At 44.6% G+C, this 57,671-nt stretch carries 40 protein-coding genes (2 of these 40 cut by a window edge); 23 read left to right on the top strand and 17 right to left on the bottom strand.

Going from position 1 to position 57,671, the window contains the following annotated elements; all coding sequences use genetic code 11:
* Window positions 1–419: the start of a M28 family metallopeptidase gene (locus M1L62_RS27070; RefSeq protein WP_254562790.1), read on the bottom strand. It extends 1,222 nt beyond the left edge of the window; only the first 419 of its 1,641 coding nucleotides appear in the window; its start codon is at window positions 417–419; its stop codon lies off the left edge, out of view.
* A gap of 168 nt (window positions 420–587) precedes the next feature.
* On the opposite strand from M1L62_RS27070, the gene M1L62_RS27065 reads away from it, so the two are divergent.
* Window positions 588–2,633, top strand: coding sequence for a M13 family metallopeptidase (locus tag M1L62_RS27065; protein ID WP_254562789.1), 2,046 nt, complete (start codon window positions 588–590; stop codon window positions 2,631–2,633).
* Window positions 2,634–2,731: 98 nt separating this feature from the next.
* Here M1L62_RS27065 and M1L62_RS27060 read toward each other — a convergent pair whose 3' ends face one another.
* The 4 genes from M1L62_RS27060 to M1L62_RS27045 all read right to left on the bottom strand — a co-directional run bounded on the left by M1L62_RS27060 (window position 2,732) and on the right by M1L62_RS27045 (window position 8,802).
* Entirely contained in the window at window positions 2,732–3,895 is a 1,164-nt protein-coding gene (locus tag M1L62_RS27060; protein ID WP_254562788.1) for an AraC family transcriptional regulator, read from the bottom strand.
* A gap of 56 nt (window positions 3,896–3,951) precedes the next feature.
* Window positions 3,952–5,202, bottom strand: a complete 1,251-nt coding sequence (locus tag M1L62_RS27055; RefSeq protein ID WP_254562787.1) for a sugar MFS transporter — start codon at window positions 5,200–5,202, stop codon at window positions 3,952–3,954.
* 116 nt (window positions 5,203–5,318) lie between these two features.
* A complete protein-coding gene (locus M1L62_RS27050; RefSeq protein WP_254562786.1) occupies window positions 5,319–6,149 on the bottom strand; it encodes an ROK family protein in 831 nt (276 codons plus the stop codon).
* A 58-nt stretch (window positions 6,150–6,207) separates the two neighbouring features.
* Window positions 6,208–8,802, bottom strand: a complete 2,595-nt coding sequence (locus tag M1L62_RS27045; protein ID WP_254562785.1) for a family 20 glycosylhydrolase — start codon at window positions 8,800–8,802, stop codon at window positions 6,208–6,210.
* 205 nt (window positions 8,803–9,007) lie between these two features.
* Between M1L62_RS27045 and M1L62_RS27040 the strand changes: the two genes are divergently transcribed.
* The 3 genes from M1L62_RS27040 to M1L62_RS27030 are packed head-to-tail and all read left to right on the top strand — an operon-like array spanning window position 9,008 to window position 13,410.
* Complete coding sequence (locus tag M1L62_RS27040) at window positions 9,008–10,114, top strand: acyltransferase family protein (protein ID WP_254562784.1); 1,107 nt, start codon at window positions 9,008–9,010, stop codon at window positions 10,112–10,114.
* A gap of 39 nt (window positions 10,115–10,153) precedes the next feature.
* Window positions 10,154–12,580 carry a hypothetical protein gene (locus M1L62_RS27035; RefSeq protein ID WP_254562783.1) on the top strand — a complete coding sequence of 809 codons (2,427 nt, stop codon included), beginning with the start codon at window positions 10,154–10,156 and terminating at the stop codon, window positions 12,578–12,580.
* A 23-nt stretch (window positions 12,581–12,603) separates the two neighbouring features.
* The gene (locus M1L62_RS27030; RefSeq protein WP_254562782.1) at window positions 12,604–13,410 is read left to right on the top strand and encodes an HpcH/HpaI aldolase family protein; all 807 of its coding nucleotides are present in this window, start codon (window positions 12,604–12,606) and stop codon (window positions 13,408–13,410) included.
* A 25-nt stretch (window positions 13,411–13,435) separates the two neighbouring features.
* On the opposite strand, the gene M1L62_RS27025 is transcribed toward M1L62_RS27030, so the two are convergent.
* Window positions 13,436–14,419 carry a nucleoside hydrolase gene (locus M1L62_RS27025; RefSeq protein ID WP_254562781.1) on the bottom strand — a complete coding sequence of 328 codons (984 nt, stop codon included), beginning with the start codon at window positions 14,417–14,419 and terminating at the stop codon, window positions 13,436–13,438.
* 247 nt (window positions 14,420–14,666) lie between these two features.
* On the opposite strand from M1L62_RS27025, the gene M1L62_RS27020 reads away from it, so the two are divergent.
* Complete coding sequence (locus tag M1L62_RS27020) at window positions 14,667–16,265, top strand: amidase (protein WP_254562780.1); 1,599 nt, start codon at window positions 14,667–14,669, stop codon at window positions 16,263–16,265.
* A gap of 74 nt (window positions 16,266–16,339) precedes the next feature.
* On the opposite strand, the gene M1L62_RS27015 is transcribed toward M1L62_RS27020, so the two are convergent.
* Window positions 16,340–21,718 (bottom strand): S8 family serine peptidase, encoded by a 5,379-nt coding sequence (locus tag M1L62_RS27015; RefSeq protein ID WP_254562779.1) that lies wholly within the window; start codon window positions 21,716–21,718, stop codon window positions 16,340–16,342.
* A gap of 326 nt (window positions 21,719–22,044) precedes the next feature.
* Here M1L62_RS27015 and M1L62_RS27010 point away from each other — a divergent pair, with 326 nt between their 5' ends.
* Window positions 22,045–22,818: a shikimate dehydrogenase family protein gene (locus M1L62_RS27010; RefSeq protein ID WP_254562778.1), complete on the top strand. Its 774-nt coding sequence runs from the start codon at window positions 22,045–22,047 to the stop codon at window positions 22,816–22,818.
* Here the strand turns inward: M1L62_RS27010 and ribD are convergent.
* Window positions 22,815–23,882: a bifunctional diaminohydroxyphosphoribosylaminopyrimidine deaminase/5-amino-6-(5-phosphoribosylamino)uracil reductase RibD gene (ribD, locus tag M1L62_RS27005; RefSeq protein WP_254562777.1), complete on the bottom strand. Its 1,068-nt coding sequence runs from the start codon at window positions 23,880–23,882 to the stop codon at window positions 22,815–22,817. The two genes, M1L62_RS27010 and ribD, sit on opposite strands and share 4 nt — an antisense overlap.
* Window positions 23,883–23,976: 94 nt before the next feature.
* Here ribD and prmC point away from each other — a divergent pair, with 94 nt between their 5' ends.
* Together prmC and M1L62_RS26995 are read left to right on the top strand one after the other, a co-directional pair.
* A complete protein-coding gene (prmC, locus tag M1L62_RS27000; protein ID WP_254562776.1) occupies window positions 23,977–24,840 on the top strand; it encodes a peptide chain release factor N(5)-glutamine methyltransferase in 864 nt (287 codons plus the stop codon).
* A 107-nt stretch (window positions 24,841–24,947) separates the two neighbouring features.
* A complete protein-coding gene (locus M1L62_RS26995) occupies window positions 24,948–25,901 on the top strand; it encodes an AAA family ATPase (protein ID WP_254562775.1) in 954 nt (317 codons plus the stop codon).
* A gap of 6 nt (window positions 25,902–25,907) precedes the next feature.
* Here M1L62_RS26995 and yidD read toward each other — a convergent pair whose 3' ends face one another.
* Entirely contained in the window at window positions 25,908–26,117 is a 210-nt protein-coding gene (yidD, locus tag M1L62_RS26990) for a membrane protein insertion efficiency factor YidD (protein ID WP_254562774.1), read from the bottom strand.
* A gap of 50 nt (window positions 26,118–26,167) precedes the next feature.
* Here yidD and lgt point away from each other — a divergent pair, with 50 nt between their 5' ends.
* Window positions 26,168–26,998, top strand: coding sequence for a prolipoprotein diacylglyceryl transferase (gene lgt / locus M1L62_RS26985; RefSeq protein ID WP_254562773.1), 831 nt, complete (start codon window positions 26,168–26,170; stop codon window positions 26,996–26,998).
* Window positions 26,999–27,215: 217 nt separating this feature from the next.
* A complete protein-coding gene (locus M1L62_RS26980; RefSeq protein ID WP_254562772.1) occupies window positions 27,216–27,827 on the top strand; it encodes a hypothetical protein in 612 nt (203 codons plus the stop codon).
* Between the two features lie 110 nt (window positions 27,828–27,937).
* Here the strand turns inward: M1L62_RS26980 and M1L62_RS26975 are convergent, their stop codons facing one another.
* A complete protein-coding gene (locus tag M1L62_RS26975; protein ID WP_254562771.1) occupies window positions 27,938–28,477 on the bottom strand; it encodes an RNA polymerase sigma factor in 540 nt (179 codons plus the stop codon).
* Window positions 28,478–29,081: 604 nt separating this feature from the next.
* Here M1L62_RS26975 and M1L62_RS26970 point away from each other — a divergent pair.
* From M1L62_RS26970 to M1L62_RS26950, 5 genes are all read left to right on the top strand, one after another.
* Complete coding sequence (locus M1L62_RS26970) at window positions 29,082–31,004, top strand: PfkB family carbohydrate kinase (protein WP_254562770.1); 1,923 nt, start codon at window positions 29,082–29,084, stop codon at window positions 31,002–31,004.
* 262 nt (window positions 31,005–31,266) lie between these two features.
* Entirely contained in the window at window positions 31,267–32,268 is a 1,002-nt protein-coding gene (locus M1L62_RS26965; protein WP_254562769.1) for a polysaccharide deacetylase family protein, read from the top strand.
* A 28-nt stretch (window positions 32,269–32,296) separates the two neighbouring features.
* Entirely contained in the window at window positions 32,297–33,475 is a 1,179-nt protein-coding gene (locus tag M1L62_RS26960) for a sialidase family protein (RefSeq protein WP_254562768.1), read from the top strand.
* Window positions 33,476–33,522: 47 nt separating this feature from the next.
* On the top strand, window positions 33,523–35,772 hold the full coding sequence (locus M1L62_RS26955) for a hypothetical protein (protein WP_254562767.1): 2,250 nt from the start codon (window positions 33,523–33,525) through the stop codon (window positions 35,770–35,772).
* Window positions 35,773–35,824: 52 nt separating this feature from the next.
* Window positions 35,825–37,165, top strand: a complete 1,341-nt coding sequence (locus M1L62_RS26950) for a DUF3748 domain-containing protein (RefSeq protein ID WP_254562766.1) — start codon at window positions 35,825–35,827, stop codon at window positions 37,163–37,165.
* On the opposite strand, the gene M1L62_RS26945 is transcribed toward M1L62_RS26950, so the two are convergent.
* Both M1L62_RS26945 and M1L62_RS26940 read right to left on the bottom strand, forming a co-directional pair.
* Window positions 37,162–37,728, bottom strand: a complete 567-nt coding sequence (locus M1L62_RS26945) for a Uma2 family endonuclease (protein WP_254562765.1) — start codon at window positions 37,726–37,728, stop codon at window positions 37,162–37,164. The two genes, M1L62_RS26950 and M1L62_RS26945, sit on opposite strands and share 4 nt — an antisense overlap.
* Before the next feature lie 153 nt (window positions 37,729–37,881).
* On the bottom strand, window positions 37,882–38,925 hold the full coding sequence (locus M1L62_RS26940) for a LacI family DNA-binding transcriptional regulator (RefSeq protein ID WP_254562764.1): 1,044 nt from the start codon (window positions 38,923–38,925) through the stop codon (window positions 37,882–37,884).
* 196 nt (window positions 38,926–39,121) lie between these two features.
* Here M1L62_RS26940 and uxuA point away from each other — a divergent pair, with 196 nt between their 5' ends.
* From uxuA to M1L62_RS26920, 4 genes are all read left to right on the top strand, one after another.
* Window positions 39,122–40,417: a mannonate dehydratase gene (gene uxuA, locus M1L62_RS26935; RefSeq protein ID WP_254562763.1), complete on the top strand. Its 1,296-nt coding sequence runs from the start codon at window positions 39,122–39,124 to the stop codon at window positions 40,415–40,417.
* A 55-nt stretch (window positions 40,418–40,472) separates the two neighbouring features.
* A complete protein-coding gene (locus M1L62_RS26930; RefSeq protein WP_254562762.1) occupies window positions 40,473–41,261 on the top strand; it encodes an SDR family NAD(P)-dependent oxidoreductase in 789 nt (262 codons plus the stop codon).
* A gap of 43 nt (window positions 41,262–41,304) precedes the next feature.
* Entirely contained in the window at window positions 41,305–42,144 is an 840-nt protein-coding gene (locus M1L62_RS26925) for a ThuA domain-containing protein (protein WP_254562761.1), read from the top strand.
* 68 nt (window positions 42,145–42,212) lie between these two features.
* The gene (locus M1L62_RS26920) at window positions 42,213–43,649 is read left to right on the top strand and encodes a Gfo/Idh/MocA family oxidoreductase (protein ID WP_254562760.1); all 1,437 of its coding nucleotides are present in this window, start codon (window positions 42,213–42,215) and stop codon (window positions 43,647–43,649) included.
* 67 nt (window positions 43,650–43,716) lie between these two features.
* Here M1L62_RS26920 and M1L62_RS26915 read toward each other — a convergent pair whose 3' ends face one another.
* Window positions 43,717–44,727, bottom strand: a complete 1,011-nt coding sequence (locus M1L62_RS26915; RefSeq protein WP_254562759.1) for a PDDEXK nuclease domain-containing protein — start codon at window positions 44,725–44,727, stop codon at window positions 43,717–43,719.
* A 103-nt stretch (window positions 44,728–44,830) separates the two neighbouring features.
* Complete coding sequence (locus M1L62_RS26910; protein WP_254562758.1) at window positions 44,831–45,694, bottom strand: AraC family transcriptional regulator; 864 nt, start codon at window positions 45,692–45,694, stop codon at window positions 44,831–44,833.
* A gap of 141 nt (window positions 45,695–45,835) precedes the next feature.
* Here M1L62_RS26910 and M1L62_RS26905 point away from each other — a divergent pair, with 141 nt between their 5' ends.
* Window positions 45,836–46,693, top strand: a complete 858-nt coding sequence (locus tag M1L62_RS26905; RefSeq protein WP_254562757.1) for a sugar phosphate isomerase/epimerase family protein — start codon at window positions 45,836–45,838, stop codon at window positions 46,691–46,693.
* 84 nt (window positions 46,694–46,777) lie between these two features.
* Here the strand turns inward: M1L62_RS26905 and M1L62_RS26900 are convergent, their stop codons facing one another.
* The 3 genes from M1L62_RS26900 to M1L62_RS26890 all read right to left on the bottom strand — a co-directional run bounded on the left by M1L62_RS26900 (window position 46,778) and on the right by M1L62_RS26890 (window position 50,211).
* Complete coding sequence (locus tag M1L62_RS26900; protein WP_254562756.1) at window positions 46,778–48,208, bottom strand: glycoside hydrolase family 125 protein; 1,431 nt, start codon at window positions 48,206–48,208, stop codon at window positions 46,778–46,780.
* A 76-nt stretch (window positions 48,209–48,284) separates the two neighbouring features.
* A complete protein-coding gene (locus M1L62_RS26895) occupies window positions 48,285–49,556 on the bottom strand; it encodes an acyltransferase family protein (RefSeq protein WP_254562755.1) in 1,272 nt (423 codons plus the stop codon).
* A 100-nt stretch (window positions 49,557–49,656) separates the two neighbouring features.
* A complete protein-coding gene (locus M1L62_RS26890; protein ID WP_254562754.1) occupies window positions 49,657–50,211 on the bottom strand; it encodes a GNAT family N-acetyltransferase in 555 nt (184 codons plus the stop codon).
* Between the two features lie 299 nt (window positions 50,212–50,510).
* On the opposite strand from M1L62_RS26890, the gene M1L62_RS26885 reads away from it, so the two are divergent.
* From M1L62_RS26885 to M1L62_RS26875, 3 genes are all read left to right on the top strand, one after another.
* Entirely contained in the window at window positions 50,511–51,635 is a 1,125-nt protein-coding gene (locus M1L62_RS26885) for a Gfo/Idh/MocA family protein (protein ID WP_254562753.1), read from the top strand.
* A 103-nt stretch (window positions 51,636–51,738) separates the two neighbouring features.
* Complete coding sequence (locus tag M1L62_RS26880; protein WP_254562752.1) at window positions 51,739–55,464, top strand: PVC-type heme-binding CxxCH protein; 3,726 nt, start codon at window positions 51,739–51,741, stop codon at window positions 55,462–55,464.
* Between the two features lie 335 nt (window positions 55,465–55,799).
* Window positions 55,800–57,671, top strand: the 5' portion of a protein-coding gene (locus M1L62_RS26875; protein ID WP_254562751.1) for a SusC/RagA family TonB-linked outer membrane protein. The gene runs 1,344 nt beyond the window's last position; the window shows 1,872 of its 3,216 coding nt (coding positions 1–1,872); it begins with the start codon at window positions 55,800–55,802; its stop codon lies beyond the right edge, outside the window.

The raw sequence follows: 57,671 nt of genomic DNA, 5'->3' as shown, positions 1-57,671 counted from the left end.
TAACCTGCAAATATCAGTTCCGAATCTGTCAGTTTTACCTGATCCTGAACATGCCGTGAAGCAGCTACAAAATCATCCAGGTAATTAAAAGCGACAGCACCTTTGTCATTTTTAATTACTAACTGTCCCGCGGGTTTCGAAAGTATATCCACCATCGGCACTTTTTGAAAATAGCTGTCGCCGTTGCCGGGTTTCAGTCCCAGTTTTTCAAATTCTGTTTTCAGATACTGGATGGTCTTTTCCTCCCCGGCAGAAAACGGCTTTCTGCCTTCCAGCGAATCAGAAGCAAGCACCGCAATTTGTTTGGCAAATATTTTACCGTCAATATCAGAAGGTGACTCCGCCTTTTCGGATTTTGTACAGGCGGCAAATGCAAGCCCAGCCATGGCAATAGTGTAAATGGATTTTTTTATTTTCATTTTGAAAGTGAAAAGGTTAACACTAAATCTATCTTTATGAATACGGTAATCGGGTGCAAGACTCCAATAAGATAAAGATAAACCGATCGTCACTATCTTAATAAACTTATTTGACGAAATAATTACATTTGTTTATATAGAATAACTAACACCAAATAATCTTTACTTATGAAATCAGCTTTTTTAAAGTGGTCTCTGATGGCATCCGTTGTTGTGATCACTTCCTGTAACCGCGAAAAGGACGGCAGTTCTGCCGCGGAAAAAGTCCCGGGATATGATCTCAGTTCTCTTGATTCTACCCAAAAAGCCTGCGATGACTTCGATAGTTATGCAAACGGAGGATGGAAAAAGAAAAATCCGATCCCAGGTACAGAAAGCCGTTGGGGTGCATTCGGGATCCTTGACAAAGAGAATAAAGAAGTACGTCTGAAAGGAATTATTGAAGAAATCACCAGTCAGAAAGACCGCAAAAAAGGAAGTGAAGAGCAGCAGATTGCCGATTATTACCAGTCGTTCCTGGATACCGTTACGGTTGAAAAACGCGGGTTGGAACCTCTGAAACCTTATCTTGACAAAATTGAATCCGTACAGTCGCTGAAAGACCTTGCCTCCGTGACAGGAGAATTGCAGAAAGTGGGTGTTTCTACAATACTTGGCTTTGGGGTTGAAGGTGATTTGCGCAACAGCAAAATGAATGTGTTATATCAGGGACAGGATGGCCTGAGCCTTGGTGAAAAAAGTTATTACGAAAGAACAGATTCCAGCACGGTTAAGGTACGCAGCGAATTTGTAAAACACGTGGACACCATGTTCGGTTTTGCCGGTTTTAAAGATCCGAATCCGGGAAAAACAATCCTTGATTTCGAAACGAAACTTGCCAAACTTCAATTGACAAACGTTGAGCTTCGCGATCCAATTAAAACGTATAATAAAACCTCTTTTGCGGATTTCACAAAACTGGCGCCTGATTTTGACCTGAAGGCATTCGCCGACAAGCAGGACATAAAAACGGATACGGTTATTGTCCAGAATATCCCTTACGTCAAAAATGCAAACGCACTTTTGAAAGCGACGCCGCTGGCAACGCTTAAACTATATACGCGCTGGCAATTGCTTTCAAACTTTGCAGGATATCTTCCCAAGAGTTTCGACAAAGAAGATTTCCGGTTCTTCAATACGGTCATGCGTGGAACAAAACAGCAAAGAGCGCGTGTAGAGAGAGCCATTCGTTCGACGGACGGTTTGCTGGGTATGCCTTTGGGAAAACTTTTCTCTAAAAAATATTTCCCTGAGGATGATAAGAAAAAGGTATCCGAAATGATTGAAAACGTACGGACCGTTTATGGCGAGAGAATTGACAAACTTACCTGGATGAGCGATTCGACAAAAGCACGGGCGCACAAAAAACTGAAAGCGTTTACATACAAAATCGGATATCCGGACAAATGGAAGGATTATTCGTCGATCAAGATCGAAGCAGATAAGTTGTTTGAAAATGTAATCGCTGCTTCTTTGTATCAAAATGACGAAAACGTTAAAAAAATCGGCAAGCCGGTTGACAAGAGCGAATGGCATATGACACCGCAAACGGTGAATGCTTATTACAATCCTTTGAACAATGAAGTGGTGTTCCCGGCCGGTATTTTACAACCGCCATTCTACAACCGTGACGCAGATGACGCGATTAACTACGGAGGGATTATTGCGGTAATCGGTCATGAGTTTACACACGGATTCGATGATCAGGGTTCACAATTTGACGAAGAAGGAAACCTGAAAAACTGGTGGACAGCTTCGGACCGTGCCAACTTTGACAAGCTGACGAAAAAATATATTGATTATTTCAGTGGCATCGAAGCATTACCCGGCTTCAAAATCAACGGTGCTTTGACAATCGGAGAAAACGTTGCGGATTTGGGCGGACTTACTCTGGCCTACTACGCATTGGAAAAATCACTGAAAGGCAAGGCTGAACCTGCACCGATTGATGGTTTCAACTGGAAACAGCGTTTCTTCCTGGGATGGGCTCAGGTATGGCACATGAACACGACGGATGAGGCGTTGCGCAATCAGGTTCAAACGGACCCGCATTCGCCGGCCAAAAGCCGTATCAATGGTCCGCTTCCGCATTTGAAAGAATTCCAGAGTGCATGGAGTTGTGGGGCTGGCAGTAAAATGGTATTGCCGGAAACTGCGAGAGTGGTTATCTGGTAGTTTTTAGAGGGGATTATAGAAGTCAAGTTTTGAAAACTTGACTTCTATAATCCCCTCTCTTCTCATTCTCTCCTTTCTCCTGACAACCTCCCCTAAACTCACTTCCCCGCCAAATGTTTATTCCGGTATTCACTGGGATTACACCCCTTCACCTGCCGGAATTGCCGTGCAATATTTTTGCTATCAGACAACCCCATATCCAGCGCAATTTCAAAAACCGACATATCGGTATCGAGCAGTTTCTGCGTAAATTTTTCTATCCGAAGGTTGTAAATGTATTTATAGATCGGATAACCCATCACTTCGATAAAGCGTTTTTCCAGTGCCCTGCGTGACAACGGCACCTGTTTTACCACTTCATCCACATGAAGATTTTTATCAATATTCTGGTGAATGTATTTTAAGGACGAAGCAATATGATCGTCATTCGTTGCATAAATATCCGTGGAATGCCGGGTGATCACCTGCGTGGGTTTTACGACGATATCATAAAAATCCCGCATGCCATGTTTTATCAGATGATCCAGCAATTTTGCCGCATCATACCCTCCTTTTTCTGCATCCTGTCCTACACTGGAAAGCGGCGGATCCGAAAAATCACAGATCATCTCGTCATTATCGACACCCAGCACCGCCATGTCTTCGGGGATACGGATTCCATAGAGACGGCACGCCTCCGTTATATGCTGGCCCTGATTGTCATCACAGGCCATCAATGCGATAGGCTTTGGAAGTGATTTGAGCCATTTCCCAAGGGAACTCGGTTTGTAATACCATAGCTCGGACGGACGAGCCATTTTATGTTCAAAGTAGTGAACCTTATACCCTGCCCGTGTCACCCGTTCCTCAAATCCCTCTGCTCTTTCCTGTGACCAGACAATATCCTTAAAACCATAAAAGGCGAAATTTTTAAATCCCTTTTTCAGAAAATAATCGGCCCCCATTTCTCCCGCCTCATGATGGGCACCGGTTATGTTGGGAATCTCGTCAAAACGTTTTTTAAAATCCTGAGCAATAACCGGTATACCGGCATCGATTATTTTGCCAATATTCGGATCATTGTAAAACTGTCCGATAATACCGTCCGCGCCCCATTCCAGTGCCCATTTCAAAATACCTTCAATACCTACCGTCTCGCGGTGAAACAGCGGCATCCGGCAAAAAATCCAGGGTCCGTGTTCTCTGGAGTACTTGGCAATACCCTTTAAAAGGGCCTTGCTGTATTCCTCAGCAAAATCGATCAGCAAAATAATTTTATACATAACTGACTGCCCGATAATAAATTTTAGAAATACGCAAGTCTGTCAAAGCCCTAATCTTATGCAAATAATTCTTTCAGGTTTTTTACCGTATCGTTATTGACCAAAGGTTTTGCCCAGACGCCGATGCTAAGAATATAACCCAGGGTAACGAGTAAAAAAAGCATAGCCAGTTTCAACCCTACCAACTCGCCCAGCCCGCCGATAATTAACGGCACAACCGCTCCCCCGGCAATACCGGCACACAAAATCCCCGAAAACGTGCCATGATGATGCGGTACAGAATTAAGCGCAAGCGAGAAAATAACGGAATACATGACCGAGGCAAAAAAACCAGTCAGCGGAAATGCGTAAAGACTCATCTCCTTTGTCCCAAACAACGCCACGAACAATGCCAAAATCGCTCCGACCGTAAAAACGATCAGAACTTTCCGGCTGTCCATCAGCTTTAAAAGTATAAGACCAAGAAAGCAACCGACGGTAAGCAGTCCCCAAAAGTAAGAGATCACCGAAGCACCCGTGGTGGCAGGATCGACGTTATGGTAGGTTTGCAAAAATTTGGAAATCCAGTTGGCAATCCCCTGCTCCGTGCCAACGTAAGCAAATATGCCAAGGAAAAACAGCAACACGGATTTATTGGCCAGCAACTCTTTAAAAGCACTGCCAACATCTATTCTTTCATCTTCTTTAAGTTCTACTTTTGGAAACTTAATGACAGCGATAATGACAACCATCAGCAGCGAGATCACGGCAAAAACCCAGTACAGGGAAACCCATTTCAGGTTTGCAGGAACCAGCTGATTTAAAGTATCAATCAAAAACCCTGACTGTTGCGAGTGTACATTTAATACCAGATAACTATACAGCAACGGACTTAAAAACGAGGCTGCACCAAAAAACAACTGCGCCAGAACTGAGTTAAATGCAAATTTCTCTTCTCCCCCAGCTACCCGCAGCAGCGGATTGATCACAACCTGAAGCATCGCCATACCGACACCGATTAAGAACAGGGATAACAAAGCGATGGAAAATCCGGGGTTGACGGCAAAAAGCAAAGCCCCCGCAAAGGCTAGCATAAAAGCGATGAGTAAAACTGTTTTCTCACCATATTTCTCAACCATCAAACCTGCCGGAATGGACATAACCCCGTAGGCCACAAAAAATGCAAAAGGAAGAAAACCGGCCAGCCCTATGCTCAGATCGAAACTTTCAACAATATCGGGGATAATCGGACCAAGAATGTTGGTGAGGAACGATATCACGAAGAAGATCAATAATATCAGGATAACGATAAATGCATTTCGTTTCATGGAGCAGAGTTCAGATCGGTGGGTTTCAGAATTACAAGATACGCTAAACGGAGAATTATAAAAAAGAGCTTTCATACAGTAAAACGCCAATTCTACTGTATGAAAAGCTCACAGGATTATCTATCCATTAACGCAGCGGCACCCAGAAGGGCGATATTTTCATTTTCGGAAAGTAACAGCGTCAATCGTTTGACGGATTCGGGATAGGCAAAATCTTTCAGGCTGTCGAGCATGCTGGCTCTGAAAAACTGATGTGCCTTGGCAAGCGAGCCGCCCAAAATGATGGCCTCGGGGTCATAAGTATATAACACGGTTTTGACAACAACACCCAGATGAACACCAAACTCTTCCCAAATCCTGATGACTTTGGCATCTCCCTTTATCGCGGCTTCGTGAGCTTCGTAGGCGTCACAGCCCAGATTATCTTCAAAGAAACGGTTGCATACATAATTTTCCAGGATCGAATCTTTATAAGGCAGCATCCCGATTTCACCGGCCCCGCAGTTGTTGCCGGGATATAGTTCATTGTTGATAATAATCCCGGAACCAATTCCTGTCCCGATGGCCATCCCAACCACCGACTTATACTTTTTCGCCAGACCAAAACGATGCTCGCCCAGCGTAAAACAATTCACATCATTATTGATCGAAACAGGCAGATTGAATTCCTTTTCAACGATGTCCCGCAAAGCAACCTCCTCCCAGGAAGGAATATTCATCACATTATAAACAATCCCCTTGTCGACATTTACCACCGAGGGCACGCCAATCCCTATTCCCTTAACCGGATACTGGGTGAAAGGGCGGATCAGATCCATGAGTTGTGTCAATGTAGAAGAAAGCGATTCCTTGTTTTCCAGCAAAACATTACTTTGCCGCGTAATGGATCCGCCCAACTCTATCCCGGCCCGCATGTTGGTCCCTCCGATATCTACGCCTATGTTCATTAAAAGTTAAGAAATTGATTATTATGTAATTTGAATAATTGCTTATGCGGGTTTCATGCTATTTAGACGAAACAATACTGGTCCGGCTAGACTTACCGGCTTTATCAAAACTTTTCAGTTTAACCGTTCCCGAAACTTTCACCGGCGCGCTGTATATCGCAGACTGCGCCGTAGGTTCGGAACCGTCCGTTGTATACCGGATGGCAAGGCCTGGCAAATCGACATTTGCTTTCAGCATTCCATTTTCGATTATAGCTCCCGGCAGCGGCAAGCGGTAGTTATAACCTCCATTCAGATAACGCAGTCTCGGAATCTCTTTTTGCGCGATCGAGTTGGCGAAGATATTCCAGCCAGTTGCAATGGATTTGTCTCTTGCCGTTTTATCCTCTATCAGCTCCCAGCTTCGCTGCGCCGACCAGGCACTTTCGGAAAACCCGAATAATTTCGGCAGAATTGAATATTCCATCATATCTCTTCCCTTGATCGTTTCACTCCAAAGCTCTGCTTCCAGCCCGAGAATGTTCTTTCTGGCTTCGGGTTTCAGTTTTTCCTTCCCTACAAATTCCTCCGCCATCGGTTTGCCCATAGCCGTAGTATAGGTCGTTTTAAACATATCAAAAGGTGCAAACGCCCAGTTATCCCATGTATTGACAAACCCTCCCCAGTACAATCCCGGCTCTTTCGGGTCGTTGTTGTAGGACATATCAAAATAGAAATTGGTAACGTTGCAGAGAATAACCTGATATCCGGCATTCGCCAGTCTGTTGCCCAAATCCACATCAAATACATTGTTCCAGATATAAGGCACCACCTGTTTTCCGATAAATTCAGGATTCGATAAATACTTTCCTTCCGGTGTTTTAGTGAGCGCCACTTCTTCCCATCCATGGATTTTCAGATTGCGTTTTTCCAGCCTTGGAACCAGCTTTCTGAAAAAGTAGGCCTGTAAATTTCTTGGACTTTTAATTTCCGGGTTTTCTTTGATCAGCTTGGCAGCCATCGGAGATTTCTCCCAGACACCTTCCGCCACTTCATCACCGCCAGTGTGGAACGTGTCCATTGTAAGGCCGGCTTCTTTGTACATTTTGGCCATTTCATCCACCACTTTTTCAAAGAAATGGTAGGTCGATTCTCGTGCTACACTCACGACATTATCCTTATAACCCTGCGCAGAAATGTACACGGACTTGTCATCCGGATCGATCAGACGGTATTCATTGGCTTCTTTTTCTTTCCCCTCTTTCATCAAACGCTCATAACGCGCCTCCATCGACTTGATCGCTGCACGTGCGTGCCCCGGGAAATTCAGCTCAGGTATTACATTGATATGCCGTTCTTTGGCGTATTTTAAAATCTCTACAAAATCAGCCTTGGTGTAATATCCGCTGCCATATTTACCCTCTTCTCCGGCAACCGGACCTGAGCCATAAGATGGGTGTAATACAGATGTATTCATCCCGGTAGTATGCTGACGTTGCGCTCCAACCTTGGTCAATTCCGGCAGACCGTCAATTTCCACACGCCAGCCTTCATCCTCCGTGGTGTAAAAAAGCAGGTGGTTAATTTTATACGTAGCCAGCAAATCCAGGATACGTTTTACCGACTCTTTGGTCTGGAAATTCCGGCTTACATCCAGGTGCAGCCCACGGAAGTAAAATCTCGGCGCATCTTCAATTTTCGTAAAACCAAGAGCAATAGCAGCAGAGGGTTTCTGATAGGCTTCAAGCGGAACCAGCGCAAGCAAACTCTGAACACCGTAGAAAACACCCGATGCGTCCGTTCCCGTAATGGTGACGCCACTGCCGTTGATAACCAGATTGTACGCCTCGCGGGATACATTATTTGCCTGCACCGTTCCGGATTTTAGTATAATTCCGTTCGTTACCGGTGTCGTAGGCAAACCGCTTTTAGGCTGGTAATTTTTATCTGTAACCGTTTTAAGTTTCTCACTCAAATAGTTGGCTTCACCCTCCAGCCCAGCCTCGTAATAAATAGCCGTTTCATTATTTAGGGTAAAAGTCCCGGCACTATTGGTTATTTTCACGGGAGCCGGAATGATTTTCTGAAGCTGCTCCACACCCAGCGTTGTCATGGCCAGGTTCTGGTTATACCGCAGCTCGGCAGTCTGAATAGGCTCCAAGTCTTTTTTACCACGTAAAATCTGCTCTTTTGTTGTAAAGGGTTCGATGGTATAATCAGCTACCTGCACGATGTCTTTTTCTTTGCCTTCGTTATCGTAAAAAACAAAATACAGCCCCAGCGGTGCATCCGTTTCTTTAATTATTCCTTCTGTTCCCGTGTAGTTAATCGTTATGGAGTCGCCCGGATTCAGTTTAAAATCTTTTCCGGGAATCATTTTATACCAGTCGCCATTGATATGTTCAACGGTTGCCGGCTCCGGCGTTTTATTAGCCTGGATCGGCCTCGGCATCATGCTGAAAAACAAGGTCCAGTTCTTATCGTTCAGCGCAATATCCCCGCCGTTTTTAAGCGTGAATTTGGCTTTGAAAGTACCATCCACCTCGGTGAAATTTGTGATGAGCTTCCAGGAAACACCGATTTTTTGTGCTTCTTCTTTGGAGAATTTACCTGACGGGCTGCAACCAGCCAGCCACAACATCGAGATGATAAAAAATAAATAAGATTTCCTCATGGGTACTGGTCAATTTTTAAAGTTTTAAATCTCCTGATCATCGCATTGATAGTACTGCAAGATGATCAAAACATACCATTTAACGAAAGCTTTTAAATCAGAATGAATTTGGCAGGACAATTTCTTCTGACAAAAATGATAATTTAAAATACCCAGTAGCCCTTAACCCATCCATCCGCGTATCTAATCTTAAACGGAAAGTATCATGGGAAACCTCGCAGCAGAATCACCTCGTCTTATTTCGCTTGACGCCATGCGTGGTTTTACAATCGCTGTGATGATCGTCGTAAATTTTCCAGGAAACGAAGAATTTGTTTATAATACGTTAAGGCATTCACAGTGGAACGGGCTCACTTTTACGGACCTTGTAGCGCCATTTTTCCTGTTTATTGTGGGGGTTTCTACTGTTTTTGCTTTTTCTAAAAAACTGGAAACAGGAGGACCTAAAAATGATTTGCACAAAAAAATCATCACCCGCTCCCTGAAAATATTCGCCGTGGGCATGTTTCTGAATATGCTGCCTGATTTTGATCTCGGAAATCTGCGCTGGACGGGTACTTTGCATCGGATCGCCATTGTTTTCCTTGTCTGTGCCCTTCTGTTCCTTCATACGAACTGGAAACAGCAGGCATTCACCGGCATCTTAATACTCGTGATTTACTGGCTGGCAATGACTTTAATCCCGACACCGGGCGTTGGAAAAGTGGTTTTGGAACGCGGTCTGAATCTCGCGGCCTGGGTCGACCAGCAGTATTTACCGGGAAAAATGTGGCAGGGAACCTGGGATCCGGAAGGTATTTTAAGTACATTTCCGTCTGTCGTCACAGGTATTACCGGCATGCTTGCAGGCAGACTGATACTAAGCCATTTCACACCAAACGAAAAGGCAAATTATCTGATGACAATTGGGCTGTTCACCGCGACGGCGGGTTATTTCTGGGGGCTTACCTTTCCGGTCAATGAAAACATCTGGACAAGTTCCTTTGTACTCGTCACCTCCGGTTTTGCTGCGATGTTGCTGGGTGCCTTGTATTTCCTCATTGACATTTCAGGTTATCAAAACGGCACAAAACCGGGCATTATCTTCGGAGCCAACGCGATTATGGTTTATGTGCTGGCAGATATTTTCGCGCTCTTTTTCTATCTGCTGCCTTTCGGAGAAAAAACGCTGAACCATCACGCCGTTGATCTGCTCGTTGCGGTTGGTTTTGCTTCCAAACTGGCAAGTCTCATCTATGCTCTGGTCTTTGTTTCAATCAATTTTATTCCGGCATTTTTTCTCTACCGAAAAAAGATATTCATAAAACTTTAACCGAACAAAAGGGCACCCCAGCCCTCAATTCATCGAATTATGTCAAAATCCATTTACAGTCTGTTGTTATTAATATCCCTGGTCATTTGTGCTCCGCCTGCCGAATCACAAACGCTGGACCTATCGAAGGCACAGGTAGTCACAACCATTTCTGACCAGAAGATACTCCTAAGAAGCATCGAAGTATTACAAAATGAAACAGAAAAACGTAGCGGAATACGGTGGCAGGTAGTAAAAAAACTGCCAAAATCCGGGCAGCCAGCCATCCTGATCGTTTTGGAAAATGAGGTAACGAAACTGCCGGTAGCATACCAGACAGCGATCCACACATTACCCGAAATTAAAAATGAAGGGTTCAAACTTGTGACATTGCCTTCTGAAAAAACCGTAGTTATTGTCGGAAAAGATGCACGTGGAATACTTTATGGGGTCGGCCGTTTTTTACGAAACGCCGAAATGCGGGACGGTTCTGTACAAATCCCGGCCCAGCTTGCCCTGTCAACCAGCCCGCGTTATCCCATTCGTGGCCATCAGTTGGGGTACCGTCCCAAAACAAATGCCTACGATGCATTTTCCGTGGCTCAGTTTGATCAGTATATCCGCGATCTCGCCATATTCGGAGCAAACAGCATCGAAATCATGCCTCCCCGCACGGACGACGATTTCACAAGTCGGCATATGAAACTACCGGCTATCAAAATGATCGTGGAACAATCCCGGATCTGTAAGGAATATGGTCTTGATGTTTCGATGTGGTACCCGAATCTGGGAAAAGACTACGCTCACCCTGATTCGATTCAAAAGGAATTGAAAGAAAGAGAGGAGATTTTCTCGATCCTTCCAAAACTGAACGCCGTATTTGTACCTGCCGGCGACCCGGGTGATCTCGAACCGGATGTGCTCTTCGCATGGCTTGAAAAAGAAGCGGTGTTATTGCATAAATATCATCCGACCGCTAAAATCTGGGTTTCTCCGCAGGTATTTCGTCCTACGCAAAAATGGTTTGATGCATTCTTTGCCCATGTCAATAAAGAATACTCCTGGTTTGGTGGTGTAGTTTTTGGACCCTGGATAAAATTACCGGTACAAAAAATCAGGGAAATAGTAAAACCATCCATTCCGATCCGACATTATCCCGACATCACCCATAATTACAGCTCACAGTACCCGGTACCGCATTGGGACCTGGCCTATGCCATGACTTCGGGACGGGAAAGTATAAATCCACGTCCGCACGACGAAAAGACTATCCATAATGCGTTTGATCAGTACGGTGTCGGCAGCATCAGTTATTCCGAAGGCACCAATGACGATGTCAATAAATTTGTCTGGAGCGATCAGGACTGGGATCCGGAAAGGCCCGTCATCGAAACACTCCGTGAATATTCACGTTTGTTTATCGGCCCGGATTTTACAGAAACTTTCACGCAGGGAATTTTTGCACTGGAAAATAACTGGAAAGGTGAACTGCTTACCAATGAAAGCGTTGACAGGACTTTATTACAATGGCAACAGATTGAAAGGCAGGCTCCTTTAAAAGTCCAGCAAACTGCCCGTTTTCAGATGGGACTGATCCGTGCCTATTTCGATGCGTACACGCGGCAACGATTGATTTATGAAACCCGTATTGAACAGCAGGCGAAAGCGTTACTGCAAAATACAAAAACCGGGGGTTCAACGGAGTCGCTAAAAGAAGCCAGAACCATTTTGGAAAGTGCCTGGAAAAAGCCGATTCTGCCCGAGTACCAGGCCAAGTGCCAGGCCCTGGCCGATTCGCTTTTCAAAAGTATCGGCGCCCAGTTAACCATTAAAAAACATGGCGCTATGTCGGGCAGGGGTAATTTTATTGACCTGATCAACATGCCCCTGAACGATTCTCCCTGGCTTTTGGATCAGCTTAGCGAGACCGAAAAAATAGCCGATGAGCCAGGACGACTAAAAAAAATACAGGAAATACTCCATAGAACTGATCCGGGACCAGGTGGTTTTTATGATCATTTCGGCGATCCCGAAAGCTGGCACCGGGTTGTACAGAACTTATCATGGGAAGAAGATCCGGGAAGTTTGCAATCTCCGAGAATCGGGTTCGGTGTGGGTTTGGTGGGAGAAGAATGGGTAGACGAAATTCAGGCCACGGGATTTAAAGGGCAGGTGACGCCGCGGGTGTGGATGAAGCAGGCAAAAACGCTCTACGACCAGCCGCTTAAAATCCATTACGATGAGCTTGACCCGAAAGCGGATTACCGCATTCGCATTGCTTATACCGGCAGGTTTCGTTCGCGCATGAAAATGACAACGGACGACGGTCAGGTTATTCACGATTTTATCAAAACGGGAGAAACACCGGTTTTTGAATTTGACTTACCCAAAACAGCCATCACCGACGGCAAAGTTACGTTCATCTGGACCTGCGGGGAGGGTGAAAGAGGTTCACAGGTTACAGAAATCTGGTTAATAAGAAAATAAACAGCATTTTAAGGCAAACGAAAATGGGATTTTTACAAAAATTGCAGAACGGAGAAAACGTTTACGGAACCTGTATCACGTCAACGGGCCCCATGTGGCCGGCAGCGATCAAACGAACCGGTGTTGATTTCGTTTTTATTGATACCGAACATATTCCATTGGGCAGAAACGAACTGGCTGCCTTATGTCAGCAATTCCAGGCATTGGCGATCACGCCCATTGTAAGAATCCCATGTCCCGATCCCTTTCTGGCCTGTCAGGCGATTGATGGCGGTGCCCTTGGTATTGTAGCGCCCTATCTCGAATCCACAGAACAGGTACTCGAACTTGTGGGCGCCACCAAATTCCGACCGTTAAAGGGAGCGTTGCTTACACGATACCTGAACGGAACCGAACCGATCCCGGACGAAGTAAAAAGCTATGTTGCACGCTATAACGCCGAAAATATCTGCATTGCCAATATTGAAAGTGTTCCGGCACTTGAAAAACTTGACGACCTCTTAGCCGTTGAAGGACTGGATGCAGTTTTTATCGGCCCGCACGACTTGTCCGTCAGTCTGGGTTTGCCTGAACAATATGACCATCCGGAATTCGAAAAAGCCGTTACAACGATCATTCATAAAACCAGGGCCAGGGGACTTTCAATCGGCATTCATTTTTCTCTGGAACCGGAGCGGCAGATACGCTGGATAAAAGAAGGAGCAAATATTGTCGTGCATAGCTTTGATATAGCACTTTTCACCCAGCGTTTGCGCCACGATATCGGGCTGATCAAAGAAGCTGTCGGTGATCAAACCGGGCCGGAAGACCATACCGCCATGGTTGTTTGATCTGGCCCGGCCCGGTTATCGAAAATTATTTCCCGCTTCCTTTTTGCATCATCAGTGATTCTATCACCATACCGAGTTCTTTAAACCCCATTTCCTGGGTCAGATAAGCGTGCGGCCCCATCGGGTCGTCACGCCATTCGTTGCTTCCTCCGTTGATAACGATCTTGCCGCGTTTTATGTCAAAGTAATGTTGTGCGCCGCGAATGGCTACCAGCACCGCTGTCTGGTCCCAGCTCATCCGTCCTTCGCTGTCATTTTTGCTCAAAGGAATGGCCAGTGCATAAACATCCTTTACGGGACTATCCAGGCTTTCATTCGCGATCAGTTGCAATCCTGTTTTAATACCGTTACCGATCTCCACTCCGCTGAACGTAATTTGTGTGGGCCATTTTGCAAATACATTTTCCGAGGCCACAGAATCGATCATCACATTAAATTCTCTTCCTTTTGGAAACGCGCCCGCCATCGAAACCACCTCTTTTACTTTTCGTTTTACCAGATCTGTTCCGGATAAGGTTGAAAATTTATCAGGACCGGATTCCAGTAAATTGGACAGATTGGTAAGAAAACCGATCGTCACGATGGTCACACTCTGATCTGGCTGCGCCGCCAGAATTTTACGATATGTTTCCACTGCATCCGGTACCTCATCGGTGGATTTGATCTTATGCGGATATTTTGCAAGCAGCATTTCAGGCCATTTCTGTGGTGCGCCCATATCCGGTGCTTTACCTTTCGGCGCAGCGACAGGAATTTCCGGTCTGCCAAAATAATTGTTGATAATTTCAATCGTAGGGGCTACCAAAACATTTTTATTACTTGCGATCACCGCCAGTGGTTTTACCTCACCCCGATCCGCGAGCGCGTGCATGAGCGCCATGGCTCCCACATCATCATAATCCGGGCCAATGTCGGTGTCAAGAATAAGCGAAACTTTTTGAACACGGGAAATCTGAGCGGAGGTATACAGACTTATGAAAAGAGAAAGGACAGATAATAAATACTTCATATGTGCACTGAATTTGTTTCGGATTCGTGAAAATTCACCCATTGTAAAAAAAGAAAATACAGCTACTTATACCTTCGAAATACAAAGAAATTTCGTTGCAAGTTTCATTAAAATTTCCATCCTATACGCGCAACTACGGAAATTGACTGAATACCTTCTGTTTGAGGCAAATATTCGGCCTGAAACTATGGACATAAACCAGCGAAAACTTATATTTAGGTTCACTCAAAAAATGCCATCGATATTTATGAAACGCAGAAAATTTATCCACACCGGATCCATCGCCGGTTTGTCTCTATTTGGATTAGCAGCTTCTGATTTTCAGAACGAAACAAAAAACAAGCGTAAAGTTTCGGGGAATGGTTTTAGTCTGGATGAACTAAGTGTGGATGATTTAAGAAAAATGATGGCAAAAGGTGAAATCAACGCACAAAAACTGGTTAAGCTTTATCTTGACCGCATTGCTGAAATTGATAAAAAAGGCCCACATATCAACGCAGTTATCGAGATTAACCCCGATGCCATGAAAATTGCAGCGGAACTGGACAAGGAAAGAGCTGCCGGAAAAATCCGTGGCCCCTTGCACGGCATTCCCGTACTCATTAAGGATAACATTGATACGGCCGACAAAATGCAGACGACCGCCGGCTCCATAGCACTGGAAGGAAACATTGCAAAAAATGACGCCTTCGTGGTGAAACAATTGCGTAAGGCAGGTGCCGTGATCCTGGGAAAGACGAATCTGAGCGAATGGGCAAATTTCCGGTCGACCCGGTCGTCCAGCGGCTGGAGCAGCCGAGGCGGACAAACCCATAACCCTTATGTACTCGACCGTTCCCCATGCGGATCAAGCTCGGGATCCGCCGTGGCTGTGGCGGCCAATTTATGTGCAGTTTCCGTGGGTACAGAAACGAATGGCTCCATTGCCTGTCCTGCTTCGATGAATAACGTCGTGGGCATTAAACCGACTGTCGGGCTCATCAGTAGATCAGGCATCATTCCGATTTCAAAAACACAGGATACCGCCGGGCCTTTTGGCAGGACCGTCAGAGACGCTGCGCTCTTACTAGGTGCCATGGCAGGTGTAGATCCGGATGACGATGTCACATTAACCAGCAAGGAAAAAGCACAGACGGATTACACGCAATTTCTTAAAACTGATGGGCTGAAAGGAAAAAGAATTGGCATTGAAAAGAGTTTCCTGAAAAAACATGAGGCCATGGACGCCCTGTTCAGGGAAGCCATTGAACTCATGAAAACCAAAGGTGCCACGATCGTGGAAGTCGAGTTTATTAAATTTAAAAACGTAGGCAACGGCGAAGGAGAATTATTGGAATACGAATTCAAGGATGGACTGAACGCCTATCTGAGCAAGGCAAACGGTAAGGTAAAATCGCTGGAAGAACTTATCAAATTCAACACCGATAATCAGGGAAAAGCAATGCCTATTTTCCAGCAGGAAACGCTTGAAAGCTCCCAGAAGAAAGGAGACCTGAAAAGTCCGGGTTACCTGGAAGCCTATGGGAAAGTTACCGGAGTACGAAAACTGATTGATAATTTACTGACAGAGCAAAACCTCGATGCCTTGTGCGGGCCTGCAACCGGCGCATCCTGGTGCATTGATCCCGTCAACGGAGATTTCTGGACGGGCTATGGATCTTATGGGCCGGCCGCGATGGCTGGTTATCCCTCCATAACACTCCCGATGGGCTTTATCAGCGAAATCCCTGTCGGGATTTCCTTTCTGGGACGGTCTTATGACGAAGGCGGGCTGTTAACCATTTCCTACGACTTTGAACAATCTTCAAAGAAACGAAGAGCACCTAAATTCATCAAAAGTATCTAGCTGCCTTAACACAAATCAGCCAACCCGTGTTAACCGGATTGGCTGATCTGTGTTAGTAATTTATGAGAAAGGCTTTACAACCTGACTACCCTGAAAACTTCTTTTTTCTTCCCGGCCACGACCTCCACCATGTAAAGCCCCGGAGCAAATTCTGAGCTTCCCATATTGATCTGATATTTTTGTACCGACCCACTCGCCGCCCAATTGCCTTTGAGCGATGATCTGCCAGTCAAATCCGTTACACTCACCCGCACTTCTTCCCCTGCATCAGCCTGGTACACAATGTTGATAACATCTTTGGATGGATTCGGATAAACCTGCCAGTCAATTTTTTCATGAATAACCACCGGACGAATCGCCGAATATTTAAATGTTTCATCCAAGTCCACCATTTTTAGCCGGTAGTACCGCACGTCCGATTTATTAGGCTCATAGTCGATAAAAGAATAGCGCTGCCCCGCCCTCGGCGTTCCCTCTGCCAGTATTTGTCCAACCTTGGTAAATTGCCCCGATTTCAAAGCATCATTTCCACGGGCTACTTCAAGCTCGAAGTGGCTGAAATTAACTTCCGACGAAGTAACCCATTCGGTAACCACATCCTGAGAGGCATCGGCGCCCTCTTTTCTTTTGGCTGTAAAACTGATCAGCTCAACCGGAAGAGGCGTACTGGTACCCATGGCGTCTTTACTGAGCCAGAATTCCGATAAATTTTTCACTTTAAACTCTGCAAAATATCCTTTATCAAAAGGTACCTTTTTGGTTCTGGCGGCCGTAATAAACAACCATCCCGGAGCATTATTGTTGGCAACGCTGCCGTCTTCATTATTATCATTACCGTCACTGTATTTAGAAACTCCCAGTTCATTAATCGACGAAGGTTTCCCGCATCCGCTGCATCCGGACGCACTGATCAATTTCTCAACATCCGAATCAAGGAAGTAAAAACGAATACTGATCGAATCAGCCAGATTATAATTTGTTGGCTTAACCGTGATATTTCTGTTGAGATAATATTGATTGTTTACATTCCTGACAGCCCCGTTATTGACATACATCCGGACATCCGTTGTACCAAGATCCTGGTTATTGGCATGTATAGCTGCCACCAAAGTCCCGTTGTTCAGATAATTAACCCATCCCTTTTCGCCCGTTGTCGGTAATGCAACGGATGATGCACTCGAACCGTCATAAATTCCGTTACGGTTATCATATACGTGAATATCATCAATCGCTATCCCCTCTTTCGATTCCGTGGCATCCGTCACCAGTACAAATCTCAGACGAATACTTGCGCTACCAGCCGGCAATGCCATCGTCGCAACGTGCCAGCGTGTATACTGCAAAACACTCCACGCGTTATTGTTGCTATAATTTTTATTGTACCAGTTTGTCCCTTGTCCGTTAGAACCCAGGCGTTTCCAGGTTGAGCCATCCGTTGAATATTCCATGTACCCAACGTCGCAGGCAGAAGAGCCGCAGTCTTCTATATCCAGGGCAATATTGAAACTCACTGTTGGCACCAGCATTCCTCTCAAATCAAAACAGGGAGAATACAGATAGGAGATTTCGTTCATATTATAATTACCCGTCAAATTGGTTTTCCAGGCTTTACTGCCACTGGCTGCTCTGCTTACTTTCGCGGATGACGGACTGCCATATTTCCATGAGTTATTCGCCCCGTTAGTGTACCAGAACCCGCTGCCGCTTTCAAAATCTTCCAGATAAGGGAAAGATGCGATCAAAGGTGAGTTGAACAATTCGGCCGAAGCAAGATCGTTGGAACGGTTCGAGTCCGAGGATAGATCAACCCATGCTTTCACAACGTGATTTCCCGGCGCAGATAAATCCGCACGGGCCAGGAAGGTATACTCGACAGAAGTATTACCCGCAAGCGTTATGATGGCTTCGGTAAAAACGGTGCCGTTGTCTACCTGAAATTTTACCGGAATAGCCAAAATAAGGTTCGGAGAATTGTTTTTCACCGTTATTTTTACCTGCTCTGCATTTCCCAAACCACATCCGGAACTGATCGGACTGTTGAGGCTGACAACCTGAATATCATTGGCGATCTGGAATAACCGGATATCATCGAAACTATAACCTGCACCACTGTAATCATCCCCAACCATCAGTGTACCATTTTGTCCCCAGCGAATTTGAAAGCTTGATGAAAAACTCTTTCCATTGGCGGTGAGGATACGACTAAGTTCAATATCCGCAGATAATTTATAGGGCGTGCCAACTGCATTCTGGTTTGTGAAAAGGTTGTATACCTCAATCCACTCATCAGTATCCTTTCCTCTGATCCAGACTTTATTGTTTGCATTACTCGATTGACCGTGATTTTTATACCTGAAATTCATCCGGATCTCATCGGATGCTGCGTTAAAAGCAGACAGATTATAAGTAGCAATGAGATAATTTGTATTTCCGCCGACGATGTACCTGTCGGCATCCAGAATCAGCGACTTGGAACCAGAATGCGCCAGACCCGTATTGACAAAAGTTCTGATACGGCCGACTGTCGAGCTGGCTATTAAATCATATCGATCGGAACCGGTAAGCCCCATTTTGTTTGTAAAAAACTCCTGCTCCGGCAAAGATTCCATGTCATCAGAAAACGGCATCGATATGGCTGTATTATTTAGCTGCGTGATCGTTTGAACAATGGTATTGTTCTTAGGAACCGTATCGCCGGTTTTTTCTATTTCTACTTTAAGGTTGTAGGACCGAATTGCGGAAAGATCCGCCAGATTGGCAAATGTATGATCCAGTGTTGCTCCCGATGGTATCGCCGTCGTGATGGTTTGCTCCCCCTTCAGAACATTATCAATGTAGTACTTTACTTTAAAATCTCCGGAAGATGTCACATCATCCAGATTTTTTATCCTGATCGTGATCTTTGCACTGGCGGATAATTCTGATGAAGTAAACTTCCGTCCCGACAAAGCCGGCGACAAAATTGCATCCAGTTTTAAATCATTATCTGAAATCGCACCACTGCAATTCCCGCTGTCAGGCTTTCTTGAAACAGCAACAGCCCTGCGTCCGGGATTTCCATTCACTCTGGCCCTTACCGAAACCCAGTAGGTTATATCTTTTGATAAACCCGAAAAAGAATAGTTGGTCGACGACGTTGTGCCGGCCGAAACCATCTCATCACCTTGCAGGATCATCACTTCATAATCACTGGCTCCCGCTACGGCATCCCATTGCAAGGCAATGTAGCCTTCACACTGAACCGGCGCCAATGTCAAAACAGGCACTCCCACAATGGTGAACGGCTCACTGATACTAACTTTATCGGTACCATTCTGACTGATCTTGATTCTCACCTGTGACGAAGTAACAGCCGGAATGGTCCAGCTTAGCTGACGTAGATCTGCCGCCACGGCAGTATTGATATCGATCCAGGCCCCTCCGTTATCGGTGGAATATTGTATTGTAAAACCATTCGATTCATTCCCGAAGGAATCCCAGCTGATGTACATCACCTCACCCTGCTTTACTCGCTCCGTTCCGATCGGATACGTAATGGAAGTTTCTACGGGAATAGCGTCATAAACTACAAAGTATTCCTGATCCGGGTTCTGATTGATGGCGGTGCCTGTTATTTCAATCTTGTAGCTTCCTTGTGTCGGACTATCAATAACAACCTGTTCGATATTGTTGACATGATCAGCTCCCGTGGTTGCCGGAATGTTCACATTCAGCGGTGCGCCATCCAGTAATTTGGGAAGTACTTTTGCCTGACCAGATGTGGTAACGACCAAATCCAGGTCATTCACCAACGTCTGACTGGCAAGTACAGCAGCCGCCGGATCATTCCAGTAAAGCATCACTTTCAGTTGAGCCGTATTGGCAGGAACAGTGATCGTATGTGTTTTAGATCCTTTGTTGGCGACGGAGGCATTGATATAACTGTTGCTTTCAAGCATTTTAGCAGAACGCACCAGGTTTAACCAACCAAATCCATACTTGTAATCCGGCCCGGCATTACCTTTATCGATCCCACTGTTGCAGATCAGTGCTTTGATCAGGGCACTCTTTGGATTTGCGCCACCATTCAGTTTTCGATATTGCTGATACAACAAGGCCACGCTGCCAGCAACCGCCGGTGAGGCCATGCTTGTTCCGGTGCCATTACCATAAGTGTTGTCAGGCATGGTTGATCGAATGGAAGTTCCCTGAACAACAATTTCTGGTTTAATGCGGCCATCTTTTACCGGTCCCCGGCTTGAACTTTCAGATATAACGCCCTCTAATGTCGTGTTCCCAACCGTCAAAATATTCTTAGCCGACTGATATCCGCCCAAAACATTTGCAAAACCCGCCGGAAATGGACTGCAGGTATTAGCACCGCTGTTGCCCGAAGCAAAAACGTTCTGAAGATAAGGCATTTGAAAAGCCTGTTGATCAAGTATCTGTGAATAAAGGTCGTAAGTCCCAAACGAAGAACAGCTGGTTACGTCATTACCATACGAGTTATTGGTAACCACCATCCCGTAATCCTTTACATAATTCGGCAAATTGGCCAGAAGATTTGAAAAGTAGTGCGATACAATTGTCGCCTTGGGCGCATAGCCCTTGTAACGCTCATCAATGATCCCGGCTCCACCTAGCGTCCCCATCACATGCATGCCATGTGCAGAACTTGTTTCAGAAGCGAAGCGATTGATGATCCGGTTATTAAAATCGATGTGGGTCATCGGATTGGCGTTATCGCCAATCCCCACGACAATACCTTCTCCATGCAGATTTCTGTTTCCCGACACGGTAGAACTTAAAACATTAGCTCTTGAATTTTCTTCACTATGGTCATTAAAAGCCTGATCCGGTCCCGGAACAGCCTGCACATATTGGACAAAGGGAAGTAGAGCCAGTTCTTTTACGCGGCTTTTTGCTACCCGGATTTCCAATACGCCATAGGCCTGATACAGATCGGATGTTAGATTAAAATTCTTGTTTTGCAACTCCTCGCTCACTTCCTTAAACGAAAACGTCTTTGGAAAACTAATCCAAACATCGACTGTTCCGTTGGTTTTCACCGCGTGGGATGGAAAACTTCCGTTTGCCAGAGAAGCATGCATTTTTTGATTCGCCGATAATTCCAATACAGACCGGACTTTAATTTTTTGTAAAGCAGCAGAGGAAAGCGCACGCGTTAACGTCGCTGAATATGCGTTGTTAGGAATATAGTCCAGAAGCTCGATACCTTCAGCCTGCAACTGTTTTTTCTCCGCCTCGTCAGGGATCTCTTCAAACTGGATAACGACAAATGATTTCCGGTTTAGTGAGGTTATTTTCCGGTTAAATTCGACAATTTTTTCCGCCGAAATATTTTTCTCAGGCGTAAAAGATTCATTTTTTAACAAAATCCTATACTGTCCAAAGGTGACAGTGAGGGAGATAGCAAAAAACGAGATAAGGAGGTAGAGGTTTTTCAATTTCATGTAATTACCGGGTCGAACTAGTTTCTTCAAGTAAAGAGAATTAGTTCTAAGTATAATTAAAAATCGAGCAAAATCCCAAAAATCCTTTCACAAATACAATAATTTATACTGAATCTTTTCTACAAAATATGAATTAGTTTGTATTCAAATTTGCAATAGATTGTACTGCAACTGATAACGATTCCTTATTTTTTCGTTTTGTTATTAAAAGAAGAGTAAAGTAACTTCGCCAACTCATACAGGTTTTCGTACGAACGACTCTTGGTTTTCCACTTTACAGGCATTTATGTTTAAAAAACAGGCCTGTAATCCTTAATATGACTTTTATGAACTTATATGGTTTGATAGGTTTTCCTTTAACCCACTCTTTTTCGAAACGTTACTTTTCTGAAAAATTTGCACGGGAAGGTATTGCAAACAGCAGTTATGACCTGTTCGAAATGCAGACGCTGGAAAAATTGCCTGAGTTATTGAAGAAACACCCTGATTTGAAAGGGATTAATGTTACAATCCCGTACAAACAGGATGTGATTACTTACCTGGACGATCTGGATGATACGTCAGCCGAACGCATTGGTGCCGTGAATACCATCAAAATTTTTGCTGATGGAAGCACAAAGGGTTACAACACGGATTACTACGGATTTCGCCAATCGATTTCGGAATGGATGGACCGCCGTGGAGAGGCCTGCTGCAATTTTAAAGCATTGGTTTTGGGTAATGGCGGAGCGGCACAGGCTGTAAAAACAGCATTGGAAGATATGAAAACGGAATACAAAATTGTATCCCGCCAAAAAAGCAACGACTCACTTTTGTATGAAGAGCTGACGCAGGAAATTATGGAGTCGCATCTTCTGATCATCAATACCACACCGCTTGGAACTTACCCCAATGTAGAAACATGCCCTGAAATACCTTATCAATGGATTTCAAAGGGCCACTTCCTGTATGACCTGGTGTATAATCCGACGACGACCCTATTTATGCAAAAAGGTTTTGATCAGGGCGCAGCCGTTCATAACGGCTTAAAAATGCTCGAAATGCAGGCTGAAAAAGCCTGGGATATCTGGACGTCGGAGGAAGATTTGTGGAGTGTTTAATTTTTGACATAATACGTCCAAAAATCATCCTGGATTAATTCCGAGCCTGTTAATACTCCTTCCGGCAGTGGTGCTTTGACGCCGCTGCCGATTGTTTTTAAACTCTGGCACCTTCGAATTTCATTCCATAACCCGGCTTTCAGAAAGGATGCTAAAACCTGCGCACCACCTTCCACCATTACCGACTGGATTCCTCGTTTAGAAAGCTGCTGCAAAAGCTGCAAAATTTCATCATTTCCCGGATTCACCCGGATGTAAGTATTGCTTCCCTGCCCTGCATACCTTCCTGAATTATTGTCAAAACTAGTCTGACGATCATAGTTGACAATAAAGGTCGGCTGCGAAGTATCAAATAAATTTAACGATTCGGGAAGGCGCAGATGTCTGTCGAGCACAACCCTCACGGGGTTTCTACCTTTCCAGTGGCGAACGTCAAGTTTCGGATTGTCGTTGAGCGCCGTATGATAGCCGACCAGAATAGCATCTTCTTCCGACCGCCATTTATGCACCCTGACACCCGAAAACTGTCCGCTGATTTGTACGGTTTTTCCATTTTCAGCAGCGATGTAACCATCCGCGGTCTCAGCCCATTTTAAAATAACATAGGGAAGTTTTTCGGTGAAACTGAAAAAAAAACGTCTGTTCAGTTTTTTGCCTTCCTCCGCCAGTACGCCGCAGAGCACTTCGATCCCGGCAGCCTTTAAACGCTCAATACCCCTGCCCGAAACCAGCGGATTAGGATCGTCGTTACAAACCACGACTTTTTTAATGCCTTTGCTCACCAGCAAGTCCGCGCAAGGAGGCGTTTTCCCGGTATGAGAACAGGGTTCAAGTGTCACATAAGCAGTTGCTTCTGAAAAAAGATGGCCGTTATTTCTTTTCTCAACATCTTCAACAGCCCGAACTTCCGCATGCGGACCGCCATACTGACGGTGCCAGCCTTCGCCGATAATCCGGTCGTTATGCACAATCACACAGCCCACCATAGGGTTGGGACTGACATTCCCCCGCCCGTATTCTGCAAGCTGTAAAGCCCGCTGCATCCAATGTATATCCTTGTTCATTTGGTAAAAATACAAACCTCCTTTCAATCTCAACTTTCGTGAGTTCTTATAATTTGCTAACTTTCCGACATCAGAATAAAAAATCAACTCAAAAATGACTTCGGCTCGTCAGTTATATCAACATATTGTTAGTGGAATTAATGTTTATCCGCCCAAAGAATCCCAGGCCATTGCGTTCATGCTCCTGGAACATTACATGCGGTTGAGAAATATAGATGTGCTGGTTGACAGGCCGGTGCCGGAGAATACGGCTCAGCCGGATTGGGGAAATATTATTTCCCGGCTGAACAACAACGAACCCGTCCAACATATTATCGGTACCACCGAATTTTGCGGACTGGAATTTCGTGTTTCTTCTTCGGTCCTCATTCCAAGGCCGGAAACAGAAGAGCTGGTTCAGATGGTGACAAGAGATTACGCAGAACCTGATAAAGACGTAGCTATTCTGGATATCGGGACAGGGAGTGGCTGTATTGCCATTGTTCTTGCCCGTTTCCTTCCGCATGTATCCGTCCACGCCTGGGACGTTTCTGATGAAGCACTTTCCGTAGCACGCGAAAATGCCCGTCAGCTTATCGCAGACGTTCAGTTTGCAAAACAGGATATGCTGAATGTGACCTTCCCCTTACCGGGCAACGTCATCAAGTTTGACTGCCTTGTAAGTAACCCACCTTACGTGACGTATTCCGAAGCAGAACATATGCGGCCGAATGTATTGCGCTTTGAGCCACATGAAGCACTTTTCGTGGAAGACAGTGACCCTTTATTATTCTACAAGGCCATTGCTGATTTTGGAGTTCATCACCTGAAAGAAGGCGGAAAATGTTACGTGGAAATCAACGAACACTTCGGCACGGGCACCAAGCAGGTTTTTGAAGAACGTAATTATAAACAGGTCGAAATCTTACGTGATATCCACGGAAAAGACAGGTTTGTAAGAGCCGTTTGGAAGAAATAATCCTATTTGCCGACTATAACCAAGGCATGATTGATTAAATTTCAATCCGCCTATTCGGAAATTCAAGACTTAAAACCAATATACTCCGTGTTAAAAATTAACACCACATGTATTTAGAAAAAATAAAAGAAGTACTCGACGAAATGGGCAAGGTAGTTGTGGGGCAGGATCGTCTGCTCAACAGGCTGCTTATCGGTCTTTTCACCGGCGGGCATATACTTCTGGAAGGTGTACCCGGTCTTGCAAAAACGCTCACCATCAATGTGATGGCCAAGGTGTTACAGCTTGACTTCCGCCGGATTCAGTTTACGCCCGATTTGTTGCCGGCCGATTTGATCGGAACGATGATCTACAAACCAAAAATTGGCGACTACGAAGTAAAAAAAGGACCGATCTTCTCCAATATCATTCTGGCCGATGAGGTAAACCGTTCTCCCGCCAAAGTACAATCCGCCTTGCTGGAAGCGATGCAGGAAAAGCAGGTAACCATCGGCGACCATACTTATCTTCTCGACAAACCTTTTGTAGTGCTCGCAACCCAGAATCCGGTAGAGCAGGAAGGAACTTATCCACTTCCGGAGGCTCAGATCGACCGTTTTATGATGAAGGTCTATGTGGATTACCTTAACAAACAGGAGGAGCTTGAAGTGATGCGCCGGATGTCCGACATTACTTTTGATTATCAGATCAAACCGATCCTGAACAAGCAGGATATTTTTGCAATCCGTGAAAATGTCAATAAAGTAAATATTTCCGAAACGCTCGAACGCTATATCATCGAACTGGTTTTTGCGACAAGACGGCCGCTGGATTATGGTTTAAGGGACGAGGCCCGTTACATTCAGTTTGGTGTGTCACCACGTGCGACCATATATCTGAACCGTGCGGCAAAAGCGCTGGCTTATCTGGAAGGCCGGGACTATGTCTTGCCTGAGGATATCAAAGCACTGGCTCCCGATATCATGAACCACAGGATCATGCTGAATTATGAAGCAGAAGCGGATGGGGTAAAAACAACCACCATTATCGATTCAATTCTTAGAAAAGTAGCAATCGGATAGTTTTTCTCATGGCACGGGGTCATGTCCGTGCCCGCCCCAGGGATGGCATCTGGAAAACCGTTTCAAACCCATAGGCACCCCTTTCAAAACACCATACTTTTGAATCGCCTGGATCATGTACTGCGAACAGGTGGGCGTATAACGGCATGAATTTGGCAGATAAGGCGATAAAACGCCCTGATAAATTCGTACCAATCCAATGAGTAAAAATTTCATTTTGCTTCGTTGTGTAAAGTATTATCTTTGACAATTAACATCATAAACGCATGATTTCCTATATAATTTGGGACGTAAATCCCGAAATCTTTACAATCCCTCAACTATTGGGTTACGGCCCCTTTCCTGTTCGCTGGTATGGTCTTCTGTTCGCGGCCGGTTTCCTGATCGGACAACAAATCATGATCCGCGTTTTTAAAAACGAGAAAAAACCGCTGGAAGATATTGATGCCCTAACATTATATATGGTGATATCCACCGTAGTAGGTGCGCGCGTGGGCCACTTTTTATTTTACGAGCCGGAAGTACTATTCAAAAATCCACTTGAAGTTATTTTGCCTCCTTACGCAGGTTTGGCAAGCCACGGCGCCGTCGTAGGTATCATCATAGGGCTCTTTCTGTATTCCAAAAGCAGAAAACTGACCGGCCAAACTTTCTTATGGGTCGCCGACCGCATGGTTATCGTCATTGCCCTGGCAGGATCCTTTATCCGACTGGGAAACCTTATGAACTCCGAAATCGTCGGCCGCCCGACAGACGTTCCATGGGGTTTTATTTTTATGAAAAACACTGAATTTCTTCAGATACCAAGACATCCGGCACAGCTATACGAATCAATTTCCTGCTTTGTCCTCTTTTTCGTCCTGCTGGGTTTATGGAATAAATTCAAAGAAAAAACGCCGCGTGGCTTATTGCTTGGCGTATTCTTCGTCTGGGTCTTCACCTTACGTTTCCTTTATGAATTTTTAAAGGAAAACCAGGAGGCTTTTGAAGCCAATTATGCGCTGAATATGGGGCAGATACTGAGTATTCCTGTGGTTATTTTAGGCTTGTATTTTATCATCCAGTCGAGAAACAACGCCATCCAGAAAATCAGTTAATTCCGAGAACCGGATTGTTGTTAAACGCTGAGTTAACAGGAGCCGACGTCTCCCGGTTTTACGTTGAGTTCGCAGAAATAATATTAATAAAAAACTCATTGTAACTTAGCGTTGAACTCATTTAACACTGCGCTGAACCTCGTCAGATCATGATAGCAATACAGAATAGTTTTTTAGTTAAATTGCATTTATCCAGTAATATCTATAACCTATCTGTATGAAAAAAAGATTTATTTTAACGGTCACGTTTGCTTCTGTTTTCTTACTGTCGGGCTGTGGTTCAAAAAAGGAGGAAGAGGAAGCAAAAGAAGAACCTAAAAACGCCGTTGAAGCCTTGCAGCAATTTGCAGACAAGGCGAAGGACATGCAAAATAAGGAGCCTGTTGACCCGGTTGACTTTCGTAAACTGAAAGAGCTGTTACCGGAAAAGGCAGCAGGATTATCCAGAAAAGAGGCTTCCGGAGAAAAAAACGGAGCAATGGGTTTTACCATTTCGAGAGCCGAAGCCAGGTACTCGGATGAATCAAACACCTCCGTCCACGTGGAGATTTTCGATACCGGTGGCGTTGCAGGTGTGGCCACAATGGCCCTCGCAGCCTGGACAATGGCCGATATTGATAAGGAAACAGAAAACGGCTACGAAAAAACGACAAAAATTGAAGGGTACAAGGGCTTCGAAAAATACAATAACGAAAGTAAATCAGGGGAAATCAATGTACTGGTTGCAGATCGTTTTGTAGTCAATGTGAACGGAGACAACCTGACTATGGACCAGCTTAAAAGTATTCTTGCAGACATTGACCTGGACAAATTATCTGATTTGAAATAAATTGTCTGACAATATCGACCAATAAAAAAGGAGCCTTTCGGCTCCTTTTTCAGGGTTTAGGGATCTTTGTGTAGAGTTATCGGGGCATTAATATCTTTGAACACGCACGCTCAGGCCGTGGCAAAATCTACTTTTTCTCTCAATATCTGTTTTGCTTTCACCAGCTGATTTTTTACCGTATTCTTCGAAATTCTAAGAAATTCTGCAATTTCCTGATACGATTTCCCCTCTTCAATATTCAGTCTTAGGATTTGCTTTCTTTTCAGCGACAACGAGTCGATCGCAGTTTGTACCAAATAAATCCGCCGTTCTTTTTCCTCTTTTTCATCATCAGCTGCAATCTTGATCAGTTCCATGTATTGTCTGCGCAGATAATCATTCTTCTCAATTTTTTTGAAATGATCAAACGCCATGTTACGCAAACAGGTAAAAAGATATGAATTGAAGTTATGGTCTGGTTTAATATGCTCCCTTTTCATCCAGATTTTCAGGAAAACGTCCTGTACCATATTCTCCGATTCTTCCTCGTCTTTTAGCAGAGAAATGGCAAACCTAAGTGCCGGCACCTTATAATAATTGTAGAGCGTCGCAAAAGCGGCTTCGTCGCCTTGCGTAACTTTTTGCAGGATATTTTGATCAGGATGGGCCACGATAGTAATGGTTATGTCAAGTGAACAGGGTTTGATTTAAATAATATCTCCAAATAACGCATTCGAATTAATTATCATTTTTTCGAAAATTAGTCCAATACAACTACATCAAAAATTCGACAATCTAAACCTTCATTATTTAGCAATAAGCCTTGTACTTTGAAATAAAATATGATGAAACATTATATAGTCAATAGTATATTCCGCTTTGGATTATCTATACAATGTTTTATTTTGATCGATGCCAGTAGATTTGTAATTATAAATTTACGGGGCGTTATTGAAAAACATATCGCAACTTGCGTAAAAAGATCGTCATTTTGCGCAAATCGGTTTTATTTAATAAATTGATAATGATTATTTCTCATTTAGCTCTTAAATCCTCCCGCTCAGGCTGTTTCAGCCAATAAAAACATGATTTAAAAGACGGTCCGCTACCAACTCCGGTGAAGTCAAAAGTTGTATTTCCTGCACGGATTCCAAAAAATGAAAACCCTGCAGATAGCCTACCTTATTCAATGCAGCGTATATATTGCAAAGCGAAAGCGGTGATATAATATATTTGAAAAATTAAATTCCTGAACCTTTAGAGCCAGTTAATGCAATGGACCAAAATCGTATCGAAAGTATTCTGAATAAAATCTCAGCAGTAAAAATTGCCGTGTATGGCGACTTTTGTCTTGATTCCTACTGGATCATGGATAAGCGGGGTTCCGAAATCTCAATCGAAACCGGCCTTCAGGCCGAAGCGGTATCAGATCATTATTACACGCCCGGGGGAGCAGGGAATGTTGTGGCCAATCTGGCTGCGCTCAATCCTGCAAAAATAAAGGTCATCGGCGTGAGAGGCAACGATATTCATGGCCGGGAGTTGACCCGCCAATTGCAGACATTGGGTGCCGACACTACGTCACTTTACATTCAGCAGGATAATTTCAATACGTACAGTTATCTGAAAAGACACATTGACGGAAAGGAAGAACCCCGGATTGATTTTGGACTTTTCAATGAACGCACAACCGAAACAGACCGAAAAATCCTGGACGCAATCGAAGCGACCTTACAAGAATATGATGCACTGATCTTCAACCAGCAGGTGTTGGGCAGTATCAATAACGAATCGTTTATCAAGGAAGCGAATCTGCTTTTTAAAAAATACAGCAACAAAATTGTGATGCTGGACTCTCGGTATTATAATCACCGTTTCGAAAATACCTATCGCAAGGCCAACGACAAAGAAACGGCATCTTTGCTGGGCATCAGTACAAGTCCGGATGAAACCATTACGACCAATGATGTCAAAAAATACGGAGCGGAAGTTTTTGCAAAGACACAGAAACCTGTTTTCGTTACCTGCGGGGAACGCGGTATTCTGGCTTTTGATGCGCATGGCTATCACGAAGTACCCGGTTTGCAGTTAAAAGGAAAACTGGACACCGTAGGCGCAGGCGACACCACCATCAGTGCGATCACGTTATGCCTGGCAGCGGGCATTTCCGCCGGAGAGGCTGCTCGATTTGCCAATTTCGCCGCCGCGGTAACGGTTCAGAAATTATATACGACAGGCACCGCAACCGGCGAAGAGATTCTAAACTTAAGCCATGAACCCGATTTTGTTTACAATGCAGACCTGGCCGAAAATGAACGCCTGGCCGTATATGTTCCTGAAACAGAATTCGAACTTTGCAGTCCCGAGATCCTCGACCGTTTAGGACATATCCGTTACGCCGTTTTCGATCATGATGGTACCATCAGCTCTCTGCGCCAGGGTTGGGAAGAAATTATGGAGCCCGTTATGATGAAATCCATTCTTGGCAACCACTACGACACAGTCGATTCAGGAACTTATCACAAAGTACAGGAAAGGGTTAAGGATTTTATTCACAAAACCACCGGTATTCAGACAATTTTCCAGATGGAGGGATTGGTTGCGTTGGTAAAAGAGTTTGGATTTGTACCGGAAAACGAGATTCTGGATAAATTTCAGTACAAAGAGCTTTACAACGATGGCCTGATGGAAATGGTCAACAAACGCATGCAAAAGCTGGAAGCAGGCGAACTTGGGCAGGCGGATTACACCATGAAAGGTGCCGTTGCTTTCCTTTATCAATTGAAAGAACGTGGTGTGACCATGTATCTGGCCAGTGGTACCGATGTCGATGACGTTGTGAATGAAGCAAAACTGCTCGGTTATGCCGATCTTTTTGATGGCGGTATTTATGGTGCATTAAAGGATTATACCAAGTTTTCAAAAAAGATGATCATTGAGAAAATCATCCGGGAAAATAACCTCAACGGAAACGAACTGGCTGTTTTCGGTGATGGTCCCGACGAAATCCGGGAAGGCCGCCGCGCTGGTGGAGTATCCGTGGGTATTACCAGCAACGAATTACAACGCTTTGGGCATAACCCGGCCAAACGGCCACGTCTGGTGCGTGCCGGAGCACAATTACTGATCCCAGATTTTTCACAGCATAAAAAACTGATTTCACTGCTGTTTCAGGAAAACGTGGATTACGCTTCCTAATAATGTTAAACGCTGAGTTTTGGGAGCGGTCGCCACCCGGTTTTTCGCGGAGTTGTAAGAATTAATGCTGAGAAATTTGATACTCACTCCCATACCTCTCTGAGGGATTAAAATATTTCCAGATGATAAAATAAATGACCGTTTGTCTGGTACGATCTGCGATTGGGACAGTATTGTTGTTATGAATTTCCTTTGAAATCGAAAATATAAAAAACACACATTTTTATCTTTCCTGGTTATTCTGGCAACATTGACAAAACCGATGGCACAGTCGTCCGAAACCTACGCAGAAAAACTTGGCTGGCCCAAAGGTGCGAAAGTGATCATTTTCCACGTCGATGATGCGGGGATGTCCTATTCATCCAACCAGGGAGCCATTAAATCCATAGAAAATGGCATTGCTACGTCATGCAGTATCATGATGCCATGCCCATGGGCCGCCAGTTTTACCAAATACGCTGTAAAAAATCCAAAGATGGATGCCGGTCTGCATCTGACATTAACCTCTGAATGGCAGGAATATCGCTGGCCGCCGCTGGGGGGTATCAGACACTCTCCGGGATTGGTTGACGACGAAGGTTGTATGTGGCATGACGTAGAATCGGTAGTTAAAAATGCGGATGCTGATATCGTCGAACAGGAAATCCGCGCTCAGGTTGAAAGAGCATTAAAAATGGGTTTAAAGCCCTCGCATATGGATTCTCACATGGGAACACTTTTCGCCCATCCACCTTTTCTGGAACGATATATCAAGGTAGGGATTGAATATGGCATACCAGTGATGTTCCCGGGAGGAAACAACAAACTCCTGATTGAATGCCTGAATAATCCGCTTGTCAAAAAGTTAAAGGCAGAAGGAAAGTGGAAAGAAGGCACGCAACTTCCAGAGCCGGCTATTGTCAAGCAATCCAAATCAGTTGGTGAAAAAATCTGGAACGCCGGATTGCCGGTTCTCGACGACCTGCATACGATTAGCGGCGACTGGAAACCCGATGGGGATAACGTATCACCAGCGCAATGGGGAAAATTCAAAGCCCAAAAATTTCGCGAAACAATTACCAGAATGCAGCCGGGTGTGGCCATGATGATCGTTCACAGCAGCGATATTACCGATGCGTTCAGGCATATCAGCAATTCCGGCGGCTCGCGATATGCAGATATGTTGTCGATGCTCGACCCGGATCTGAAAGCATTTATCAAATCGGAAGGAGTTATTTTGACAACCTGGACCGAAATGCTGGCGAGGCGCAAGCAAGTGAAGTAGTTTTTATTGAGTAATCCAGTTTTCTAAAATGAAATTCAAGTTATCCTTTCTTTTCCTGTTCCTATCAATTCATATTGCTCAGGCTCAAACCTCCCCTGTTTTACAGCAAACCATTATTTTTCCCCAGCAGGAAAAACACGTTCATGGCAGCAGCATTGTCAGTCTACCCAACGGTGATTTCCTCGTTGCCTGGTTTCAGGGAAGTGGTGAACGAACCGCCGACGATGTAAAAATCATGGGTGCCCGCTTAAAAAAGGGAGAAAAAACATGGAGTGAACCCTTTCTGATGGCCGATACACCGCTCATTCCCGATTGTAATCCTGTATTGTTTTTAAATAATCAGGGCAAACTTTTTTTAACGTGGATAGCCGTGCAGGCCAACCTTTGGGAGCAATCGATCATCCGGTTTAAAACTTCCGTTGATTATAATAAACCAGGTGCGCCGGTCTGGAACTGGCAGGACAATATTTTATTGAAACCCGGCAAGAATTTCGAAGAAGAAACGGCTGCGAAATTCAAATCCATGCCGGAATCGACCATTGGCTGGGCAGGTTATGCGCCAAAATATGACGAAATGATTGTGGAAGCCAGCAAGGACGCTACCAAAAGAAGCATTGGCTGGATGACGCGCATCAAACCGCTGTTATATGAAAATGGAAGAATTGTGCTGCCGCTTTATTCAGATGGTTTTAATTTTTCCCTGATGGCTATTTCGGATGATAACGGAGAAACCTGGCACCCCGGCTTACCGGTTATCGGCCGTGGTCCGATTCAGCCGGCACTTGCCCGAAAGAAAAACGGGGATATCGTGGCGCTGATGCGCGATAGCGGCGATGGCCCAACGCGGGTTCACATCAGTGAATCAACGGACCGGGGAGAAAGCTGGAAAGCGACCGTCAAAACCGACATTCCCAACACCGCAAGCGTGGAGCTGCTTGTTCTTCAGGACGGAAAATGGGCATTCCTGGGCAACGACATTAACGACGGCAGGTATCAGCTCAGCCTCCGGTTATCTGACGATGAGGGGAAAACCTGGAAATGGAAAACTTTTATCGAAAATGATTTGTCGAAAAAAGGTGGTTACTCCTACCCATCGCTGATCCAGACCAAGGATGGTTTGCTGCATATGACCTATTCCTATCACCCCGAAAAACAGAAAAAATCGATAAAATACGTTGTCGTTGATCCTAAAAAAATCACGAACTGATATTCAGAACTAAACCCGTTAGTCTTAAAACCCTTACTTCAATTTTTATGCATAAGACATTTCTTTATTCACTCCTCTTACTTTGCTTCGCGATCTGTTTTTATTCGTGCAGCAAAAATTCGGGAAAGCAGCCCGTTCATGAAGACAAGCCTTTCGTTCAGGATTACAGTATTAAATATTATGCTGATACCACAAAGCTGCATCTTCTTCAGGCCTTTTCCGACCGCAACGGCGTTGTTCAATTACTCGCAAAGGAAGGTTTACAACATCCCTTCGATGGTAAACTTTTGTATCACGGCACCATCATGCCGGATAACTCTTACCGGTTTATGCAATTCAAAAAAATTGCTGCCATCGGTGTTTATGATCAGCAGTTCGTTTATCTGAGCGATTCGGTGGTTTTCAGTAATGCCTGGGCGGGTACTTTGTTTTCAAAACATACGCTTCCGGCGGCAAAAATCTTTGAAGGCGGGAAAGATTTCACATTCCTGATCTCTGACGGAAAAGCGCTGCAACTGGTTAAAGATTCAAAAAGTATCTGGAATGGTACTTTAACGGACGATGAAGTTTTGGGCATTCGTTATCAGCCAAATTCCAATCAGTTCTGGATACTTGGCAAAAAGACCCTGAGTGTTTTGTCGGCTGAAAATCAATTGACCAAAGTCTTTGAAGGTGTTCAGTTCACCTCATTCGATTTAACCAATAAGGGACAGAAAATAGTAATAGGTACCTCTGACGGTTATTTTGAATTTGATCCTGCCGCTAAAAAACAAATCGGCGCTATCAACAAAAGGCTTCCCGTAACGAACATCACGTATGTAAAGGAAGTCCATAACAATGTTTGGTTTGGTTCGAACGAAGGTGCCTTTGCGCTGCGTACCGACGGTAAATTTGACTATTACTATGGTGAGCGCTGGCTGCCCGGCAATAAAGTGATCCATATTTCACAGGGGCCTCAAAATTCAGTTTTGGTATTAACGACTGCCGGTTTGGGCAAAATCGATTTTAAAAAAATGACGCTTCATGATAAAGCGGTTTATTATGAAGAGCAGGTTCGTTTGAGACATATCCGCAATGGATTCAACGCGGCTCTGGACGGTATGGAAAGAGGAAATCTGGCCACGGGGTATATGTCAGACTCGGATAATGACGGACTTTGGACGACCATGTATCTGGGTGGAGAAATTTTTCGCTATGCTGCCACCAAAGACTCCGTAGCGTTGCAAAACTGCCGTGAGTCACTGGATGCCATGGAAAGATTATACACCGTAAACCCTGTCCCTGGCTTCCCCGCGCGGTCTTTCGAACGCAGCGGACATATTGAAAACCTGGCTGACCCGGAACGCTGGCAGCATTCAAAAGAAAAAGAATGGGATTGGAAATCGACCACCAGCAGTGATGAAGTCATTGGGCATATGTTTGCATTTGGCGCCATTGCCGAGCTTATCGACGACCAACCGATGAAAGCAAAAGCCATTGTGCTGATGGATACCCTGATGTCGCATATTTTAAAAAATGATATGTACCTGATCGATTTTGACGGGAAGCCTACGATGTGGGGAAAATGGAATCCTAAATATGTGAATTCATTCCCGACAAATGTTGGTGACAGAAAACTGAATTCCTCCAACATCATTTCCATGCTTCAGACGGCTTATCATTTCACAAAAAAGGAAAAATATAAGACCAAGGCATTCGAGCTGATGAATAAATTCGGCTATTACGAAAACATGATGCGGTCGATGACTGAGATCGGAAAAGCACCGGCCGACGCTGACGAGCATGCAAAACATATGTCGGATGGATGGAACCACTCAGATGATGAGATGTATTTTATTGGCTATTGGGGACTGTATCGTTATGCGCTTAATGACACTTTGAAAGCTGCTTACAAAAATCAGATCCTGGATCACTGGAAAGCCGAGAGGCCTGAGAAAGAAGGTGCCTGGAATATTTTCACCGCCATAACCGGCGTGGACGAATTTGATCTCAAAGAAGCGGTATGGTACTTGCAGGAATATCCGCTGGACATGATCAACTGGTCGATCAAAAATAGCCACCGCAAAGATATTGACCTGATCGAACCAAATTTCCGCAAGCAGACAACCAAAGAAGTTTTACCACCAGATGAGCGGCCCGTTAAACGGCACAACAGCAATACTTTTGACCTGGACCGTAACGGCGTGGGCGGTACATCCGAAGAAAGTGCCGGGGATATCTGGCTTCTGCCTTACTGGATGGGACGATATTTAGGAGTAATCAGCGCCCCGGGCTCTGCGACCCGGCCAAATAACTAAACCGATGAACCATCTATCTTTGCCCGTATTTTTCACGCTAATATTTTTATCCATGCAATCCTGTCAACCGGAAAAGGAAATCGAAGAAAAACAAATTACCCATGACCTGACCTACAATCACGATCTGGATAATAACGACAATTTCTCTCCTGACGGTGAATGGCTGGTTTATGATACGCGCACCGATGACGGCGGCATTGCAGAATCTGCCAGGATAGAAAAAGTAAATATCAGGACGGGTGAAGTTAAGGTGCTTTTCGATATTAAAAATAACGGCACCTGGGGACCTGGTGCAGGTGCCGTCAGTTACAGCCCGAAGGAAAACGCAGTTGTTTTTATCCATGGACTGGAAAACAGCACCCAAGAAAATCCTTATCAGCAATGGCGCCGCACGGGAGTGATTATTGACGATTCAAAACCTAACGTTCCCATCTATATGGATGCGCGCGACATTACGTTTCCATTCACGCCAGGTGCTTTGCGTGGCGGAACACATCGCCACGAATGGAGCGGAGACGGGCAATGGATCGGATTTACCTACAACGACGCCATTTTAAAGTCACTTGAAGATGTCACGGGTATAAAAAGAAATTTGCGTACGATTGGTGTTTCAAAAAAGATAAGTCCCGTTATCGTCGATAAAAATTCTGAAAATGTTTCCGGTCAGTGGTTCAGTGCACTGGTGGTTCGCGTAGTGCCTGAACCTAAGCCGGGCAGTGATGAAATAAGTCACGCCGCCAGCGATAGCTGGATTGGCACAAACGGTTACCAGCGTCAGGATGGAAAAATGCAAATCGCACGGGCATTCCTGGGAACCGTTACTGACAAAAATGGCAAACAGATACCCGAAGTTTTTGTCGTCGATATACCCGATACTATTACGCAGCCAGGAGAATACGGTCCGTTGGAAGGAACGCAAACGGATTTTCCAATGCCTCCGAAAGGCACCATGCAACGCAGGCTGACTTATACAGCCGATAACAAATACCCGGGTTGTTCGGGGATTGTCCGTTCTTCACCTGACGGCAGCACATTGGCGTTTTTAGCAAAGGATGAAAAAGGAATTGAACAGGTATTCCTTATCGGACCCACCGGTGGCAAACCCACACAGCTGACCGAGCACGAATCCGACGTATCCGGCAATTTGCGCTGGCATCCCGACGGAAAACAGGTAAGTTACATTTGGAATGGCAGTATACTGTTATGTAAAACCGGAAACACTCCTTTTCGGCAACGTTTTAAAACATTAACCAGGGAAACAAAAGTTGCTCCGACCAATGTCGTTTGGGCACACGATGGAAAGACATTTGCTTTTAACAGAGCCGTAAAATCGCCGGATGGCAAAACATCTACGGTGCAGATATTTATTAAAAACTACGAAGCGGAAGACTAAGGTTCTTTCGGGAAGCTTATTTTCTTGTAAACAGCACTTAACGGTAATTCAATGTTGAAATGGGTGAGTGTGATCACATCATCCATTTTTTCATAGAACTCGACATACCAGCGGTCTCCCTCGCGGATATAAATTTCTACGAAATAGTTGTCCTGTTCAACAATCAGATAGTACTGTAAAGACTGCAATGACCGGTATTCGTTAAGTTTGATAATGCGGTCGATCTTCTCCGTGCCTTCTGAAATTACTTCTACGATTAACAGTGGTTCCGTGGCGTACTTGATCTGATTGCCGGATTCTTTAAATAGAAAAAAGTCCGGAATCCGAAAAACTGCTCCTTCCCTAACCTGAATTTTGACAGAATTTTGAATAAATATGAACGGTTGGTCTTGTAAAAGACCCCTTATGTAAAAATGAATATTCCCAGCAATCTGATTTGCTGTAACCGATTCTCCAGACATCTCTATAATTTCCCCGTTTACAAATTCGAAACGTCCTTCGTGCGTTTCGCAAAAGTCAAAGTACTTTTCCAGACTGTGAAGTTTTTCGGCTACCGCTTCCATACAGATTTCTTTTTCATCAAAAATACACCTTTAAATTAAAAGTCCTAAACAGGTATTTCCATAAAGCGCATTTTAAGCGAATAATTCATAAAGTTTTGTAAACGAGACTGGTAATAAATTTTAACTATTAAAGATTGAACAAATGAGAAACAATCAATAAGCTTCAAGATGGCTTCGCTGCTTTTTTAACGAAGAACCTCGGATTATTAACTCGGATTCCAGAATAATTGTATTCGATACATCGATCAGCTGCTTTCCTTTAAGATGATCGATCATACTCCTGACAGCCACTTCTCCCATCTGTTGCCCGGGATAATACACCGTCGTTAGGTTTGGTTCAATCACCTGCGACACCGGATCGTTGTTAAAACCAACAATCGCGATATCTTTTGGAACGTAATACCCTTTTTCTTTCAGCGACTTGATACAGCTAGCTGCACAAATATCATTTGAAATAAAAATTCCATCCGGCCGGTCGTCCATCTCATCAATTCGCTGCGCGGCAAATTTTCCTGCATCCTGACTCAGATCTGTTATCAGTACCAGTTCATCAGATGCATTCAAACCATTGCTTACCAGTGCCTCGCGATATCCCTGAAGACGTCCGGAATAAACATTTCGTTTCAAATTTCCTGTTACGTGCATAATCCGCTTACAACCCTGTTCAATTAAATGTGAAGTAGCTTTAAATCCGGCAAGCATGTTATCGATAACAACGCCGCTGCATTTCGGATGATCGATAATCCTGTCGAAAAATAAAATCGGGACGTTTTTTTTGATAAAAATATCAAAGTGGTCAAAAGTCTCTGTATCATAAGCCACAGAGGCCAGTAACCCGTCTACACGGCTATTGAACATTGTTCTTGCATTGGCAATCTCCTTTTTAGCAGATTCCAGCGACTGACTTATCAAAAGATTATAACCCGAAGCATTGGCCTCTTCTTCCATCCCTGCCAGGACGGCCGACATAAAATGACTGTTTAAACGAGGCACAATCACGCCCAGCGTGTTGGTGCTTCGCCTGCGTAAATTACTGGCGAATGTATTGGACCGATAACCCATTTCGTTTGCCTTCGCCCGAATCGAAATTTTCGTTTTGCTGTTAATCGCCGGATGATCATTCAAGGCCCTGCTCACAGTTGCCGGCGAAATATCCAGGATTTTAGCAATATCATATATAGTAACTTCTTTTTCCATTTTCCGGCAGGGTTATTCCAATTTAAATTGAAAGATAACAACAATTGAATGTTTTACAAAAAATTTATGCAATCGGTTGCAATCCAAATTAATATTCAGATATTTATACCATTAAAACAATTTTGTTAAAAAGCTACTTGTCAATCCGGTATTGACTTGCAAAAAAATATAGCATAAAAAACTTCTACGACACAGTATGATACATACCATGCGTTGGTTCGGCCCGAATGACCCGGTTTCGTTAATGGATATTCGTCAGGCCGGTTGCAGTGGCGTCGTGAGCGCTTTACATCAGATTCCCGTTGGCGATGTCTGGAGTGCCTCAGCGATAAAAGAACGGAAGGCGCTGATCGAAGAAAAAAATCACAAGTATTCTCCGTTGCATTGGACGGTCGTAGAAAGCCTGCCTGTTCATGAAGACATAAAAAAAGGTTTACCTGCGCGTGATTTGTATATTGAAAATTACAGGGAATCATTGCGAAATCTGGCAGAAAACGGTATCAAAACCGTTTGTTACAATTTCATGCCCGTACTGGACTGGTCTCGAACGGCGCTTGACTATCCAATGCCGGAGGGTTCCAGAACGCTCCGTTTCGTATGGGTCGACTTTGCTATTTTTGATTTATTTATCTTAAAAAGGCCAAATGCAGAAGTCGATTACGAGCCGGAAATAAGAATTGCTGCGGAAAGTAAATACCAGAGCATGTCTTCCTATCAGCTTTCGGTGCTGACCAATACGATTTTATTGGGACTTCCCGGCTCGGAAGAAGCCTTTGATCTCAATATTTTCCAATCCTTACTGGATCAATACAAAAATATTGGCGATCTGGAATTGCGGAACAATTTATATTACTTCATTTCGAAGGTTGCTCCTCTCGCGCAGGAGCTTGGAGTTAACCTCTGTATCCACCCCGACGATCCGCCACGTTCGCTGCTGGGATTACCGCGCGTAGTCAGTACCGAATCCGATTTTGAGCACCTGATGTCGGCCTGCGACGTAAGAGCCAATGGGATCACATTTTGCACCGGTTCCTTGGGAGTGCGGGCAGATAATGATTTGCCGGGTATGATTGAACGGTTTGGCGACCGCATACATTTTGTACACCTGCGTACTACCAAACGGGAAGAAGGTACCAGGAATTTTCACGAAGCGCCGCATTTAGCTGGTGATGTAGATATGTATGAGGTAGTCAGGGCATTGCTGAAAGAGGAAAAACGACGGAAGGCAGCCGGGTATAATGACCAGGCTTTACCGATGCGTCCGGACCACGGTTTTCAGATGCTCGACGATTTACAGAAAAAAACTTATCCGGGTTATTCAGCTATCGGCCGCTTGAAGGCCTTGGCAGAGTTAAGAGGGCTGGAATTAGCCATTTCCCGTTCGCTGCCACTTACTTTGTTATGCCTCTTTGTATTATTTGCTTCACCTTCAAAGCCGGACAGGAATAGAAGTGAATTAAAAAACGCGACGAGTATATATCAGTTACCCTAAATCTTGTCCCGAAAAAGCAACCATTCCAGCACATTCAACTCACTGTTTTAACAAAATGTCTGATTCAGTTAATAAAGAAATCTTAACCTCTCCTGTTTTTTCACTGGAAGGAAAACTTGCACTTATTACGGGCGGCGGCAGCGGCATCGGGTTTTACATTGCGCAATGTATGGTCCAGGCCGGAGCCAGGGTTGTCCTGACCGGTCGTCGCGAATCGGTGTTACAGGAAGCGGCAAACACATTAGGGGCAAAGGCCTCTTATTTCGTCAATGATATTACCCAGCTAACGACAATTCCCGCCCTTGTTGAAGCAATCGAAAACAAATGCGGCCCCATTGATATACTCGTCAATAATGCAGGTATCAATATGAAAAAATTTGCTGTGGAGGTAACGGACGAAGATTTCGACAAAGTCATCCAGACCAATTTACATGCCGTATTTTCCATGACACGGGAATGTGGCAAGCGGATGATCGAGCGTAAACAGGGATCCATTATCATGATCACTTCCATGGCGGCGCTTTATGGAATCGACCGGGTTGTGGCCTACACGGCTTCCAAATCTGCGGTTGCCGGCATGGTGAAAGCTTTGACGACAGAATTTTCACCTTACAACGTGAGAATAAACGCGGTTGCTCCCGGATTTATAGAAACGCCCATGATGCTGACAGCCATGAACGGAGATATCTCCCGCCGGGATAAGGCCATGGACAGGACGCCGATGGGGACCTGGGGCAAACCGGATGATATTGGCTGGGCGGCTGTTTTTTTGGCTTCACAGGCAGCCAAATTTATTACGGGTGTTTCGCTCCCTGTGGATGGAGGAAATTCCATCGGATTTTAACTATTCAATTCCCCTTTTCCTTCATAAAAGTAAATTCCTAACAATGAAAAAAACAGCTCTTAAACAATTAATATGCCTCGCAATGCTGTTGGCTGCGGTCTTTTTTACCGTGCCGGCCTATGCTCAGAAAATAAAATGGAACAAAGTAAAAGTGCTCGTTTATACCAAAAACGGGAAAGGTTATGTCCACGATAATATAGCAAACTCTGTGGAAGCGATCCGGGCACTGGGGAAAGAAAACGGTTTTGCTGTGGATGCGAGCGATGATCCTTCCAAATTTACCGATGAAAACCTCAAACAATACGATGTGCTTGTTTTTTCAAATACCAATAATGATGTTTTTGATACCGATGGGCAGCGTGTTGCCTTCATGCGGTACATTCAGGCTGGCGGTAATTTCGTAGGGCTGCATTCTGCCTGTGGGACAGAGCGCGGCTGGCGATGGTTTAAGAACTTATTGGGCGGCACTTTCTTCTGGCACGAACCCGGACAGAGTTTTTCTGTAAAAGTGCTGGATTCAAAAAATCCTTCACTTGCCCATTTACCAAAAAAATGGGATCGTGAAAAAGATGAATTTTATTTTCTGAAAGAAATGAGCGTTAACCTTAACGTGCTCGCGGTCAACGACCATACGACGATCCAGAAACCTGCCGGAAAGGCGCTGGACACGTTCGGAATCGTTTTCCCTTCGGTATGGTGGCATGAATACGACGGCGGCCGGGCATTTTACACGTCTGTCGGCCACGAAAAAGAGGACTATCTAAAAGACGATTTACGCAAACACATCCTGGGAGGCATTGAATGGGCGATAGGAACGCAAAAGCCACGCAACTATGCCAAAGCTTATGCTAAAACCCCAAGCGATGAAGTCCAGGCACGGTAAAGGCCTGAAAGGCCGTCCTATCTTACCATAGGGCAGCGTCCTATGAATCACCATAATCCCTGAATCCAATGCATAACTCAGAAGAAAAAAATCAAAGCAGAAGATCCTTCCTGAAAACCGCAGGAACCGGCACCGCCGGTATCATCGCGGCTTCCGTGTTCCCGACAATTGTACCGGCGAGTGTATTTGGTAAAAATGCACCGAGCAACAAAATTAACATTGGCCAGATCGGATTCGGGCGTATCGGCTCATCACACGATTTGCCGGAGGTTATTAAAAACGAAGCGGCACACGTAATTGCCGTGGCGGATCTGGATAAAAACCGTTTGGCGCAAGGAAAAATCTGGATTGAAAAAAAATATGCGGAGCGCACAGGAAAAGAAAAATATCTGGACGTAAAAACTTACGATGATTACCACGAAATCCTGGCCAGAAAAGATATAGACGCCGTGATCATCAGTACACCTGACCATTGGCATGCCCAGCCAGCCATGGAAGCAGCAGTCGCCGGAAAACATATTTACATGCAAAAACCTACTTCTCTTACCATCCGGGAAGGCAGACAAATGGCCGATATGGTTATTAAGAAAAAGGTGATTTTCCAGCTCGGAAGCCAGCAACGCTCCATGAATCCATGGCCTCAGTTTAAAAGAACCTGCGAACTGGTACGTAACGGGAGAATTGGCAAGCTGAAAAAAGTTTATGTTGGTTTGCCGGGTGATCCTTCTGGAGGAAATCCTGCAAAAATGCCGGTTCCTTCCAATTTAAATTATGACATGTGGCTGGGCTCGACCCCTGACATTTATTACACGCTCGACCGCGTCCACTCCCAAACTGATATGCTGAATCAGCGTCCGGGATGGCTGCGCCTGGAACAGTTTGGCGCAGGAATGATCACGGGCTGGGGCTCTCACCATATTGACATTGCCCATTGGGGAATGGATACCGAGTTAACCGGCCCTATCGAAATTGAAGGAAAGGCGACATTCCCTGCCCAGGGCTCAGGACTGTGGGACGTTCATGGCGACTTTCTGGTAAATTCAAAATATGCCAACGGCGTTGAAATGGAAATTGGCGGAACCAATCCAAACGGTGTGAAATTTGAAGGGACCGAAGGCTGGATTTTCGTTTCCCGGGGTAATGTTGGTGTCACAGCCTCAGACCCTGGCGCTGCGGCCTCAGCCAAAGAAAACAAGGCTTTTTATGCAAGCGATCCGAAAATTCTCGGATCGGTGATCGGTAAAAATGAAGTTCATTTATACGAAAGCCCTGAACAGCACCAAAACTGGATAGAAAGTATCCAAAGCGGCAAACAAACCATAAGCCACGCCGAAATAGCCCAGCGTTCCTGCACAGCCTGTCTGCTGGCGCACACGGCAATGAAACTTGGCAGAAAACTGAAATGGGATCCAAAAAAAGAAGATTTCATTGGTGATAAAGAAGCCAGCGCAACATTATCAAGACCACAGCGCGGGCCTTATGGAACAACAAAAGTGAAAGGCTGAAATATTTAATAACAGATAACTGATAAGCATCCCGTTTTGGAAATTCATTCCTGACGGGGTGCTTCTTTTATTTTGAATCTGTCGTATTGATTTTGTTCATTTCCTCTTTCAACTCCCGCAATAAAACCTCCTCAGAAGGCAAGTACAGCTGATACTTGCTAGCCAGAATCGTTTGGTTATTCTCCGGAAGTGAGATTTTAACAACAGTGTCATTTTTATCGGTGCACAAGAGAATGCCAATGGCCGGATTTTCAAAATCCTGTTTTTCAAACCGGTCATAATAATTGACATACATCTGCAACTGTCCCAGATCCTGATGGGTTAATTTATGGGTCTTTATCTCGAAAAGAACAAAACATTGCAACAGGCGATTGTAAAAAACAAGATCTACAAAAAACTCATCACCGTCGATATGAATCCTCTTTTGCCTGGCAACAAAGGAAAATCCATTACCCAATTCCAACATAAAATCCTGCAAATGGCTTATCAAAGTCGATTCCAGATCCTTTTCATAATAGGAAGCTTTCTGCTTTAATCCCAAAAATTCAAGAACAATAGGATCTTTGATGATATCTTTTGCTTCAAATTGCTGCTTTTCACCTCGTGCTACGGCAAGCACACTTTCTTTGTCATTACTTAAAAGTAGTCTTTCATACAACTGGCTATTTATTTGTCTTTCAAGTTGACGGGATGTCCAGGTATTTTTTGCGCTCTCTAGAATATAATATTCTCTCCGGTCCTCATTTTCAATGGGTAAAAGCAACTTGTAATGAGTCCAGCTGAATTGTGTCCGCAGTGCGGACGCAATTGGAAAAAGTCTGTAAAATTGTCGATATCTTTCCAGTTGTCTGATTGAAAATCCACTTCCAAATTCTGGTTGGAGTACGTTAGCCAAAGATTTTAAAAGGTATGTACCATATTCCGCTCTACTTCTCCCCTGCTGTTCCTCTTCAAAAATACGTTTTCCGATGTGCCAGTACATTAATACCCTGGCATGATCAACTGCGCGGATAGCTGATTCACGACTTTCCAGGATGAGCAGTTTGATTTCCCGAATCAGACTTTTATTTAATTCCATGTCAGTATAGTTTAGGTAATTGTGTCGTGACCAAAACACATGCTTAACCTATTGACGTGAAATCCTACTTTTTGTAACAAACAACAACTAAATGAAACTCCACTCACTCATAATTCCCCTTATACTCCCGCGGCGTATGCCCGATATATCGCTTAAAATTCCTGTTAAAATTGGATAGCGAATCAAAACCGCTGTCATAAGCAATTTGAGCTATGGTCCATTGATCTTCCAAAAGCAGTTTGCAGGCATGCCCAACGCGTATTTCGTTTACAAAATCGATAAAAGTTTTATTCGAACGGGCTTTGAAATAACGGCAGAAAGCGGCCTCACTCATACCGGCCAGCGATGCCACATCACCAAGCCGAATCTCCTGTGCAAAATGCTGAAGAACGTAGTTATGCACCTTCTGCATACGCTCCGTCTCCGAAACTTTGTAGGTATTGACATAACCATAACTGGCAATCGGTGAGCCGCCGGTACCGTGGGCAAGTTTGTCCAAAAGTGTCAGCAATCTTAATATTCCGTGAAACCCTTCCGAATTTCTCAGCTCCAAAAGCTCCTCCCGGATATGGTCGCGCATGACACCTTTGTATTCAATGCCGCGTTTAGAATCAATCAAAAGCTGTTTCAGATGGAGCATTTCCGGCTTTTCAAAAAAATCTTTTCCTAAAAAATCCTCCTGAAAATAAAGCACAACGCCATGCGTAAAAAGCTCTGGACTACCGCCAAAATAAGCCGGGTCACTGCGCCATAAATGCGGGATATCCGGCCCGAGAAAAACGGTATCTCCCGGTTCAAAAGTCTGAATGGAATCGCCGATCAGACGTTTACCTGTGCCTTCCAGTACAGTAAAAAGCTGGTAATGCGGGTGAAAATGCCAGTTTGGATCAAAATGGGATTCTCTTAACTCATGCACGGTCACAGAACGTACCTGGCTCTCGACATTTTTATGGATCGGCGCTTTCATAGGAATATTGACTTATCTGAATTTTGCCAAAATTAATGAACATATTTAAACAAAAGTCAAAATACAGCCAGTTCTAATCAAATGACGGAAAGTATTTAGTATTTTGTTGTTGTAAAATTGTATTAAAAAAAATAACACCGCATGAAGTACAGCATGAATCTCCTCTTATGGGGAAATCAAATTGACGATACTCTTTTTCCAACCCTCGAACTGATTAAAGAAATAGGATTTGATGGCGTAGAGGTACCCATATTCAATACCAATCCTGAGCACTGGTTCAAATTTCGTAAAAAACTGGACGACATTGGGTTATCCTGCGAAACCGATACCATTTGCGGGCCTGACAACCATTTGATCAGCCAGGATCCGGCCATGCGCAAATCCACTTTGGAACACCTTAAACGTGCACTGGATTGCTCTCTGGTTTTAGGGGCGACCAAATTAATGGGGCCATACCACTCTGCTTTGGGCGTTTTCACCGGGCAGCCGGCAACTTCGGATGAATGGAAATGGGGCGTGGATGCGATTCGTGAACTGGCTGACTATGCAGAATCACTCGATATTACGCTCGGACTTGAATATCTGAACCGTTTTGAGCTCTACCTGACAAGCTGCGGAGACGAGCTGATCCGATTTGTGGATGACGTTAACCATCCAAACTGCAAAATCATGTTCGATACTTTTCATGCTAATATTGAAGAAAAAAATATTGGAGATACCATGCGAAAAATGGGTGACAGGATATCTTTCATCCAGCTTTCTGAAAATGACCGCTCGACACCGGGCAAGGGAAATGTCGACTGGGATGGAATATTTGGTGCGATCCGCGACCTGAAATACGATGGATGGATCAGTATGGAGGCATTCAGTCCGAAGTTACCAGTGGCCAATATCTGGCGCAAAATGTTTGAATCTGAGGAACAGCTGATGCGTGACGGCCTGTCATTCATCAAATCAAATATCGAAAATCCACAGATCGCTAAACCGGTCGTATTTTAAGGATTTCGATTTATAACATTTTGCCCGGGTACTTCATGATGACGTATCCGGGCAAATATTTTTTCAACCTCTTTTCGAAAAAAATTAATACACTTTCGCCAGCAAATGAGGCCTTTCTTTTTCAAGTTTTAATATCAATTCTCCAAACAAGGTATTAACCCATGCAAACCATTTGCGTGTGAATTTTGACTGATCGTCTTTGTCAAACGATTCGTGCATAAAACCAGTATTGTTATGCGTGTTTTTAAGCAGCTTCAATTGTGCTTCAATTTCCTTGTCATCCGTAGAAGTGATGGCACGCGCGATGATACCCATAGGCCAGATCTGGTCAATCAGCGTATGCGGACTCCCTAAGCCTTCCCCTGCTTTGCCTTTAAAATAATACGGATTCGAGTCACTCAGAACAAATTTACGTGTGTTAACATAAATCGGATCTTTTGTAGAAACCGTATTCAGATAAGGCATACTGATCAAACCCGGAATACCGGCGTCGTCCATCAGCAAATAGTTGCCAAATCCATCCACTTCAAAGGCATAAATTTTGCTGAATTTCGGATGTGGATATACTGCATATTTTTTCAAAGCATTTTCCACTTCCGTCGCAAGTGCCTTGAATTCAGAAGCCAGTTTTGTTTCCTTCGCAACTTTTTCCAGTATTTCTGCTACTTCACGGAAAGAAACCACGGCAAAGAAATTGGACGGAATGAAAAACGGATAAACTGCCGCATCATCGGAAGGGCGGAAAGTACTTGCAATAAGCCCAACTGGCTTGATCGGATTACCAAAACCGTTACCCGGAACGGTGTCTGTCGACCATGCCGTCACACGACCAAATTTGTAAGGTCCCTGGTTTTCCTTACGTTGCTGCTCTTTACAGGTTTTTAGAATCAACTGCACCGCTTTCAGCCAGTCTGCATCAAAAGGTTTGGTATCACCCGTCGTTTTCCAGTAATTGTAAGACAGACGGATCGTATAACACAACGAATCAAGCTCCCATTTCCGCTCGTGCAGCATCGGCTTCATCTCGGTTTTATCGGTAGTCCATTCGCTTTCCTTCGGCCTGTCGTAGAATGCGTTGGCATACGGATCAATCAGGATACATTTGGTTTGACGGTTGATAAGCCCCGCCACCATTTCCTGGAGCTGGGAATCATCTTTCATCAAAGGCAGATACGGCCAAACCTGCGCAGAACTGTCGCGAAGCCACATGGCGTCAATATCGCCGGTGATTACAAAAGTATCCGGTTTTCCGTCAACAGGCTTAAAATGTACCGTCGTGTCAATGGTATTAGGGAAACAGTTTTCAAACAACCAGGCTAATTCAGGATCTTTGATCACCTTTTTCATTCTCGTTATGGTCGCTTCCACAGCGGTGCTTTTGAAGCTGCGCTGATCTGCTGGAATTCTCACTACCGGAAAATCCGCCGCACTTCCCATCGCAAATGACCAGTTGCCAACAGCAGCTCCCGCCGCAGCCAGTGCACCTGTTTTTAAAAATGTTCTACGTTCTATCATTCTGAAATTAATCGTACTCTGAATTCTTAAAAAATTTTAAAGAAGCAATTTAGGTAAAAAATACGGACACTATTTTCTAAACCTTAAACACCAGTTTATTCCTGTAAAGAATATACAAAATCACAAACCACAGGGTAAGGTATAGGAGCGCATAAGCGAGTGAGGCATTAATCGGGTCCGAAAAAAGCGGAGATAACTGAAACTCATAAAAATAAGCCTGTAAACCGATCGGTTCATTCCCCGGATCAGCGGGATGCCCCACTTTAATGCTGCTCAGAACCCGCGGAATAATCCCGGAGAAGAAAAAAACCACCATCGGGTTTACACCAAAAATGACAAAAAATTTCGTCCAGCCGGAAATCCCCAAAACATCGATCAGGTAATACAGAACAACCAGGCAAAGCGAGGCGAGTCCTGCCGCGTACAACACATAGGAACTCGTCCAAAGCGCCTTATTGATAGGAAAAACAATATTCCAAAGCTGCCCGACAACGATAGCGGACACGGCTGCGATCAACAGATACGATGCTTTTTTGTCCTTGGAAAAAGAGTTTGTCAACAAAGTCCCGACCAAAAGTCCGGCAATACCCGTTCCAATCGCCGGAAGCGTACTGAGAATTCCTTCCGGATCCCAGGTCTCGGAAGTAGCCCACAAATGTCCCGGGAGCAGGTAGTTATCCAGCCAGGCCGCCAGATTAGTACCTTTTTCAAAATTTGGCGTCCCAATGCCGGGAACAGGAATTAACGTCATCAAAGCCCAATATGCCAACAACACCACAACACCGATAATCGCCTGTGTTTTCCAGGTCGTTTTCAGATATAATAAGGACACGATCAGGTAAACAATGGCAATGCGCTGCAAAACACCCGGAATACGTACCGTTTCATAATCAGCAAAACCTCCGAATGCAAGAATCATCATCGTCAGAAAAGCAATAACAGCTGCATAAAATTGAAGTTTCCGGTCATAGTCACTGAACAAGGCCACGACCACAACGGCTGTGATGGTCAGCCTGATGCCGAGAAGCGGTAAACCTTCCAACCCAAAAGCATTGATTTTTGAGAAAAAACTTAAAAACAGACCAAGGCAGAAAATCCTTAACGTTCGGGTTATAATCTTTTGCAGTGTATGAATATTCAGATTTTTACCAGGAGTAGCCAGCACCACCGAAACACCGACAATAAAAAGGAAAGTAGGAAATACCAGATCCGTCGGCGTGCAACCGTGCCACTCCGCATGTAACAGCGGCGAATACACATGCCCCCAATCTCCGGGATTATTGACGATCGTCATGAGAATAATGGTGAGTCCGCGAAGGACATCCAGAGAAATAAGACGAGGTTTCATTCAAAAAAACTTTTATGAGGTTTAGGAAGACACAAGTTACTGTTTTTGAAATGCAGTATCAAAAACGAAGCTAAATCTATTTAGCTGACTAAAATAATCATCAATTCATTTCCCTGACCATGTGATAATACTGATGCCCCATGAAATCTTTCTCGCCTGCCGCCGCGAATCCCAAATTTTCATAAAGTCTTTTGGCAGCGGGATTCTCTAAATCTACGATCAAACCTACGCGGTGGTAACCGAGTTGACGGGCATGTGCACAAAAAGCATTGATCAGCAATTTCCCAATTCCCTTTCCCTGATGATTTGCATGAACATTGACACAATCCAGATAATATTCACCGGCTTCCGTTTCATCATTGGGTGAAAAATCAGGGTCTGATTTATGCAGTTCATCCAGGATCGGCTGCCGTAATGAGCGAAGTAGCTTCCCGTCGTAACCCGTTACAGAACCCACAACGCCGGCTTCATTTTCGAATACCAGCGTGTTAACATAACTATACTGATTGTTATCCTGTCTGAAAAATGCATCAAAAAACGGAATGGCATCTTCATGGTTTTCCGATCGTGCAAATATGCCTGCAATATGCCCCATTGCCAGAATCATCAAGGGCGCCACAGCGGCCGCATCCTCGGGTTTAGCCGGTCTGATCATACTTTATAAGTTACTAAATTTATTTAAAATAATACTGAGTCCGACATTCTCTTATAGCTTTATTTTGCCAAAAAGGAGACAGACATACAAAAACAAGTCAAAATACAGCCAGTACTAATCAAAAGACGTAAAGTTTTTAGCATTATTTTGCTGTAAAATTGTATTGTTAATAAAAGAGCCCAGCATAATACAATTTGCAACGCGAGTTGTAGCGCAAAACGCATCAAAACTTCATGCAAACGCTCAGTATTTAAAACCATAAAAGCTTACAATCCGAATCTTTAATCCTTTACTTTAATATGTCACAAAAAATTAACATTGCTATTGTTGGTCTCGGCTTCGGAGCTGAATTTATCCCTATCTATCAGCGTCACCCCAATGCGAATATGTATGCGATTTGTCAGCGTACAGAGTCAAAATTAAACGCTGTGGGCGATCAATATGGTATCGATGTTCGTTACACAAGTTACGACGACCTTTTGAATGACCCAAAAGTAGATGCGGTTCACATCAACTCGCCTATCCCAAATCACGCGGAACAGACTTTGAAAGCACTACGCGCCGGTAAACACGTAGCTTGTACGGTTCCCATGGCTACCAGCGTTGAGGATTGTCTGGAAATTGTGAAGGCTTGTAAAGAAACCGGCAAAAAGTACATGATGATGGAAACCGTGGTTTATGCACGTGAATTCCTGTTTGTGAAAGAACTTTACGAAAAAGGAGAACTTGGAAAAGTACAGTTCCTGAAAGCAAGTCACCAGCAGGATATGGAAGGATGGCCTGACTACTGGCCAGGTTTGCCTCCGATGCACTATGCAACGCACTGCGTAGGACCTGTGGCAGGTTTGCTTAAACTGGAAGCAGAATATGTTTCTTGTTTCGGATCCGGTACCATCAGTGAAGACCTTGCTAAAATCCATAACTCGCCGTTCGCGGTTGAGTCTGCACATATCAAATTCAAAGACAGCGACTTGTCAGCTTATGTATATCGTTCTCTTTTCGACGTGGCACGCCAGTATCGTGAAAGTTTTGAGGTGTACGGAAGTAAAAAATCTTTTGAATGGCCATTGATCGAAGGCGAAGATCCGGTGATCCACACGGCTAAAAAACCTGAGCATGAAATCGCTGAACATGTAAAAACACCGGATTACGCGCATTTGTTGCCAGAAGAAATCCAGCAATTTACAGGTCACGGTGTTTATGACCTGGATGATAACTCGCACTTGTCATTCGTACAAGGTGGCGGCCACGGAGGCTCTCACCCGCATTTGGCCCACGAATTCCTTACGGCTTTGGTTGAAGGACGCGATCCTTTCCCGAATGCATGGCAGTCGGCAAACTGGACAAGCGTCGGGATTTTGGCTCACGAATCTGCTTTGCAAGGCGGCGCTTTGATTCAGCTGCCTGATTTTAAGAACGCGTAAAATATTGATTTTTGGTGTTCCAAATATTAGGGTGCCTGGCACCGAAAACAAGGTACCGGACACCATAATATTTAAAAGCTTACAAACAATTTTAAATAACTAAATGAAAACCAAAGCCTTATCCTTTTTACTTGGCATTATCCTTTTGGGGTGTGCCGTTCACCAATCCTCACAAAATGCTGTGAGTAAAACCGAGGCCGTCAAAGGCCGCAGGATTGAGGTGCTTTTCCTTGGAGATCACGGACATCATAAGTCCGCCGAGCGTGCACCTCAGATTATGGCTGCTTTGGGACCGAAGGGCATCAATTTCACCTACACGGATGATTTGAATGACCTTAATCCTGAAACACTGAACAAATACGATGCGTTAATGCTTTATGCAAACTGGGACTCCATTGCGCCTCAGCAGGCAAAAGCATTACTTGACTATGTAGCCAGCGGAAAAGGATTTATTCCGGTACACTGTGCTTCCTACTGTTTCCGCAACAATCCTGAGGTTGTAAAACTGATGGGCGGACAGTTCTGGAGACACACCTGGGATACCATCCAGCCTGTCTGGACTAAACCGGATCATCCTGCGATTGCGGGTGTAAAACCTTTCAAAACGGTTGACGAAACGTATTTACACACCTTGTTGCAACCCGACAATATCGTTCTTACTGAACGTATTATCCAGAAAGATCAGGCGAAAGATAAGCCGGGCGTAGAGAAAGAGCCTTATACCTGGGTTCGTACCCACGGAAAAGGACGTGTTTTTTACACCGCTTATGGACATGACGAACGCACCTGGGCACTTCCAGGCTTTCATGACCTGATCGAAAAAGGAATTCTTTGGGCTGTAAACGACGACACCAGGAAGGCTTTCGCGGCTTTGGCACCGAAACCTTTTGAATACAGAGAGGCTAAACTTCCAAACTATGAGCAACGCCCTGGCCCGCAACTCCAGCAATTGCCGCTTTCTCCTGAGGAGTCGGTAAAACATATCCAGATTCCTGTTGATTTCACGCTGGATGTCTTTGCACATGAGCCTGACGTAATGCACCCGATCGCAATGACATGGGATGAGCGCGGCAGATTATTCGTGTTGATCACCAAAGATTATCCGAACGAAAGAAAGGATACCGGCGGCAGTGACTATATTCTGATCTGCGAAGACACGGATAAAGATGGAAAAGCGGATAAATTCACTAAGTTTTCGGATGATTTGAGTATCCCGACCGGCCTTGTATTTGCCAATGGCGGTTTGATCGTTTCTCAGGCACCCCATATGTTGTTCCTTCAGGATACCAATGGTGACGACAAAGCTGACGTGAAGAAAGTCCTTTTCAGCGGTTTTGGAACGGGAGACACGCATGCAGGACCATCCAACCTGCATTATGGGTTTGATAACTGGGTTTATGGATCGGTAGGTTATTCAGGATTCAAAGGAAAGGTTGGCAAAAGCGAGCAGCTTGATTTCGGGCAGGCTCTTTTCCGTTTCAAACCAGACGGTTCGGATATGGAAGTGGTTGCAAAAACATCCAACAATACCTGGGGATTAGGTTTCAACGAAGCAGGTGATTTGTTTGGTTCTACCGCCAATAACTCGCACGGATGGTACAGTGCCATTCCAAACCGTTATTTCGGAGCGAGCAAAGTGGATAACGGAAGCCGCAGCACCGATACACATAAAGATATGCAGCCGATCACCCCAAAAGTTCGTCAGGTTGACGTATTTGGCGGCTTTACTGCTGCTGCGGGACACAATTTTTACACTGCCCGTGCATTCCCTAAGAAATACTGGAATAATGTTGCCTTCGTTTCTGAACCGACAGGACATATTCTGCACCAGAATTTCATGGCGAAAAAAGGTACAGATTATGAGGATAACCTTGGCTTCAACCTTCTTGCCGGAGCTGATGAATGGGTTGCTCCTGTGTTTGCAGAAGTAGGTCCGGACGGAGCCGTTTGGGTTGCCGACTGGTATAGCTACATCATCCAGCATAACCCTACACCAAAAGGATCTGACAACGGTGCCGGTAATGCTTACGAAACGCCTTTGAGAGATTTTACGCATGGCCGTTTATACCGTATTGCCTACAAAAAAGCACCTGCTTATACGCCGGTTTCTTTAAGCAAAAGTCGTCCGGAAGAATTGGTGGCTACTTTGAAAAATACCAATATGTTATGGAGACGCCATGCACAAAGATTATTGGTTGAACGTGGACAAAAGGATGTCGTTCCTCAGTTGATCGCCTTGGTAAACGACAAATCGGTTGACGAAGTTGGACTGAACACGCCTGCCATTCATGCTTTGTGGACACTGCAAGGACTTAATGCGATTGAAGATCCACAAGTTCTGGCGGCTGTAACGGCTGCTTTGAAACATCCAAGTAATGCAGTGCGTAAAACAGCGGTTCAGGTATTACCACGCAACGCTGCAACAGCCAAAACATTACTTGCTGTTGATGCACTACACGATAAAGAACCGTTGGTGATATTAAACGCCCTATTGGCTTTCAGTGAAATTCCATTGACGCCGGAAGTTGAAACAGCTGTTTTAGGACTTTTAGATACTTATGCACAAGCGGATGACCGCTGGATGCCGGATGCCTTCGCTGCTATTCTGAATGCACATGATGGCAAACTTCGTAAGAAATATCTGGCTGACCGTGTAAATAAAGCGGGTTCTCAAAAAGCGACTGGCGACAATTCTAAAAAAGCGGCCATGGATCATTCATCGATGAACCATGATAACCACACCGCCAGCAAAGTAACAGTTCAGGGTTCTGCGGAACTTGCGATCACCAATATCTCCATCGAGCCGGCCACGCCTTATGTACGTGAATATGCCAAGGTGGTTATTGAAATTACAAACCAGGGAAGCGTTGCCGTTCCAAAAGAACTTGTTCCGGTTGTCAACGTAGGGATCAGAAGCCGTTCTTTGAACAGCAATTATGTTAGCCGTCAGCTTACGAATGGTATCGCTCCTGGCGAAACCATTAAACTGACAGAAGGCAATAACGGGCCATGGAGAAGCACATTCGGATTTACTTCCGATGAAGCCGGAAAGGTAACCGTAACCGCGACAGTAGATGTGGATAACGTGGTTCCTGAAAAAGACGAGAACAAAAACAACACGTTAAGCAAATCATTTGAAGTAAAACGTCTTGATCGTTTATCAGACTTTGCGTTGGAAAGGGCCACGCGCGGGTTTACATCTTATGCTTCTGGTAACGAGGTTATTGAACTGATCAAAACAGCGGAATCTCTTGATCCACAAGGCAGAAATGCTGTCTTGAAAGGTGTACTTGGTGCCTGGAACCCTAAACGCAAAGAAACGGCTACGGATGCAGACCGTACTTTACTGGCATCGGTAAAAGGTAATATTCAGGATGACCTGAGTGCGAAGTTCACGACATTAATGGAATCTTATGGCATTAAGGACGAGGTTGCTTCGGATCCTAATGTTCAGATCGTTCGCATCAAAGCGATCCGTGAGGAGATGAAATTCAGCGTTACAGAATTTACAGCGGTGGCAGGAAAAACAGTTGAAATTATTTTTGAAAATCCTGATGCCATGCAGCACAACATTGTGGTTGGAAAACCAAAAACCACAGCCATTATCGGTGCTGCTGCTGATAAAATGATCACAGCAAAAGATGGTGCTGAGAAAAATTACGTACCCAATATCCCGCAGATCATTGCGGCGACACCACTGGTTAACCCTGAACAAACGTATCGTTTGAAATTCGTGGTACCGAAAGAAGTGGGTGATTATCCTTACGTCTGCACATTCCCAGGTCACTGGCGTTTGATGACGGGAGTTATGAAAGTAGTAAAAGAATAACATTCAAAAGGCCGTTGCTCAACGGCAACGGCCTTTTTTACATAGCATCTGGAACAGATTTACGATCATAATTTCACATCAACGCTAATTGCCTATGAAAATATCATAAACCAGCAACGCAAATGACGTTTATACATTAACGTTCCAAAAGCGAATCTCATTCACACCCTAGAAACGTACTAAGAAAGCCTCAGAACAACATTCCGTCGGGATATTGTAATGGGAAAAGTACTGCCGATTTTAAATATGATTATAACAATATTTATTTGATCAATACAAATAAATATCAACAAGAACACTGCTTACTATCTCATCTCTAATTTAATTTTTACACAATGGAAAAACGTAACGGATATCCGGAATGGGGTATTTCCAAAACCCTTGGCGTTTTATTAGCTGCCGCCTGTCTGTGCCCGCAGGAAACGCTGGCGCGCAGACATACCGATTTATTACACAAAAGCTCCATCGCTTATGCTTCTAAAAATTACCTCGAAAAAACAATTTCAGGAAAGGTCATTGATGAAAACAGTAATCCGTTACCCGGCGTCAGTATTATTGTAAAAGGTACTCAGGTAGGAACAAGCACCAGTGCCGACGGAACATTTTCTCTTAACGTAGCCAACGATGCACAAACACTGACATTTTCGTTCATCGGTTATACCTCCCAAGACGTCGCCATCGGTAACCAGACTTCCGTCAACGTTATCCTCTTGCCAAGCAATGAGGAGTTGCGCGAGGTAATTGTAGTAGGTTATGGCACCCAGTCCGCCGCGACCGTAACCGGTGCCGTTAGTAATATTCAGGCAAAAGATTTGGTCAGGACTCCATCCATCGGTACCTCCGATGCACTTGTTGGCAGAGTTCAGGGTATAACGGCTCGTAAAGCAGATGCACGCCCGGGGAATTCAACTTCCATCCAGATCCGGAACATGGGAACACCGCTTTATGTCATTGACGGGATCCCATCGGATGCTGCCAACTTTAACAACCTTGGCCAAAATGATATCGAGAGCATTTCCATCCTGAAAGATGCCTCGGCAGCTATTTATGGATTACGTGCTGCCAACGGGGTTATTCTGGTTACGACAAAAAGAGGAAAAGCAGGTGACGGACCGGCCAAGATCAGCCTTTCCGGTTACTATGGTTTGCAGAATTTTACGCGTTATCCCAAACCGGCCAATGCCTACCAGCACATGCGGGGCCTTGTCGAATCTGACGTGAACCAGGGGCGTACGCCTTCCATCACACCGGAAGAACTTGCGAAATGGAAAGCCGGAACCGAAAAGGGATATCAGAGTTTTGACTATTACAAAATGGTGATGCGCCCGAATGTGCCACAGTATTACGGCAGCGCAAACGTATCGGGAGGAACAGAAAAAATCAGCTACTATCTTTCCTTTGGACATTTGAACCAGGATGCTTTAATCAAAGATTATAACTTTAAACGAACCAATATCCAGGCCAACATTGAATCTCACGTTACTAAAAGGTTGAAAGTAGGCTCCCAGATCAGCGGGCGGATTGAGAAACGTTTTCAGGTGGGTGTACCCGGTCTGGACGATTACTTCAATCCTTTCCTGAGTATTTTCACCATGTGGCCTACCGAACGCCCCTATGCAAACGATAATCCGAAATACATCAACCAAACGCATAATGTGAACGTCAATCCGGCTACTTACAAAAAGGATATTACCGGATACATCGATGAACTGACCCGCGTTGTCAAAGGTAATTTTTATGCGGAATATGACTTTGATTTTGGTCTGAAAGCAAAAGGAACCTATTCTTATGGCTTCACCAATTTCGATTTTGACGGTTTTGAATATACTTACGACGCGTATAAATACAATACTGAAAAAGACACCTACGATGTCGTTGTGGGAGGCGGTAACCAAAATCCCTGGAGAGAACGTCGTAAGCGTAATATTGTTGACCGTTTTGCCCAGTTTCAGTTGAGTTACAACAAGCAGTTTGGCAATCATGATATCTCCGCAGTGGCAGCCTATGAGCAGTCGGATAACGTCAACAACTACATGATTGTGCATACCGTTCCGCCCAACAACTACATCCCGCTGATGTCATTTGCCAATCAGGATTATCTTTTGGACGAATGGAACACGGAGGCCCGTGCAGGATACATTGGCCGTGTTAACTACGCGTTCAAACAAAAATACCTGGTGGAAGCTGTTGGCCGTTATGATGGTTCG

The sequence above is a fragment of the Dyadobacter diqingensis genome, from assembly GCF_024220585.1.
GTDB lineage: Bacteria > Bacteroidota > Bacteroidia > Cytophagales > Spirosomataceae > Dyadobacter > Dyadobacter diqingensis.
The sequence above is the reverse complement of the archived record's forward strand: the minus strand, read 5'-3'. Positions and strand labels throughout refer to the sequence as shown.

What these genes read in the sequence shown, in the direction of transcription:
- M1L62_RS27015 (WP_254562779.1), bottom strand. Translation starts at nt 21,718, where the DNA reads ATGAAATTGAAAAACCTCTACCTCCTTATCTCGTTTTTTGCTATCTCC.
- M1L62_RS26955 (WP_254562767.1), top strand. Translation starts at nt 33,523, where the DNA reads ATGCATAAGACATTTCTTTATTCACTCCTCTTACTTTGCTTCGCGATC.
- M1L62_RS26940 (WP_254562764.1), bottom strand. Translation starts at nt 38,925, where the DNA reads ATGGAAAAAGAAGTTACTATATATGATATTGCTAAAATCCTGGATATT.
- M1L62_RS26890 (WP_254562754.1), bottom strand. Translation starts at nt 50,211, where the DNA reads ATGATCAGACCGGCTAAACCCGAGGATGCGGCCGCTGTGGCGCCCTTG.
- M1L62_RS26915 (WP_254562759.1), bottom strand. Translation starts at nt 44,727, where the DNA reads ATGGAATTAAATAAAAGTCTGATTCGGGAAATCAAACTGCTCATCCTG.
- M1L62_RS26995 (WP_254562775.1), top strand. Translation starts at nt 24,948, where the DNA reads ATGTATTTAGAAAAAATAAAAGAAGTACTCGACGAAATGGGCAAGGTA.
- M1L62_RS27055 (WP_254562787.1), bottom strand. Translation starts at nt 5,202, where the DNA reads ATGAAACGAAATGCATTTATCGTTATCCTGATATTATTGATCTTCTTC.
- M1L62_RS26945 (WP_254562765.1), bottom strand. Translation starts at nt 37,728, where the DNA reads ATGGAAGCGGTAGCCGAAAAACTTCACAGTCTGGAAAAGTACTTTGAC.
- M1L62_RS27030 (WP_254562782.1), top strand. Translation starts at nt 12,604, where the DNA reads ATGGGATTTTTACAAAAATTGCAGAACGGAGAAAACGTTTACGGAACC.
- M1L62_RS26905 (WP_254562757.1), top strand. Translation starts at nt 45,836, where the DNA reads ATGAAGTACAGCATGAATCTCCTCTTATGGGGAAATCAAATTGACGAT.
- M1L62_RS27045 (WP_254562785.1), bottom strand. Translation starts at nt 8,802, where the DNA reads ATGAGGAAATCTTATTTATTTTTTATCATCTCGATGTTGTGGCTGGCT.
- M1L62_RS27065 (WP_254562789.1), top strand. Translation starts at nt 588, where the DNA reads ATGAAATCAGCTTTTTTAAAGTGGTCTCTGATGGCATCCGTTGTTGTG.
- M1L62_RS26930 (WP_254562762.1), top strand. Translation starts at nt 40,473, where the DNA reads ATGTCTGATTCAGTTAATAAAGAAATCTTAACCTCTCCTGTTTTTTCA.
- M1L62_RS27020 (WP_254562780.1), top strand. Translation starts at nt 14,667, where the DNA reads ATGAAACGCAGAAAATTTATCCACACCGGATCCATCGCCGGTTTGTCT.
- M1L62_RS26895 (WP_254562755.1), bottom strand. Translation starts at nt 49,556, where the DNA reads ATGAAACCTCGTCTTATTTCTCTGGATGTCCTTCGCGGACTCACCATT.
- yidD (WP_254562774.1), bottom strand. Translation starts at nt 26,117, where the DNA reads ATGAAATTTTTACTCATTGGATTGGTACGAATTTATCAGGGCGTTTTA.
- M1L62_RS26925 (WP_254562761.1), top strand. Translation starts at nt 41,305, where the DNA reads ATGAAAAAAACAGCTCTTAAACAATTAATATGCCTCGCAATGCTGTTG.
- M1L62_RS26980 (WP_254562772.1), top strand. Translation starts at nt 27,216, where the DNA reads ATGAAAAAAAGATTTATTTTAACGGTCACGTTTGCTTCTGTTTTCTTA.
- M1L62_RS27010 (WP_254562778.1), top strand. Translation starts at nt 22,045, where the DNA reads ATGAACTTATATGGTTTGATAGGTTTTCCTTTAACCCACTCTTTTTCG.
- M1L62_RS27050 (WP_254562786.1), bottom strand. Translation starts at nt 6,149, where the DNA reads ATGAACATAGGCGTAGATATCGGAGGGACCAACATGCGGGCCGGGATA.
- prmC (WP_254562776.1), top strand. Translation starts at nt 23,977, where the DNA reads ATGACTTCGGCTCGTCAGTTATATCAACATATTGTTAGTGGAATTAAT.
- M1L62_RS26960 (WP_254562768.1), top strand. Translation starts at nt 32,297, where the DNA reads ATGAAATTCAAGTTATCCTTTCTTTTCCTGTTCCTATCAATTCATATT.
- M1L62_RS27035 (WP_254562783.1), top strand. Translation starts at nt 10,154, where the DNA reads ATGTCAAAATCCATTTACAGTCTGTTGTTATTAATATCCCTGGTCATT.
- M1L62_RS26920 (WP_254562760.1), top strand. Translation starts at nt 42,213, where the DNA reads ATGCATAACTCAGAAGAAAAAAATCAAAGCAGAAGATCCTTCCTGAAA.
- M1L62_RS26965 (WP_254562769.1), top strand. Translation starts at nt 31,267, where the DNA reads ATGGCACAGTCGTCCGAAACCTACGCAGAAAAACTTGGCTGGCCCAAA.
- M1L62_RS26880 (WP_254562752.1), top strand. Translation starts at nt 51,739, where the DNA reads ATGAAAACCAAAGCCTTATCCTTTTTACTTGGCATTATCCTTTTGGGG.
- M1L62_RS27025 (WP_254562781.1), bottom strand. Translation starts at nt 14,419, where the DNA reads ATGAAGTATTTATTATCTGTCCTTTCTCTTTTCATAAGTCTGTATACC.
- M1L62_RS26970 (WP_254562770.1), top strand. Translation starts at nt 29,082, where the DNA reads ATGGACCAAAATCGTATCGAAAGTATTCTGAATAAAATCTCAGCAGTA.
- M1L62_RS26885 (WP_254562753.1), top strand. Translation starts at nt 50,511, where the DNA reads ATGTCACAAAAAATTAACATTGCTATTGTTGGTCTCGGCTTCGGAGCT.
- M1L62_RS26950 (WP_254562766.1), top strand. Translation starts at nt 35,825, where the DNA reads ATGCAATCCTGTCAACCGGAAAAGGAAATCGAAGAAAAACAAATTACC.
- M1L62_RS27060 (WP_254562788.1), bottom strand. Translation starts at nt 3,895, where the DNA reads ATGTATAAAATTATTTTGCTGATCGATTTTGCTGAGGAATACAGCAAG.
- ribD (WP_254562777.1), bottom strand. Translation starts at nt 23,882, where the DNA reads ATGAACAAGGATATACATTGGATGCAGCGGGCTTTACAGCTTGCAGAA.
- M1L62_RS26910 (WP_254562758.1), bottom strand. Translation starts at nt 45,694, where the DNA reads ATGAAAGCGCCGATCCATAAAAATGTCGAGAGCCAGGTACGTTCTGTG.
- lgt (WP_254562773.1), top strand. Translation starts at nt 26,168, where the DNA reads ATGATTTCCTATATAATTTGGGACGTAAATCCCGAAATCTTTACAATC.
- M1L62_RS26900 (WP_254562756.1), bottom strand. Translation starts at nt 48,208, where the DNA reads ATGATAGAACGTAGAACATTTTTAAAAACAGGTGCACTGGCTGCGGCG.
- M1L62_RS27040 (WP_254562784.1), top strand. Translation starts at nt 9,008, where the DNA reads ATGGGAAACCTCGCAGCAGAATCACCTCGTCTTATTTCGCTTGACGCC.
- uxuA (WP_254562763.1), top strand. Translation starts at nt 39,122, where the DNA reads ATGATACATACCATGCGTTGGTTCGGCCCGAATGACCCGGTTTCGTTA.